At 61.9% G+C, this 57,671-nt stretch carries 48 protein-coding genes; 20 read left to right on the plus strand and 28 right to left on the minus strand.

Going from position 1 to position 57,671, the window contains the following annotated elements; all coding sequences use genetic code 11:
• The 7 genes from AB5Y53_RS04765 to AB5Y53_RS04795 form a co-directional block, all read right to left on the minus strand.
• The coding region (locus AB5Y53_RS04765) for a retention module-containing protein (protein ID WP_368181237.1) at positions 1-1,451 on the minus strand (1,451 nt) is incomplete at its 3' end.
• A 267-nt stretch (positions 1,452-1,718) separates the two neighbouring features.
• Positions 1,719-3,644 (minus strand): EAL domain-containing protein, encoded by a 1,926-nt coding sequence (locus AB5Y53_RS04770; protein ID WP_368181238.1) that lies wholly within the window; start codon positions 3,642-3,644, stop codon positions 1,719-1,721.
• A gap of 3 nt (positions 3,645-3,647) precedes the next feature.
• The gene (locus AB5Y53_RS04775) at positions 3,648-4,406 is read right to left on the minus strand and encodes a transglutaminase-like cysteine peptidase (protein ID WP_368181239.1); all 759 of its coding nucleotides are present in this window, start codon (positions 4,404-4,406) and stop codon (positions 3,648-3,650) included.
• A gap of 99 nt (positions 4,407-4,505) precedes the next feature.
• On the minus strand, positions 4,506-5,837 hold the full coding sequence (locus AB5Y53_RS04780; protein WP_010675164.1) for a TolC family outer membrane protein: 1,332 nt from the start codon (positions 5,835-5,837) through the stop codon (positions 4,506-4,508).
• Positions 5,838-5,872: 35 nt separating this feature from the next.
• Positions 5,873-7,288 carry an HlyD family type I secretion periplasmic adaptor subunit gene (locus AB5Y53_RS04785; RefSeq protein WP_368181241.1) on the minus strand — a complete coding sequence of 472 codons (1,416 nt, stop codon included), beginning with the start codon at positions 7,286-7,288 and terminating at the stop codon, positions 5,873-5,875.
• Positions 7,281-9,425, minus strand: a complete 2,145-nt coding sequence (locus AB5Y53_RS04790; protein WP_039040368.1) for a type I secretion system permease/ATPase — start codon at positions 9,423-9,425, stop codon at positions 7,281-7,283. Before AB5Y53_RS04790 ends, AB5Y53_RS04785 begins: the two co-directional genes overlap by 8 nt.
• 370 nt (positions 9,426-9,795) lie before the next feature.
• Positions 9,796-10,740 (minus strand): TIGR01212 family radical SAM protein, encoded by a 945-nt coding sequence (locus tag AB5Y53_RS04795; protein ID WP_368181242.1) that lies wholly within the window; start codon positions 10,738-10,740, stop codon positions 9,796-9,798.
• 613 nt (positions 10,741-11,353) lie between these two features.
• Between AB5Y53_RS04795 and gltB the strand changes: the two genes are divergently transcribed.
• Positions 11,354-15,811 (plus strand): glutamate synthase large subunit, encoded by a 4,458-nt coding sequence (gene gltB / locus AB5Y53_RS04800; protein WP_368181243.1) that lies wholly within the window; start codon positions 11,354-11,356, stop codon positions 15,809-15,811.
• Positions 15,812-15,823: 12 nt separating this feature from the next.
• Positions 15,824-17,239: an FAD-dependent oxidoreductase gene (locus AB5Y53_RS04805; RefSeq protein WP_324041769.1), complete on the plus strand. Its 1,416-nt coding sequence runs from the start codon at positions 15,824-15,826 to the stop codon at positions 17,237-17,239.
• A gap of 82 nt (positions 17,240-17,321) precedes the next feature.
• Here the strand turns inward: AB5Y53_RS04805 and AB5Y53_RS04810 are convergent, their stop codons facing one another.
• On the minus strand, positions 17,322-17,900 hold the full coding sequence (locus AB5Y53_RS04810) for an O-methyltransferase (RefSeq protein WP_368181244.1): 579 nt from the start codon (positions 17,898-17,900) through the stop codon (positions 17,322-17,324).
• Positions 17,901-17,961: 61 nt separating this feature from the next.
• On the opposite strand from AB5Y53_RS04810, the gene AB5Y53_RS04815 reads away from it, so the two are divergent.
• Positions 17,962-18,156, plus strand: coding sequence for a hypothetical protein (locus AB5Y53_RS04815; RefSeq protein ID WP_368181245.1), 195 nt, complete (start codon positions 17,962-17,964; stop codon positions 18,154-18,156).
• On the opposite strand, the gene AB5Y53_RS04820 is transcribed toward AB5Y53_RS04815, so the two are convergent.
• From AB5Y53_RS04820 to AB5Y53_RS04840, 5 genes are all read right to left on the minus strand, one after another.
• On the minus strand, positions 18,153-18,584 hold the full coding sequence (locus AB5Y53_RS04820) for a hypothetical protein (protein WP_041213092.1): 432 nt from the start codon (positions 18,582-18,584) through the stop codon (positions 18,153-18,155). The two genes, AB5Y53_RS04815 and AB5Y53_RS04820, sit on opposite strands and share 4 nt — an antisense overlap.
• Positions 18,585-18,628: 44 nt before the next feature.
• On the minus strand, positions 18,629-19,669 hold the full coding sequence (locus AB5Y53_RS04825) for a M35 family metallo-endopeptidase (protein ID WP_041213093.1): 1,041 nt from the start codon (positions 19,667-19,669) through the stop codon (positions 18,629-18,631).
• A 255-nt stretch (positions 19,670-19,924) separates the two neighbouring features.
• The gene (locus AB5Y53_RS04830) at positions 19,925-20,560 is read right to left on the minus strand and encodes a DUF2913 family protein (RefSeq protein ID WP_045524285.1); all 636 of its coding nucleotides are present in this window, start codon (positions 20,558-20,560) and stop codon (positions 19,925-19,927) included.
• A gap of 114 nt (positions 20,561-20,674) precedes the next feature.
• On the minus strand, positions 20,675-21,970 hold the full coding sequence (locus AB5Y53_RS04835) for a DEAD/DEAH box helicase (protein ID WP_010675179.1): 1,296 nt from the start codon (positions 21,968-21,970) through the stop codon (positions 20,675-20,677).
• Between the two features lie 245 nt (positions 21,971-22,215).
• Positions 22,216-22,866: a DedA family protein gene (locus tag AB5Y53_RS04840; protein ID WP_010675180.1), complete on the minus strand. Its 651-nt coding sequence runs from the start codon at positions 22,864-22,866 to the stop codon at positions 22,216-22,218.
• A 333-nt stretch (positions 22,867-23,199) separates the two neighbouring features.
• Here AB5Y53_RS04840 and AB5Y53_RS04845 point away from each other — a divergent pair, with 333 nt between their 5' ends.
• From AB5Y53_RS04845 to AB5Y53_RS04855, 3 genes are all read left to right on the plus strand, one after another.
• Positions 23,200-24,168 (plus strand): hypothetical protein, encoded by a 969-nt coding sequence (locus AB5Y53_RS04845; protein ID WP_368181247.1) that lies wholly within the window; start codon positions 23,200-23,202, stop codon positions 24,166-24,168.
• 217 nt (positions 24,169-24,385) lie between these two features.
• The gene (locus tag AB5Y53_RS04850) at positions 24,386-25,018 is read left to right on the plus strand and encodes a topoisomerase DNA-binding C4 zinc finger domain-containing protein (RefSeq protein ID WP_052816477.1); all 633 of its coding nucleotides are present in this window, start codon (positions 24,386-24,388) and stop codon (positions 25,016-25,018) included.
• 25 nt (positions 25,019-25,043) lie between these two features.
• Positions 25,044-25,895: an NERD domain-containing protein gene (locus tag AB5Y53_RS04855; RefSeq protein ID WP_368181249.1), complete on the plus strand. Its 852-nt coding sequence runs from the start codon at positions 25,044-25,046 to the stop codon at positions 25,893-25,895.
• A 69-nt stretch (positions 25,896-25,964) separates the two neighbouring features.
• Here AB5Y53_RS04855 and AB5Y53_RS04860 read toward each other — a convergent pair whose 3' ends face one another.
• From AB5Y53_RS04860 to dapB, 6 genes are all read right to left on the minus strand, one after another.
• On the minus strand, positions 25,965-27,128 hold the full coding sequence (locus AB5Y53_RS04860; protein WP_368181250.1) for a DUF1615 domain-containing protein: 1,164 nt from the start codon (positions 27,126-27,128) through the stop codon (positions 25,965-25,967).
• 145 nt (positions 27,129-27,273) lie between these two features.
• Positions 27,274-28,179, minus strand: coding sequence for a GGDEF domain-containing protein (locus tag AB5Y53_RS04865; protein WP_050485241.1), 906 nt, complete (start codon positions 28,177-28,179; stop codon positions 27,274-27,276).
• Positions 28,180-28,423: 244 nt separating this feature from the next.
• Positions 28,424-30,082: a 2-isopropylmalate synthase gene (gene leuA / locus AB5Y53_RS04870; protein WP_368181251.1), complete on the minus strand. Its 1,659-nt coding sequence runs from the start codon at positions 30,080-30,082 to the stop codon at positions 28,424-28,426.
• Between the two features lie 503 nt (positions 30,083-30,585).
• Positions 30,586-33,810: a carbamoyl-phosphate synthase large subunit gene (carB, locus tag AB5Y53_RS04875; protein ID WP_010675188.1), complete on the minus strand. Its 3,225-nt coding sequence runs from the start codon at positions 33,808-33,810 to the stop codon at positions 30,586-30,588.
• Between the two features lie 16 nt (positions 33,811-33,826).
• A complete protein-coding gene (gene carA / locus AB5Y53_RS04880) occupies positions 33,827-34,963 on the minus strand; it encodes a glutamine-hydrolyzing carbamoyl-phosphate synthase small subunit (RefSeq protein ID WP_010675189.1) in 1,137 nt (378 codons plus the stop codon).
• A gap of 659 nt (positions 34,964-35,622) precedes the next feature.
• The gene (dapB, locus tag AB5Y53_RS04885; protein ID WP_010675190.1) at positions 35,623-36,435 is read right to left on the minus strand and encodes a 4-hydroxy-tetrahydrodipicolinate reductase; all 813 of its coding nucleotides are present in this window, start codon (positions 36,433-36,435) and stop codon (positions 35,623-35,625) included.
• A gap of 316 nt (positions 36,436-36,751) precedes the next feature.
• Here dapB and AB5Y53_RS04890 point away from each other — a divergent pair, with 316 nt between their 5' ends.
• The 4 genes from AB5Y53_RS04890 to serA all read left to right on the plus strand — a co-directional run bounded on the left by AB5Y53_RS04890 (position 36,752) and on the right by serA (position 41,092).
• Positions 36,752-38,098 (plus strand): Na+/H+ antiporter NhaC family protein, encoded by a 1,347-nt coding sequence (locus AB5Y53_RS04890; protein WP_201969293.1) that lies wholly within the window; start codon positions 36,752-36,754, stop codon positions 38,096-38,098.
• Between the two features lie 104 nt (positions 38,099-38,202).
• Positions 38,203-38,799, plus strand: a complete 597-nt coding sequence (locus AB5Y53_RS04895) for a 5-formyltetrahydrofolate cyclo-ligase (protein ID WP_368181253.1) — start codon at positions 38,203-38,205, stop codon at positions 38,797-38,799.
• Between the two features lie 143 nt (positions 38,800-38,942).
• Positions 38,943-39,596, plus strand: a complete 654-nt coding sequence (gene rpiA, locus AB5Y53_RS04900; protein WP_039040383.1) for a ribose-5-phosphate isomerase RpiA — start codon at positions 38,943-38,945, stop codon at positions 39,594-39,596.
• Positions 39,597-39,859: 263 nt separating this feature from the next.
• The gene (serA, locus tag AB5Y53_RS04905; RefSeq protein ID WP_039040384.1) at positions 39,860-41,092 is read left to right on the plus strand and encodes a phosphoglycerate dehydrogenase; all 1,233 of its coding nucleotides are present in this window, start codon (positions 39,860-39,862) and stop codon (positions 41,090-41,092) included.
• Between the two features lie 78 nt (positions 41,093-41,170).
• Here serA and AB5Y53_RS04910 read toward each other — a convergent pair whose 3' ends face one another.
• Positions 41,171-41,551 carry a diacylglycerol kinase gene (locus tag AB5Y53_RS04910; RefSeq protein WP_039040385.1) on the minus strand — a complete coding sequence of 127 codons (381 nt, stop codon included), beginning with the start codon at positions 41,549-41,551 and terminating at the stop codon, positions 41,171-41,173.
• Between the two features lie 141 nt (positions 41,552-41,692).
• Here AB5Y53_RS04910 and AB5Y53_RS04915 point away from each other — a divergent pair, with 141 nt between their 5' ends.
• Complete coding sequence (locus AB5Y53_RS04915) at positions 41,693-42,757, plus strand: 3-deoxy-7-phosphoheptulonate synthase (RefSeq protein ID WP_010675196.1); 1,065 nt, start codon at positions 41,693-41,695, stop codon at positions 42,755-42,757.
• A gap of 210 nt (positions 42,758-42,967) precedes the next feature.
• On the opposite strand, the gene AB5Y53_RS04920 is transcribed toward AB5Y53_RS04915, so the two are convergent.
• The 3 genes from AB5Y53_RS04920 to AB5Y53_RS04930 all read right to left on the minus strand — a co-directional run bounded on the left by AB5Y53_RS04920 (position 42,968) and on the right by AB5Y53_RS04930 (position 45,542).
• Positions 42,968-43,741 carry an ATP-binding cassette domain-containing protein gene (locus tag AB5Y53_RS04920; protein ID WP_201969425.1) on the minus strand — a complete coding sequence of 258 codons (774 nt, stop codon included), beginning with the start codon at positions 43,739-43,741 and terminating at the stop codon, positions 42,968-42,970.
• Positions 43,728-44,735: a vitamin B12 ABC transporter permease BtuC gene (gene btuC, locus AB5Y53_RS04925; RefSeq protein WP_368181254.1), complete on the minus strand. Its 1,008-nt coding sequence runs from the start codon at positions 44,733-44,735 to the stop codon at positions 43,728-43,730. The genes AB5Y53_RS04920 and btuC overlap by 14 nt, the downstream gene beginning before the upstream one ends.
• 75 nt (positions 44,736-44,810) lie before the next feature.
• Complete coding sequence (locus AB5Y53_RS04930; protein WP_069785238.1) at positions 44,811-45,542, minus strand: ABC transporter substrate-binding protein; 732 nt, start codon at positions 45,540-45,542, stop codon at positions 44,811-44,813.
• Positions 45,543-45,654: 112 nt separating this feature from the next.
• Here AB5Y53_RS04930 and AB5Y53_RS04935 point away from each other — a divergent pair, with 112 nt between their 5' ends.
• The gene (locus AB5Y53_RS04935) at positions 45,655-46,011 is read left to right on the plus strand and encodes a DMT family protein (protein ID WP_010675200.1); all 357 of its coding nucleotides are present in this window, start codon (positions 45,655-45,657) and stop codon (positions 46,009-46,011) included.
• 56 nt (positions 46,012-46,067) lie between these two features.
• Positions 46,068-47,204, plus strand: a complete 1,137-nt coding sequence (tapW, locus tag AB5Y53_RS04940) for a type IVa pilus ATPase TapW (protein WP_201969296.1) — start codon at positions 46,068-46,070, stop codon at positions 47,202-47,204.
• Between the two features lie 61 nt (positions 47,205-47,265).
• Here the strand turns inward: tapW and AB5Y53_RS04945 are convergent, their stop codons facing one another.
• From AB5Y53_RS04945 to AB5Y53_RS04955, 3 genes are read right to left on the minus strand one after another with little or no spacing between them, the layout of a single operon-like run.
• On the minus strand, positions 47,266-47,508 hold the full coding sequence (locus tag AB5Y53_RS04945) for a FeoC-like transcriptional regulator (protein ID WP_039041210.1): 243 nt from the start codon (positions 47,506-47,508) through the stop codon (positions 47,266-47,268).
• 46 nt (positions 47,509-47,554) lie between these two features.
• Positions 47,555-49,825 (minus strand): Fe(2+) transporter permease subunit FeoB, encoded by a 2,271-nt coding sequence (gene feoB / locus AB5Y53_RS04950; protein ID WP_368181255.1) that lies wholly within the window; start codon positions 49,823-49,825, stop codon positions 47,555-47,557.
• A complete protein-coding gene (locus AB5Y53_RS04955) occupies positions 49,822-50,049 on the minus strand; it encodes a FeoA family protein (RefSeq protein WP_010675204.1) in 228 nt (75 codons plus the stop codon). Before AB5Y53_RS04955 ends, feoB begins: the two co-directional genes overlap by 4 nt.
• Positions 50,050-50,168: 119 nt before the next feature.
• Here AB5Y53_RS04955 and AB5Y53_RS04960 point away from each other — a divergent pair, with 119 nt between their 5' ends.
• The 7 genes from AB5Y53_RS04960 (at position 50,169) to AB5Y53_RS04990 (ending at position 55,429) form a co-directional block, all read left to right on the plus strand.
• Positions 50,169-50,498, plus strand: a complete 330-nt coding sequence (locus AB5Y53_RS04960) for a translation initiation factor (protein ID WP_010675205.1) — start codon at positions 50,169-50,171, stop codon at positions 50,496-50,498.
• A gap of 253 nt (positions 50,499-50,751) precedes the next feature.
• A complete protein-coding gene (locus AB5Y53_RS04965) occupies positions 50,752-51,309 on the plus strand; it encodes a TMEM165/GDT1 family protein (protein WP_010675206.1) in 558 nt (185 codons plus the stop codon).
• A 217-nt stretch (positions 51,310-51,526) separates the two neighbouring features.
• Entirely contained in the window at positions 51,527-52,465 is a 939-nt protein-coding gene (locus tag AB5Y53_RS04970) for a DUF2157 domain-containing protein (RefSeq protein WP_368181256.1), read from the plus strand.
• On the plus strand, positions 52,458-53,465 hold the full coding sequence (locus AB5Y53_RS04975) for a DUF4401 domain-containing protein (RefSeq protein WP_368181258.1): 1,008 nt from the start codon (positions 52,458-52,460) through the stop codon (positions 53,463-53,465). The genes AB5Y53_RS04970 and AB5Y53_RS04975 overlap by 8 nt, the downstream gene beginning before the upstream one ends.
• Positions 53,462-53,956 (plus strand): GDYXXLXY domain-containing protein, encoded by a 495-nt coding sequence (locus AB5Y53_RS04980; RefSeq protein ID WP_368181259.1) that lies wholly within the window; start codon positions 53,462-53,464, stop codon positions 53,954-53,956. Before AB5Y53_RS04975 ends, AB5Y53_RS04980 begins: the two co-directional genes overlap by 4 nt.
• 191 nt (positions 53,957-54,147) lie before the next feature.
• On the plus strand, positions 54,148-54,870 hold the full coding sequence (locus AB5Y53_RS04985; RefSeq protein ID WP_042880787.1) for an ABC transporter substrate-binding protein: 723 nt from the start codon (positions 54,148-54,150) through the stop codon (positions 54,868-54,870).
• 280 nt (positions 54,871-55,150) lie between these two features.
• Positions 55,151-55,429, plus strand: coding sequence for a hypothetical protein (locus AB5Y53_RS04990; RefSeq protein ID WP_029314742.1), 279 nt, complete (start codon positions 55,151-55,153; stop codon positions 55,427-55,429).
• 102 nt (positions 55,430-55,531) lie between these two features.
• Here the strand turns inward: AB5Y53_RS04990 and AB5Y53_RS04995 are convergent, their stop codons facing one another.
• Both AB5Y53_RS04995 and AB5Y53_RS05000 read right to left on the minus strand, forming a co-directional pair.
• Positions 55,532-55,819, minus strand: coding sequence for a hypothetical protein (locus tag AB5Y53_RS04995; protein WP_039041204.1), 288 nt, complete (start codon positions 55,817-55,819; stop codon positions 55,532-55,534).
• A gap of 86 nt (positions 55,820-55,905) precedes the next feature.
• On the minus strand, positions 55,906-56,964 hold the full coding sequence (locus AB5Y53_RS05000) for a GGDEF domain-containing protein (protein ID WP_368181260.1): 1,059 nt from the start codon (positions 56,962-56,964) through the stop codon (positions 55,906-55,908).
• Positions 56,965-57,671: the final 707 nt, after the last annotated feature.

Raw genomic sequence — 57,671 nt, forward strand, 5'->3', positions numbered from 1 at the left:
CCGTTGGCATTGAGCACCAGGCTGCCGTAGGTCCCGCTCAGGGTGCCCGCGGTCACTGCCGCGCCATCCGCCCCTTGCACGTCGTTGGTGATGACATTGCCATTGAGGACCAGGTTGTTCTCGCTCGCCACCGTCGGGTTGACGTCGCTCACCGCCGTCGGCACGTCGTCCAGCACCACGACATCCAGCCCTGCACTGGTCGTGTCACCATCGAGGTCCGTCAACACGACGTTGAAGCTCTCCGTCAGAGCCCCATCATTTGCAGGTTTGTTATGTGTTTCGTTATCGTTCAGGGTGTAGCTGTAGGTCACGCTGCCAACCCCTGTCACCGGGTTGTAGCTGACGCCGGTCACCAGCAGTTGATTTCCCAAAGGACTGGGGATCCCCTGGGGGAAGGTGGTCAAGACCTGGCCATTGCTGATCAGCGTCACACCTCCCAGCGTCAGGCTTTGTACTCCATCTGCCGCATTGAATGTAAAGGTACTGCTCTTGGTCAAGGCGGCGCCATCGGGGGCTGAGCCATCCGGCAACGCGGCTTCATCAAGGACAAGCTCACCACCCTCGACCAGCAATCCATTCAGCGAGACAGGCTCATCTACAGGGGTGATGGTGATGGTCAGAGTGGAGTCGTTGGTATCATCCCCATCCGTTACGGTGTAATTGACCGCAGGTACAGGGCCTGTGTAGTTCAGCGCGGGGGTAAAGGTATAGGAGCCGTCGGCATTGATGATCAGCGTACCAATCCCATCCAGCGTGCTCTCAACGCCAGCTGCAATTCCCTGATTGCTGCCCCAGCTATAGGAAATGACAGACGTATCAAGGGGACCATCCGGATTGTTGCTGTTGTCGAGCACATTGCCACTGATGGCCTGATCTTCCTGGGTGACAACAGACTCATCCTGATCATCGAGCTGATTCTCGGGCAGAAGATCGTCTTCCTGCAGCACATTCTGATCGATCAACGTGTCATAACCGGTATCAAATCCGGCCTCGGCTATGGTCGCATCTCCGATGCGATCTATGACAACAAAACCACCATTGCCACTGGCCCCAGCGACCCCGCCGATACCACCACCACCGGCGGCAGGTGCCCCACCGGCAGCAGAGGCTTCGAAGTTCTTGGTCGGGTCAACCCCTTGCAGGATGGATTGTTGCAACGCCGCAATTTCTGGCGACACTTCAGGCGAGCCTTGCTGCTGATTGGCAACCGATGAGGAAGATTGCCCCTCTGGAGGCATCTCTGTCCCTGCCGGAACACCATTGTCCGCTGCAGGTTTGTCATCGTAGGGAGCCAGCATCAATTTGGCATCATCAGCGATATTGAGTCTGGCGCCAGGCTGCAGTATCTCGCCAGGCTGGAGAGGACGACTGCTGCCATGGGCAAGCAGGATCTGAACGTTGCCTTCTACGGAAGAAACGACCACGGTTTTGTCGATGATTTGGGTGCGCATATCCATTGCTCCAGGGTGACAGATCTTGATGCCTACACTCTAGATACGCCCCCGTCCTGCTTCCGTTGCAAAAATGTACAGGGTTGAGTCTCTTTGACTTCATCCGATGCAGCGAATCGAACGAATATTTTTTACATATAAAAATCAAATAAGTAACAGCGCGAGTTTTAGTGATATTACCTATATGTCGCGTAAAAATGATGTACATATTCTAAACAGATATAAAAAAGGGCCCTTAATGGGCCCCTTTCTATCGAGTTGTACCGCTTATGCCAGTGGAAATGCTGGGTGAACGAACCCCTGATAACCATCGATATGCAAACTGGACAACAATTCAACCTGCCGTTGATCTTCCACCCGGGTGGCGATGGTCGTGACACCCGCGTTGTGGGCAGCCCGACAGACAGCCGCCAGGAAGGAGGTATCGGCGCCTGGTTCCATGACCTGGCTGGTATACCCGTGGTCCACCTTGACATAAGCGGGGGTCAGCTCTTCCAGATAGCCGAGGGACTGGAAGTGCCGGCCATAGTGATCGACCCCCCACAAGAAGCCGTGCTCTCGCAACAGCTCAACCAGATGAGTCACATACTCTTTGTGTTTCATGATGGCCGCTTCCGGGATCTCGAACAGCAGTCGCTCCTTCAGCGCCACGTTCAGCGACAGATAGCCTCTGAGCCATGTCAGGAACTCATCCGAACAGAGAGAACCCGCCGTGATATTGACTGCCAACACCAATTCCGGTTGCTGCTTGAACAAGGGGACGCAGGCTTCCAGCACCGCCTTGTCAAACTCTGCCCCCATCTTGAACTGCTCGATCGCAGGCAAGAACTGCCCTGCGAAGTAATCCGTTCCATCTCGCGAGATGGCCGCGAACAACTCGGCATGCAAGCGGGTACCATCATCGAAGCGACATGCAGGCTGTGCCTTGAAGCGCCAGAGATGTCTGGCAATGGCATCCTGCACCAGGTCTCGCCAGGCAAGGCGTCCCATCAGTCCCTGCTCATTGCCGCCTTCCATCACGACGGCACCGCGCCGCTCATTGCGCGCTTTGCCAAGGGCGTTATCCGCCTTCGTCAGCAGGGCCGAGAGATCGTCATTGCCATCACGGCCGGCGATGCCGACGACGGACAGCGCACCGCTTTCTCCCATGGGATTGACAACCAGATCGGCGATACGGCTGTTGATGAGCTCCGCCAGCTCCTTGAGCTGAGACAGGTCATCGGTGGGGCAGAGCAAGGCATACTCCGTCGCCGAGATCCGGGCCAGCGCCGCGCCATCCCAGCCATCCAGCAGTTCCCTGAGCACCTGTGCAATGGACTTGACCATGTTGTCCCTTGCAGCAAAGCCCTCTTCCCGATAGAGATCGTCCAGCATGTCGACAGCCACCAGCATGACCCCGCCCTGCCCGGCCTCCGCAATCCAGGCATTGACCTGCCCGACGAAGTAAGAGCGGTTGCCAAGCCCGGAGACAGCATCTACATAGACGCGGGCTCGCAGATTCTCGGCTTCGTCAGCCTGCTCTTTGAACTGCACGGCAAGCTTGCTGGAAAGGGTATTGATGGCCTGTACCACTTGCCGCAGCTCGCGGGTCTTGGGCTCGGGAATGGCGTGGCCGAAATGGTGCAGCTCGATTTCAACCGCCTGATCGCAAATCAGCTTGAGCGGTTTGAGCAGATAATTGAGCGCCCGCATCAGCAAGAGAGTGGTGACGAGAAAGCCGACCAGGAACCAGGTGGCCAGTTCGCTCATTCCTTTCCAAAGCTCGTAGTAGGCTTGTCCAGGGTGGCCGACGACCTTCAGCTTGCCCAGTTGCAGCCAACCCGACGTCAAAATCGATTCATTGGCCACTTCAGGGAACAGATCCAGCCCAATGAACCACTGTGGGACCCCTTCGATATGGCTGCTGTTCTCCAGCTCGATGACATCCTTGGAGGCCAGCAGATCGAGACGGACCAGCTTGTAGTAACCCCCGTCGAACACCGCCTTGATCACGGATTCGGCACTGACCTTGTCGCCGTTCTCCAGATAGGGGGTCAGCGCCAGACCCAGTGCGGTGGACGTATTGATGACGGTGGTCTCCTGCTGCTGCGCCAGGTAGTTGCGGGTCGAATTGAATTGCACCCAATAGGTGGCGGCAAACAGCAATCCGAACAGCAGCAGCATGGTTGCCAATAGTTGTCTGTAGAGCGTCATAGGTTAATCATCCAAATTGACCGCAGGCCGAGCCAATCGCCCCGATGTCATGCGATTGCGTAAGTCTGTCCATAATCCCAAGCGGGATGATTGCCCGGCCAGTTCCCCTTGACCACGCGCCTTCATCAGCCACAAGTGACTACCGTTAAAACTGTAAATTGGCAACAAATCCGCCCGTTGGGTCGCCGGGCGAATTGATCCGACAAGATTGTCCAGAATCAGGGGTACTGCCGCAGGCGTCTCATAGTAGGCAACGACCATATGAAACTGGTTATAATCCAATGCCTTGACATATACCATTCGCATTTTTTCATCAGGGATGCCAAGTTCCAGCAAGGTAAAATACTTGGAAATGCTGAAGTCTTCACAATCTCCTCCTGCTGCGCCCAGAAATTCCAGCGGTGTCGCCCAATAATCCTTCTTGTGCCACAACTTGATGTCATCGATGAAACGCATCTGGTTGAAGAACTGGTTCACCTTCTCCAGCTTCTGCCGATCCGTCAGCCCCGCTGCCTTGTTCTGCATTGCCAAAGTGCGCCAGCTGGTGACCCGTTTGCCAGCCCTGGGGCCATAGGTCTCCTCCGCGCGCTTGACCAGTTTCATATCCTCCGGTGAGAGAGGCTGGCTGGCGCTGAGCAGCAGGGGGATCGCCAGCAGGACCAGCCACAGCAGGCGAACCCGCCAGGGCGCACGTGCACCTGCGACAGCTCGATACCCATCACGTCGGCTCCAGCCTGTCGATGCCACTTCTTTCTGTGTCATGACGCCGCCATCATCCCCTGACCGCCGGACGCATAAAAGAATGACTGCAGCACGCTGCAGCCATTCCCCTTGCCTGATATGACATCAGTGGCAGGGCCATCAGTTGTTGTTGGCCTGCCATTCAGCCGGTTGCTGCACATTCAGGGCATTGAGCAGACCACCGGTGGCATTGAGGATACGATAATCTGCCAACAGGGAGTCGTACTCGGCCGTGATGTAGCTGCGGCGAGCCTCGAACAGTTCGTTCTCCGTGTTCAGCACGTCCAGCAAGGTCCGTTGGCCCAGGCCGAATTGCTTCTTGTAGGCCTGTACGGTGTCATAGCTGGCGTCCACGTGCTCTTTGAGGAAGACTTTTTGCTTGGCCAGCGACTCTTTGGCGTTCCAGGCGAGGCGGGTCCCCTCTTCCACCTGACGGAAGGCATTCATGTGAATGTCTTTGGCCTGGGAATAGAGCGCTGAGGTTGCCTTGCTTTCTGCCAGATCGGACCCACCGCGGAACAGGTTGTAACGCATCCGGACCATGGCGGTGAGATCGTCGTTACGGCCTTTGACCGCATCGATGTCCTCGTTCCAGTTCTGATCCACTTCAAAGGCTACGTTCGGGTAGAACCCGGACTTGGAGCCTTCATGCTGATACTTCGCCTCTTCGATGTCCTGCAGGGATGACAGCAGGGTCGGGTGAACCTCTGTTGCCGTCTTCAGCGCATCTTCCAGTGTTGCGGGCAGGAGTTGGGTGTTCGGTACTGGCTGAACGAGATCCTTGGGCACTTCATTGACGACACGGATGAACTCGCTCTCGGCATCCCGATAGTTGTTCTCCGCCGCCGCCTGGTTGGAGTACGCCCGAGCCACACGACCGTCGATCTGGGTCTGGTCAGCGGTCGACCCCAGACCGGAGTCGGTCCGTTTCTGGATGTCACTGCGGATCTGTTCGTGGGTTTCAAGGTTCTGCTTGGACAGCTCCAGGATCTCCTGCTGACGCAGCATGTTGAGGTAGACCTCGGCCACGCGCAGGGCCGTGTTCTCCGCCTCGGAGATCATCGCCAGGCGCTGGGCCTGGGCGGCGGCATCGGTCCGTGCCACGTTGCTGCTGACATCAAAGCCGTCAAACAGCATCTGGCGAAGGCTGATCCCGGCCTCCTTGCGCGTCATGGAGTCATCGATCGTCTGTGAATTGGGACCTGCGGCACGGGTAGAGGGACTGTCAGTCTTCTCGTAACCGACGCCACCACGCAGATCAATGGTGGGGTAATAGCCGCCCTTGGCTCCATCATGCTGATACAGTCGTGCCTGATAGAGATCAAAAGCTTCCTTGATTTTCGGATGGGTAGCCAGTGACTGCGCCACTGACTGTTCCAGCGTCTGTGCCTGGCTCAGGCCCGGGAACAGTATGGTGCCACTAACCAGCATGGCAACAATCGTCTTCTTCATGGTATCTCCAGTCATGTTGTTTTTAGATTGTTGGCTTATCGTTCTCTCAGTGCCGACTGCTTAGCCCTCAAGATGGGTTTCAGCAAGTAGTCTAGGACACTTTTTTTACCAGTAATAATATCTGCACTGGCTAACATACCGGGGATGATGGGAAGTGCGTTAAGCTCATCGCCCAGATAACTCTTCTCGGTTCGTACTCGCACCAGATAGAAGGAATTGCCCTCCTCATCCTGGATTGAGTCGGCACTTATCTGTTCAACCTTGCCATGTAAACCTCCATAAATAGTGAAATCATAGGCAGTTATCTTGACCACGGCCTCCAGTCCTGGTCTGAGGAACGCGATGTCCTTGGGCGACACCTTGGCTTCAACCAGCAGGGTATCTTCCAGCGGCACTATCTCCATCAGGTCCATGCCCGGCTGAACGACCCCACCCAGCGTATTAATCTTGAGCTTTTTGATGGTCCCCTTGAGAGGCGCGATCACACTGGTACGATCGACTCTGTCCCTGAGGCCGACCTGACCCTCCGACAACTGGCTCAACTTGCCTTGACGTTCGTTCAGCTCGGTCTGGGAGTCCGCCCGGAATTTCAGGGCGATATCATTTCGCTTCGAGATGGTCTCCCGCAGTACCGAGTTGAGCTTGGGCACCAGCAGGCGGTTCGCCTCCAGCTCCCCTTGCATTTCGTTGACCTGCCGCTCCAGTTTAATTAGCTCCACTTGAGGAACTATACCCTCTTTTGCGAGAGGACGGCTGATGTTCAGCTCCTGACGAGCCAGATCAACGCTGCGGCCCACGGTCCGGATCTTGGCATTGAGCTCTATGGTCTCCTGCTCTTTCTGCTCGATCTGCTGTCCCAGGATGTAGAGCTGGTTCTTGAGGTTGTTTAACCGCGCCTCCTGCACCGATCTTTCACGGGCGGCATATTCGGCAAATACATTCTCGTACCCTTCGGGGAACTCGATGACCTGTTTGTCGATGGCAACCTGTTCACGCCAGCCCAGATTGGGCTCGTTCTTGACCACCACGCTGCGAATTTCGGCGCGCAGGCGGGCGATATCCCCCTTGAGGGTGACCAGCTCCTGCTCCCGTTCGCGAAAATCCGACTTGAAGCGGGTATCGTCGATGCGCAGCAGTGGCTGTCCCTTCTCGACGATGTCCCCCTCCTTGACGAAGATCTCCTTGACGATCCCCCCTTCCAGGTTCTGGATCACCTGCAACTGGCGCGACGGTATCACCTTGCCCTGGCCGACGGTCACTTCATCCAGCTCGGCCCAGGCCGCCCAGACGATGGCGCTGACAAAAAACAGGAAGCAGGCCCACAGCAGGACTCTGGCACGGGTGGGTGTCGTCAGCAGCACGGCGGCGGCGCCGTCATCCACGTACTCGAGATGCTCGGGTGCAGGCAAGACCGTATCTGAGGGCGTTTTCTTGAACCAGTGGTTAGCCATTCGCCGTCTCCTGCACCCGCACCTTGCCTTCCTTCAATTGCTGCAACACCACCTCTTTGGGACCGTCCGCCACTATCTTCCCCTGCTCCACGACGATGACCCGGGAAGCGACATCCAGCATGGAGGTCTTGTGGGTGATGAGGATAAGGGTGGTTTCGGGGCCGAGCCGCGCTAGTTCCTGCTTCACGTGCATCTCTGACTGGTTGTCCATGTTGGAGGTCGGCTCGTCCATCACCAGAATGGGGGGATCGTTGAGCAGGGCGCGAGCCAGCAGGATGGACTGGCGCTGACCACCGGAGAGCTGACGTCCCCCTTCGCCAATCTGTCTGTCGAGACCGTTGGGATCCCGGTTGGTAAAGTTGGTGACCCCGGCCCGCTTGGCGGCGCGCAAGACACGGGCATCGTCCACCAGGGGATTGCCCAGCATGATGTTGTCCCGAACTGAACCAAAGAAGAGGGTCACATCTTGCGGCACACAGCCGATGTTGCGGCGAATGATGGTCGGCGGCAGTTGGTCCAGCTCAAAGCCATCCAGACGCACCAGGCCGTCAGTCGGGCGATAGAGGCCCATCAACAATTTCTCCAGCGTGGTTTTACCCGCACCGATGCGTCCGATGATGGCCACCTTCTCACCCGGCTCGATGCGCAGGTTGATGTTGTGCAGGGTACTGCTCTCCATGCCCGGATACTTGAAGGAGACATTTTCAAACTCGATGCGCCCCTGGATGACCGGATGGTGGATGTACTGCCTGCCCTCCTCCTGCTCACCCGGCGTCATCATTATCTTCTCCAGGATCTCGAGTGCCGACTTGGCCTGGTTGTAGCGGGTGGAAAGCACCGATAGCTGCACCATGGGGGCGATGGCCCGGCTCGACAGCATCACGGCCGCTATCATGCCCCCCATGGTCACCAACCCTTCCGAGATCTGGTAAACACCGACGATCACCAGTCCCACTGTCACCACCTGCTGGATGTAGCTCGCCAGAGAAGACATGGAGTTGGTGATGCGCCGGGTCTGCACGCCCCAGGTCGAGATGTGGGACACCGCCTGCTCCCAGCGGTGCTGGAACATGCTCTCGGCCCCGAAAATCTTCACGGTCTCAAGGCCCGAGATGCTTTCGATCAGATTGGCGTTCTTCTGGGAGGCGAGCCGGGAGCCCTCCTCGATGGATTGCTTCAGCGGTGCCTGAATGTAGAAGCTGTAGGCCACCAGGATCAGGATGGCGATGATGGGCACCACCACCATGACACCGGCGAAAATCCAGATGATGAAGAGGAAGAAGATGGCAAACGGCAGATCGATCAGGGTGGAGACGGTCGCCGACGTGAAAAACTCGCGCACCGATTCAAACTCCTGCAAGTGCTTGGCAAAGGCACCGGTCGACGCAGGCCTGGACTCCATCTTCATGCCCATCACCTTGGCAAAGATTTTGGCCGACAACAGCACGTCGGATTTCTTGCCTGCAATATCGATGAAGTAGCTGCGCAGCTGGCGCATCACGAAGTCGAAGGTGAACACCACCATGGCTCCAACCGCCAGCACCCAGAGGGAGTCGAATGCCAGGTTGGGCACAATCTTGTCATAGACGTTCATGGTGAACAGGGGGCTGGCGATGGCAAACAGGTTGATGAGGATCGAGGCCACCAGCACATCCCGATAGATACCGCGGGACTCGAACAAGGTGCTCCAGAACCAGTGACCATCACGGGTCTCCAGCACTTTGGGCGAGCGCTCATCAAACTTGAACTGCCGCTTGACGTAGAACAAACGACCATTGTACTCGTCACCCAGCTGGGCAAGACTGACCCATTGGGCCGCGTCTCCGGCCTGGGGAAAGATGACCCTCGCCTGGGTCCGTTCTTCATTCCATTCAAGCAAGATGCAGGCGCCGCCATTGCGCGTCTGCAAGACGCAGGGCAGCAGCAGGGAGGAGATCTGTTCAAGGGGCTGGATCACTTCGCGGGCAGAGAGACCGCCCCGCTCGGCGGCACGACTGAAGAGCGCCGTGCTGAGACGCCCGGAGACCAGTGGCAAGCCGGTGGTGAGAGCATCCTGACTGTTGGGCACCCCGTAAAAGCGGGTCAAAAAGACCAGGCACTCCAACAGTTCATCTATATGGCTGGTTTCTGCTTGCATAGCATCCCATCAAACATGATTCAGAAGGTTGTTTCGGGGCCGAATATCCAAAGCCCGGCGGCGATCCGGAAAAACAGAACAGACCTCGCCACCCAGACCCACAACCCGATTAGCGCACAGAGCCGGGACACTGCATGTCTCGCCTCCCTCACAGATTTTCATGCCGGAAACGGAGGGGACATGCCGGGCACCTGATGTTGCCAAGAAATATGCCACCCGGTACGAAGAAAGCCCGCCCGGTATACAAACTGCAAAGAGTTATTGATAACTATATCTTTTTTCAAGCCGACCATCTTATCAAGGTGACTTGAACGAAACTATACTCCAAAGACTGAATTTCATCTAATAACCCACTGTTTTTTTGACGAAATTAGAGTTGGCACTCGCCCGTGGAAGGGAGAGAAAAAGGGCGTCCCAGGCAGTGTCCCTGAGGGCCTGAGCGTGCCAGCGCCGCGGCAATGGCGGTCATGGCGCTCCAGCGATTCTCGCACCAGGCGGGGGCCAGCAGGGTCGGGTGGCGCGCCGACGCCGAGACCCTGTGATAGACCACCTCGGGAGGCGTGTACTGGATCATGGCGACCGCCGCCGCCACATACTGCTCCATCGTCAACACATCCAGCCGTCCCGCCTGCCACGCCTTGCCAAGAGTGCTCCCCTCCACCACATGCAGTGGGTGAAGCTTGATCCCCTCGACGCCGGTCTCCACGATACGGTGCAGGGTTTCCAGGCTGTCCATCGGCACCTCGCCGGGCAGGCCGACGATGAGATGGGCACACACCTTGATGCCTCGCAGATGGGCTCTGGTTACAGCGTCAACATAGGCGGCATAGCCGTGACCCCGATTGATGCGTTGCAACGTCTTGTCGTTGGCACTTTGCAGCCCGAGCTCCAGCCACACCTCGTAACCTCTGGCCTGATAACCTGCAAGCAAATCCAGCACCGCATCGGGTACACAATCAGGGCGAGTTCCGACGCAGAGCCCCACCATGTCGCTCACCGACAAGGCTTCTTCATACATGCGCTGAAGGTACTCCACTTCGGCATAAGTACTGGTATAGGCCTGAAAGTAGGCCAGATAGCGCCTGGCCCGGGTCACCTCGTCCCGGCGTGCCAGCAGTTGCTGCACCACGGAGAGTTGCTGGGCCGACTCGTCGGCAAAGGAGGAGACATTGCAGAAAGTGCAGCCACCCCGGCCCAGGGTGCCGTCCCGGTTGGGGCAGGTAAAGGCCCCGTGAATGGAGAGTTTGTGGATCTTCTGGCCGTGGCGTTGCTTGAGATCCTGGCCGAATGTATTGATGAGTTCGTGTAACTGCATGACACCTCCGAAATGAGGTGTCATTCTAGCGACGCAGCCCGGCGGGCAGGCTGCGCTGGATCAATCCCGCTCTCTACCCAAAAATCATATAAATATTCACGTTAGATGCGATAAATACCCAACAGTCAGCATTCACGGTCACTTTTGACAACCTGTCACTCCTGCCACTTGGAGAAAAGTGTCATAACCTCTCGCCCATAACCGGCTGTAACTACTGAAAAAATCCTGTTTAGTCTGCTTATGGACAAATGCAAGACGCAGGATCCTGAAATGTGATCCCCGCCAAGCACACCAGAGATGACTTTGTAAAATTACTACAGTTTCCCGCCACCATGCAGTCAACCACTAAACCGTCTATAACCAGAATATAAATCCAACAAATAAATAAAAAGCAGTTATAAATACACAAAAATGCTGATTGAGTCTCAAAAACCCACATTTTGTTATGGCGATGTAACATTGCAAACAAGCGGGATGTCCAATTGACCTTGCCCGAAAATCCCATTAGTTTGGAGATTCGCCACCTCAGGCGGACGGAACCACAAGAGCCAATCGCAATTTATGCAGTCTGTTGATGACAGTGCGATGGAAGGCCGAGCAAGGGAGAAATGCAATGTCACTATATGATCCAAAGCTGGAGAGGGATAACTGTGGCTTCGGCCTGTTGGCCCACATGGAAGGGGAAGCCAGCCACAAGCTTGTCCGTCTCGCGATGTCAGCCTTGGCTCGCATGCAGCACCGCGGCGGTATCTCCGCCGATGGCAAGACCGGCGACGGCTGCGGCCTGTTGCTGCAAAAACCCGACAGCTTCTTCAGAGCTGTCGCCGAAGAGAAGGGATGGCACCTGGGCCGCAACTACGCGGTCGGTATGCTGTTCCTCAACCCCGATCCCATCCTGGCCCAGGCCACTCGCGACATCATCGACGAGGAGCTGGAAAGAGAGACCCTGAGTCTGGTCGGCTGGCGCAAGGTGCCCATCGATACCAACGTACTCGGTTCCATCGCCAAGGCGTCCCTGCCCAGTATTGAACAGGTCTTTGTCAACGCGCCTCCGGGCTGGGTCGACAAGGATCTCGAGCGCCGCCTCTATATCGTGCGCCGCCGCATCGAGAAGCGCATCAGCGACGACTACTTCTATGTGGTCAGCCTTTCCAACCTGGTCACCGTCTACAAGGGACTGTGTATGCCGGTGGATTTGCCGCGCTTCTATCTGGATCTGGCCGACATCCGCATGCAGGCCGCCATCTGCGTGTTCCACCAGCGTTTCTCCACCAACACCAGCCCACGCTGGCCGCTGGCGCAGCCGTTCCGCTACCTCGCCCACAACGGCGAGATCAACACCATTGCCGGCAACCGCCAGTGGGCCAAGGCGCGCAGCTACAAGTTCGCCACCCCGCTGATCCCGGATCTGCAAGAGGCCGCCCCCTTCGTCAACACCACGGGGTCGGATTCCTCCAGCCTCGACAACATGCTGGATCTCTTCCTGGCCGGCGGCATGGACCTGTTCCGCGCCATGCGCCTGCTGATCCCGCCTGCGTGGCAGAAGCACCCGAACATGGATGACGACCTGCGCGCCTTCTACGACTTCAACTCCATGCACATGGAGCCCTGGGACGGCCCGGCCGGCATCGTCATGACCGACGGTCGCTACGCCACCTGCGCACTCGACAGAAACGGTCTGCGTCCGGCACGTTACGTCATCACCAAGGACAAGTTCATCACGCTGGCCTCCGAAGTGGGCACCTGGGACTACACCCCGGACGAAGTGCTGGAGAAGGGCCGTGTCGGCCCGGGGGAGCTGTTCGTGGTCGATACCAGCAACGGCAAGATCTGGACCAGCTTCGAAATTGACGACGATCTCAAGAGCCGTCACACCTACAAGCAGTGGATGGACAAGCACTGCAAGCGTCTGGTGCCCTTCGAGCAGATGGACGATGCCAGCACGGGGTCGCGCGAATTCCCGGATGACCGGCTCAAGACTTACCAGAAGCTGTTCGGCTACTCCTTTGAAGAGCTGGATCAGGTGATCCGCGTGCTCGGCGAGAATGGCCAGGAGGCGGTGGGCTCCATGGGGGATGACACCCCGATGGCGGTGCTCTCCTCCAGCCAGCGTACCCTGTACGACTACTTCCGCCAGATGTTCGCCCAGGTGACCAACCCGCCCATCGATCCCCTGCGGGAAAATCACGTCATGTCCCTGGCCACCTGTATCGGCCGCGAACAAAACGTGTTCAACGAGACCTTCGGTCACGCCCACCGGGTGCTGTTCCAGTCGCCGATCCTGCTCTACTCCGACTTCCATCAGTTGCTGGCCCTGGAAGGTGAGCACTACCGCCATGCGGTGCTGAGCCTCAACTACCAGCCCGAAGAGGGGCTGCAAGCCGCCCTCGAGCGTCTCTGCCACGAGGCAGCTGAAGCGGCCCGCAGCGGCGCGGTGCTGCTGGTCCTGTCAGACCGGGACATCAGCCCGGATACCCTGCCCATCCCGGCCGCCATGGCGGTGGGGGCGGTGCAGCGTACCCTGGTGGACAACAACCTGCGCTGCGACGCCAATATCCTGGTGGAGACCGCGAGCGTGCGCGACCCGCACCACTTCGCCGTGCTGCTGGGCTTTGGCGCCACCGCCATCTACCCCTACCTCGCCTACGAGACCCTCGCCAAGCAGGTAGAGGAAGGCGTGCTCAAGATGAGCCTGCGCCAGGCCATGCTCAACTACCGCAACGGCATCAACAAGGGCCTCTACAAGGTGATGTCCAAGATGGGCATCAGCACGGTGGCAAGCTACCGCTGCTCCCAGCTGTTTGAGGCAGTGGGCCTCTCCAAAGCCGTGGTCGAGATGTGTTTTCGCGGCGTATCGAGCCGCATCCAGGGTGCCGACTTTGCCGACATCCAGCAGGATCAGATCAATCTGTCCCGTCTTGCCTGGCTCGGGCGCAAGTCGCTGACCCAGGGCGGCCTCTTGAAATTCGTCCATGGTGGCGAGTACCACACCTACAACCCGGACGTGGTTCAGACCCTGCAAGTGGCGGTGCGCTCCGGCAACTACGCCGATTACAAGGAGTATGCCCGTCTGGTGAACGAGCGGCCGGTCGCCACCTTGCGGGATCTGCTCATCCTCAAACAGGGCACCACCCCGGTTGCGCTGGATCAGGTGGAGCCAGCCGCCAGGCTGTTCCCCCGCTTCGACTCCGCGGCCATGTCCATCGGCGCCCTCGGCCCTGAAGCCCACGAGGCCCTGGCCATCGCCATGAACCGCCTCGGCGGTCAGAGCAACTCCGGCGAAGGCGGTGAAGATCCCAAGCGTTTTGGTACCGAGAAGAACTCTCGCATCAAGCAGGTGGCGTCCGGTCGCTTTGGCGTCACCCCGCACTACCTGATGAACGCGGACGTGGTGCAGATAAAAGTCGCCCAGGGCGCCAAGCCCGGCGAAGGGGGCCAGCTGCCCGGTGACAAGGTCACCGCGCAAATCGCCCAGCTGCGCTACTCCGTGCCCGGCGTGACCCTGATCTCCCCGCCGCCGCACCACGACATCTACTCCATCGAGGATCTGGCCCAGCTCATCTTCGACATCAAGCAGATCAACCCGAACTGCCTGGTGTCGGTGAAACTGGTGTCCGAACCTGGCGTCGGCACCATCGCCTGTGGCGTGGCCAAGGCCTATGCGGACTTCATTACCGTCTCCGGCTACGACGGCGGCACCGGCGCCAGCCCGCTCACCTCGGTCAAATACGCCGGCTCCCCCTGGGAGCTGGGCCTGGCCGAAACCCAGCAGGCGCTGGTGGCCAACGGCCTGCGCCACAAGGTGCGTCTGCAGGTGGATGGCGGCCTCAAGACCGGTCTCGACATCATCAAGGCGGCCATCCTCGGCGCCGAGAGCTTCGGTTTCGGTACCGGCCCCATGGTGGCACTCGGTTGCAAATACCTGCGTATCTGCCACCTGAACAACTGCGCCACCGGCGTCGCCACCCAGGATGAGAAGCTGCGCCGCGAACACTTCACCGGCCTGCCGGAAATGGTGATGAACTACTTCAAGTTCATCGCCGAGGAGACGCGCGAGCTGATGGCCGAGCTTGGCGTCACCCAGCTCACCGACCTCATCGGTCGTACCGACCTGCTGGAAGCGCTGCCCGGCCTCACCGCCCGTCAGGCCAAGCTGGACTTGTCCGGCATCCTGGCGGCCCCGGTTGCACCGGCAGGCTCCAGTCTGTTCAGCCAGCAGCACAACCCCACCTTCGACAAGGGGCCCTTGAACCTCAAGATGGTGGAAGACCTGCTGGACGCGGTGGAAAACATGAGTGGCGGCGAGTTCCGCTACGACATCCGCAACACCGACCGCTCCGTGGGTGCACGTCTGTCCGGCGAAATCGTCAAGCGCCACGGCAACCAGGGCATGGCGGCCGATCCGGTCAAGGTGCACTTCAACGGCACCGCCGGCCAGAGCTTCGGCGTCTGGAACGCCGGTGGCCTTGAGATGATCCTCACCGGGGATGCCAACGACTACGTGGGCAAGGGGATGACCGGCGGCAAGCTGGTGATCAAACCCCACGTCGGCGTGGCGTTCAAATCTCACGAGGCGGCCATCATCGGCAACACCTGCCTCTATGGCGCCACCGGCGGCAAGCTCTATGCCGCAGGGACCGCCGGCGAGCGGTTCGCGGTGCGCAACTCAGGGGCCTTGGCGGTGGTCGAGGGGATTGGCGACAACGGCTGTGAATACATGACAGGCGGCATCGTCACCGTGCTCGGCAAGACCGGTGTCAACTTCGCGGCGGGCATGACAGGCGGTTTCGCCTACGTGCTCGACGAGTGCGGCAACTTTGCCAAGCGCACCAACCCCGAGCTGGTCGAACTGCTGGAGGTGGCGGATCTGGCCATCCACCAGGAGCACCTGCGCGGTATCATCACGGCGCACCTCAACGAGACAGGCAGCTCGCGTGCCGAGGAGATCCTGGCCAACTTCGACTCCTATGTGCCCAAGTTCAGGCTGATCAAACCCAAGTCCAGTGACGTCAAATCGCTGCTTGGCCACACCAGCCGTTCCAGTGCAGAACTCAGAATCCAGGCGCAATAAGGAGGGAACCCTATGAGCCAGAACGTATTCCAGTTTATCGATGTCCAGCGGGTCGACCCGCCCAAGAAGCCGCTCAAGATCCGCAAGATCCAGTTCGTGGAGATCTACGAGCCCTTCAACCAGGCCCAGGTCGGCATGCAGGCGGATCGCTGCCTCGACTGCGGCAACCCCTATTGCGAGTGGAAGTGCCCGGTACACAACTACATCCCCAACTGGCTGAAGCTGGCCAACGAGGGACGCATTCTGGAGGCGGTGGAGCTCTCCCACCAGACCAACAGCCTGCCGGAGGTATGTGGCCGCGTTTGCCCGCAAGACAGACTGTGTGAGGGTGCTTGCACCCTCAACGACAGATTCGGCGCCGTGACCATCGGCAACATCGAAAAATACATCACCGACAAGGCGTTCGAGATGGGCTGGCGCCCGGATCTCTCCAAGGTGGTCAAGACCGACAAGCGGGTCGCCGTCATTGGCGCGGGCCCCGCGGGCCTTGCCTGTGCCGACGTGCTGGCACGCAATGGCGTCACCCCTGTGGTGTTCGACAAGTACCCGGAGATAGGTGGCCTGCTCACCTTCGGTATCCCCTCCTTCAAGCTGGAGAAAGAGGTGATGCAGCGCCGCCGCGAGATCTTCGAGGGGATGGGGGTGGAGTTTCGCCTCGAGACCGAAGTGGGCCGTGACGTCACCTTCGCCGACCTGCTCGGCGAGTTCGATGCGGTCTTCCTCGGGGTCGGCACCTACAAGTACATGAAGGGCGGCTTTGCCAACGAAGAGGCGCCGGGGGTCTATGACGCCCTGCCCTACCTCATCTCCAACGCCAATCGCTTGCTGGGCTTTGAGAAGGCGCAAGCCGATTACATCGACTTCGCCGGCAAGCAGGTAGTGGTGCTGGGGGGCGGCGACACCGCCATGGACTGCGTGCGCACCGCCATCCGCCAGGGGGCCGATCGGGTGATCTGCGCCTACCGCCGGGATGCCGAGAACATGCCGGGCTCCAAGCGGGAGGTGAAAAACGCCCAGGAGGAAGGGGTGGAATTTATGTTCAACCTGCAACCTGTCGGGGTCGAACTGGACGCTCACGGCCGCACCTGCGGCATCAAGGTGGTGAGCACAGAGCTCGGCGCCCCCGATGCCAATGGCCGCCGCAATCCGGTAGTCATTGAAGGCTCCGAGCAGGTGCTGCCCGCCGATGCGGTGGTGATGGCGTTCGGCTTCCAGCCCAACCCCCAACCCTGGATGCGCGATCACGGTGTCGAGCTCGACGGCCGGGATCGCATCAAGGCGCCCGAGAAGGCCGAGTATGCCTTCCAGACCAGCAACCCCAAGGTGTTCGCCGGTGGTGACGCGGTGCGCGGCTCGGATCTGGTGGTGACCGCCATTTATGAGGGTCGCAAGGCGGCCGAAGGGATCATGGACTACCTGGCCGTGTGATCTGCCGTCGCAACCACGCTGTCATGCAAACAGCCCCGCTCGTGCGGGGCTGTTTTTTTATGCCTGGCTTTGGTGCTGCGCTCTAGCACCGCACCACCAGCCACTCCCCCTTGCCCACCGGCACCAGGGAAGTCAGGAAATCGGGGTCACGCCGCACCTGTGCCATCCACTCCCTCATCTCGTCCTCATGGGAGATGGCATTGTCCACCACCAGCAGGCCACGAGGGGCAAGCAGGCGCTGGATCTCGGGCCACCAGGCCTGGTAGTGGCGGCGCTCGGAGTCCAGAAAAATGAGCTGATAGCCCGCCGTCGGCAGGCAGGGCAACAGGCTGCCGGCCTCCCCCGCCAACTGCTCAATCCAGGCGTCGAGCCCGGCCCGCTGAAAGTTGGTCGCCGCCATGGTCCGTTTGCCCTCGTCCAGCTCGATGGTGGTCACCCGGCCCCCCAGCCGTTTCACTGCCTCGGCCAGCCAGAGGGTGGAGTAACCGTTGGAGGTGCCGATCTCCAGCACAGCCTGCGCCCCCCTCGTCTGCACCAGCACCGCCAGCAGTTCGCCGGTGTCGCGGGTAATGTTGAGCATCTTGCTGCCACGGGAGTGTTGCGCGCCGTCATTCTGCTCGCCAAAGCGCTCCAGCTCCCGTTTCAGTTGTTCCAGTGCCATGTCTCCTCCTTGACTGTGTAAACGAGTCGGCCCGGTGCATGGCATGGCTGGACCGCCCCTCATGTTCATCATTTTGCTATCGACCCACTCGGTGGCCCATCCCCTGCGTCATCCGGATAAAGACAACACCCTGGCTCACTATGTGATCTCGCTGGTGCAATGCTGCTGGCGGGAAAGCCAATCGTCACGCGGTCTGGTGGTGGCCCCCCGCGCCGTCGGGCTGCTGGATACCAAGGGCAAGCAGCAGATCGCCTAGGGGGCCACCCGGGTAAAGTCGATGGCGGGGCAGCTGGGCGCCACGCCCTTGGTCAGCGTCAGGGGCTGGGCACGATAGCTGAGCCGGTAGCGGCCCGGTTGGGACAGATCGTAAGCCTGCGCCAGATCCGCATCGGCCTGGCTCTGCTCCCCTGCCCCCAGGTGCAGGAAGTCACCGTCCCCGGGGGTACCTCGCTTGGCAAGCGGCCCTCGATAGTCCAGCGGCTGCCCATCGCGGGTCAGGTCGATGGCATCGGCAAACCACCCCTCGAAGGGGGTGAACCAGGTCAATACCTCGAGGGGCGTCTCCCCCCGGTTGGTCAGGGTCATCACCAGGGGCAGGGGTTCGTTCACCCCGCTCTCAGCGCTGACCGACAGCTCGCACTGCAAGGGCGCCAGTGCCAAGGTGGTGAGCAAGAGTGTCATCATGGTGCCTCCGTCAAAAAAGGGGCCATCCGGCCCCTGTTTGCAACTCAATTTTCGCTCGGGGTATTCTCGGCGAAATATTCGTGGTTGTCGGCATTGTTCAGGGCCTTCTGGGGATCCGTGCTCGCCAGATTGCGCGCATTGGCCTGACCGTATCCCAGATCGTCGGTGCCCGCCACCACGTTGAAGTGGCTCAGCTCGTGGACAATGGTGCCGGCACGGGAATCGGTCCCGGTGACCGGCGCAGTCCAGAAGCTCTTGCACAGATAGACCTTGTAGGGCTGGTCCGGATAGACATAGGCAAAGTAACTCTGCTTGCAACCGCAGTCGAAGGTGAGCGGCTTGTTGTCGATGGCATCCTTGATCTTGCTGAAGTTGGTCTCGGCCTGGTTCCAGCGGGTGGCGTCATAGGCGCCAAACCAGCTGCGGTAGCGCTGTCCATTCGGCTTGTCCACCGCGAGGTAGCTGCTGGAGTTGTTGGCGATGCCACTCGCGGCATCGAGCGCCGCCAGGATGTCGCTCTTCTGGGTGTTGGTGCAACGGCCGCTGAAGCTGACCGAGGCGCTCACTGCCTGGGGCTCGGCCACCGCCGCCTTGGCCAGCACCCGCTCGTCGCTCACCCCGTCCACCCAGAGGGTCACGGCATTGGACTCGCTCGCCTGGGCCTGTTTGGCCTTGGCCGCTTTCCCCTCCTGCGCCACGGTCGGCAGCAGGTAACGGATGCTGTACTGGCCCTGGGCACTCATGTCGTAGAGACCGGAGACCTCCGCCTGCACTGTCAGGCTCTGGCCTGCCTTGAGCAGTTGGTAGTCCTTGTCACTCGGTGCGGCCCGCTTGATCAGGGCCCCTTCGTAATCCACCGGCTGGCCGTCACGCTCCACCTGGAACAGAGGAGCATCCTCGCTGCCCGGCAGTTGCCATTTGAGCAGACGAACCGGCTTCTCCCCGGTGTTGGTCAGGGTCAGGTTGACGCGCACATCGTCTGTGCTGCCCTCCACCAGGGTGAGCCGGGCATCGAGTCCGGCGGCGCAGAGCGGGGACGCCAGCACGCCGGCCAGCAACAGGGCAATTGGAGTCGCTTTCATCATGTTTCCTCATTCATTGAGTGTCGCCTTGTCAGGCGGTCTGCTTCCTTTAAGGCCCTCTTTGGGGCCCATCCACCCTAGAGCAGAAGCACCACCCCACCATCCCTCCATATGGGGGACGCCCCCCATCAGAGGGGGAGCCCCTTGGCTGCGACAAAGATTGCCCGCCCGGCCCCGGGCGTGCAGGCAACCCCGTGGGGCGTATTTGCCATAAAAAAAACCCGGCGCAGGGCCGGGTGACGGGATGAGAAGGCGGGATCAGGAGGCCAGCAGCGCCAGGGCCGGCTGCGCGTTGCCCGGCATCAGCCGATAGGCCTTGTGGTGCTTGACCAGGGTGGTTTTCTTGTTGCCCTGGCTCAGCAGCAGGCCCCGGGCAAATGCCGCCTCGGCCAGTACCTGCTCGTCCCCGCGCACATAGAGGGTGAGGGGCTTGACCAGCTCACCTCCCTCGATATGGCCCTGATACTCGCTGGCCGAGATGATCAGGCTGGATTGCCCCTGGCTCAGCAGCCGCTGCCGGGTGTTCAGTTCGCTGTCGGTGAACACCAGCCAGCCCGCCCCCTCCAGCGCCAAGAGCAGATCGGCCAGGCGCGCCCCCAGCTGTACTGGCTCATGCATGGCACGCTCATACTGGCGCTGCACCCGCTCAAGCAGCCCCTTGAGATCGGCCCCCGCCCCCAGCGTCCGCCCCAGTTGCACCCAGGTCTTGAGATCCTCCATCACCAACCGGGAGAAGCGTTTCTCCTTGAGAGAATCCGCCATCCAGGTACAGAGAAAGTGGCTCTCCTGGGCGGGGGTGCGTTTGCCCGTCTTCTGGGCGGCGGTGCGCTCCAGCTCCGCCAGGCTCTGGCGGGCCATCTCGAGCAGGGCCTGATTGTAAGCAGGAAGGGTCATCTCGGATCCTCTGAAACGGGGCGGCCAGGGGCCGCGTCATCGACAGCACAAAGGCGCCAGTGGCGCCTTTGGAGAGTAAACGCCCCTCCCCGACCGGGAGGGTGCGACGTTGCCTTATTTCGGCTGACGGGGCTTCTTGGCCGCCGCCAGACGCTTGAGGCGCTGACCTTGCAGTTTCGCCTCGGCCATGGCCTGGGCGGCGGCATTGTCTTCACGCTGCGGGCGCTTGCCGAAGCGGCGGCGCTCCTGCAACTGCTTGATGAGGTCGTCACGGCTGCTCACCTCGTAACCCGGCACCATGATGCGGCGGATCTTCTGGCCGATGAGGGCTTCGATCTCCAGCAGGGTGCGCTCCTCCTCGCGACTGACGAAGGAGATGGCCATGCCGCTCTTGCCAGCGCGACCGGTTCGGCCGATACGGTGCACGTAATCTTCCGCGAGGAACGGCAGATCATAGTTGACCACGTATTCCAGGCTCGGAATGTCCAGGCCGCGGGCGGCCACCTCGGTGGCTACCAGCACCCGCAGCTTGCCTTCGGTGAATTCACGCAAGGCACGGCGACGGCTCCCCTGGGCCTTGTCACCGTGCACCACGGCAGACTTGATGCCGTCGAGGTTGAGCTCCTCCACCAGTTCATCGCAGCTCTCGCGGGTGCTGGCAAACACCAGCACCTGCTGCCAGTTCTGCTTGCCGATAAGCTCGGAGAGCAGCTCGCGTTTGCGCTTCTGTTCCACCGGATAAACGGTGTGGCTCACGGTGTCGGCAGTGGAGTTCTGCTTGTCGACGGCCACCACCTGGGGTTTGTCCAGCATGAGGTTGGCCAGCTTTTTCACCGCCTCGGAGAAGGTGGCGGAGAACAGCAGGTTCTGGCGAGTCTTGTTGACCGCCTGCAGGATCTGCTGCACATCGGCGCTAAAGCCCATGTCGAGGATGCGATCCGCCTCGTCCAGCACCAGAGTCTCGACCCCGGAGAGGCTCAGGTTGCAGGCGGTGAGGTGCTCGAGCAGACGGCCAGGGGTGGCCACTATGATGTGTGCGCCCGCTTTGAGCTTCTTGGCCTGCACATCCTGTTTGCCGCCACCCACGATGGTGAGGGTAGTGATATCAAGATACTTGGCGAAATCGTTGATATTGCTCGCCACCTGGGCCGCCAGCTCGCGGGTCGGGGTCAGGATCAGCACGCGGGCATTGGAAGGCTGCACCGGCGCCGGGTTGTCTACCAGGCGTTGCAGGATGGGCAACGCAAAGGCGGCTGTCTTGCCGGTACCGGTCTGGGCACTGGCCAGCACATCGCGGCCACGGCGAATGGCCGGGATGGCCTGGCTCTGCACAGGGGTCATCTCCTGATAACCGCAATCTGAGATGGCGCGCAAAATCTCGGGGGCAAAATCGAACGATTCAAATCTCATGTTGGGTTCCTGTGTTCCAGCGGAGCTGTAGTTGGCGTGGGTGGCCTGGGCCGGCGTGTGGCCTGGCATCGGCGAGGCGTGGAGCCAAGGACGGCTGGGTCTGACATCAGATCAGAAGATGAGCCGGAAAATGGCGGGCGCGAAGTGTAACAGATAGGCGACAGGAATGCCGCCTCAAATGGCCTGTATTTTTCCGGGGGCTGCGCCCGCCAGACGCGGCAGCAGGCGCAGCCCGGGCAGTGAGATCAGCGCACCCGCTTGCTCGGACGCTTGAGCAGCCGCATGCCGATGGCCGCCACCGCGATGACGAACAACCCGAAAGAGGTGACGAGCAGGCACTTGGTCAGCAGCTCCTGATGATGGGCAAAGACCGGGGTCGCCATCACCATCTTGCCCACCATGCTCAATACCAGGGACCAGAGGAAGGCGCTGGCAAAACTCGCCACGGCCACCCGCAGCAGGTGCAGGCGGGAGACTCCCATCAACATGGGGGTCAACACTCTCACGAAGGGGATGAAACGGGACACGAACATGGCCCAGAAACCGTAACGATCCAGCAGTCGGGAGGCCCTGGGCAGGCTCCCTTCCGGGATCATTCGCTCCACATGGCCCATGAAACGGGTGCCATGCAGTGCCTGCCCCTGCCAGTAGGCGAGCACGCTCCCTATCCCGGCCGCGAGCGGCAGATAGAGCAAGGTCACCTCGGGCCCCAGCACCCCCATGCCCACCAGACCGCCCGCCAGCAGCACCAGGCTGTCACCGGGCAGGGGCAGAAAGACGAAGCTCGATTCAAGGAAGAGGATCACCACCAGACAGGTGACGAGCAGACCGATTGCCTGCATTTGTATAAGCTGATCAAAATCCTGATGCCATATGGCAAGCAGCATGTCCTGCATCTGGTGTGACTCCCATCAACGTAATGCGCATTCGTCATGATGACCCGAAGGCCCCGTCTGGTAATCCATCCCTGCTACCACCCCAATGTTCGTATGGGAGGCCTCTTATACACCCGGGGAACTGAACAATAAATTAATGTCTGTGATTTCTGCCCAGCGGCTCACCCTTCTCGCCCCCCCCCTGCCCCCGCCAAAGCAAGGGCAGCTTGGCCCATCAGGCCAATGCGCACGCCCCAAAACAGGACGGGCCTGCCCTTGCCAAGCTGCCAAGCCAGATGAAACCCGTTACAGTGTGAACATGCCCCGATGGACGGGGTACTCATGGAGCCAGGTATGGCAAGACAGCTCTCTTCTCACACACTTTCCTTGCTGGCGGTTATTGCCGGCGTCTCTGCCGGTCTTGTGACAAAGGCCCGTGCCAGCGACGAGAGCCTGGTTCAACAGCGCGCCAACGCCGTCGTCTCCCTGATGAGCTACGCCGTGGTGCCGGATATCACCGCCAGCAATCTGAATATCGGCAGCGGCACCAACGACACCTCCGCCCTCACCATCACCCAGCTCGGGGGTGGCGCCACCCTGAGCAAGGATGTTCCCCTCTATCTGGAGGGCACCCTGGGCTACAGCCGCTACGATCCCCAGTTCGTGTTCACCGATGGCAACGAGACCCGCACCATTCCCACCAAATGGAACAGCCTGAGCGCCACCGGCGGCATCGGCTGGGATGTCGGCGTCCACCGGGATCGCTTTGGTGGCAATCTGGTGCTGCGGCCCATCGCCAATGTCACCCTGGGCACGGTGGCCAGCGACCTTCGCATCGGGGCCTCCCTGCTCGAGCACCGGAGCGGCAAGAATCTGGACTTCCTCGACGGCGGCACCCTCAATGTCTACGGCCTCGGCGGCTCATTGATGCTGGACTATGAGCTCTTCTCCGCCGCCCAGGACATCGATGCCGAGCTGCGCTACTCCTACCAGCATCTGCAAAGCTTCACCGGCACCGCCGAGAGCGTCAGCGGTCAGGCCGATGCGGAAAACCTCGGGCTTTACCTGCGCCGTCGCGCCCCCCTCTGGGACTGGACCCTGCTGGACAGGCCCCTTCGCTACGTGCTGGAAGGGGCCAGAACCGAATACCTGGGGCAGCAACGGGGGCTGCTCGGTTTCAACAGCCTCAACTCTCTGGGACTTGGCCTCGAACTCGACAGCAGCAAGTACGACATCTTCATCACCCGCACCCGGCTGGTGGCCCGCTATATGTTCAGCAACAGTACCAGCGGCTACTCCATCGGACTGGCGATGAGTTTCTAGCGCAGCAAGGCGACATGAACCGTCCCCATCATCAAATCTCTGACTGAACGCACATTTGACTCCATTACCGCTATGAGGTCCCACCTGTATCTCCTAGCATGGGGATACGGACGGTGGGTGAAGACGTAAAGCAGAACCACGCCGGGGATTGTGGTCAGGCTGACTGCCTACTGTTGAGCAGAGAACACATGACATTTCCAGGGACAGGGAGCTTGTTATGGCCAAATTTCTGAATACCAGCGCAACCAACTATTTCCTCGAAGAGCTGATAAAGGACGCCAAGGAGCGGTTAATCCTGATCAGCCCCTTTCTCAAACTCAATGACAGGATCAAGGAGCTGCTGACCGACAAGAACCGGCTCAAGATCGATGTGCGGATCGTCTATGGCAAGAGCGAACTCCAACCGGAAGAGATCAGCTGGCTCAAGGAGCTCACCTATATCCGCACCAGCTTTTGCAAAAATCTCCATGCCAAGTGCTACCTCAATGAGGAGATGTGCATTGTCACCAGCCTGAACCTCTACGAATTCAGCCAGGTGAACAACAACGAGATGGGGGTGTTGATCCGGCGGGCGGATGACAGTGAGCTGTACCGTGATGCCTACGATGAAGCCCAGCGCATTATTCGGGTGAGCGAGGAGGTGCGCATCACGTTGGAGCGCGTCGCAAGCGACAGTGACCCGCAGGACAACGTGGCCGCCCATGCAGGTACAGCACCGGTTTGTCCAAAATGCGGCACAACCATGGTACTGAGGACCAGCAAACGGGGAGATACCAAGGGTAACAGCTTCTGGGGCTGCCCCGAATACCCCAAGTGTCGCAGCATCATCCCCATCGAGACCCATCCCTGACCGGGATCTGTGAAGGCTAAATCACATGGATATCACTGCTGCCATAGCGCCGCTGCTGACTCAGCTCTGGTTTCTCCTGCCACTGCTGTTGATTGCCACCCTGCTCAAAACGGCCTGGTTCAAAGGGATGGTCGGGGAGTGGTTTATCAATCTCTGTATTCGGCTATTTCTCGACAAGCGGGAATATCGCCTGCTCAAGGACGTGACCCTGCCCACCCCCCAGGGCAGCACCCAGATCGATCACGTGATCGTCTCCCGCTTCGGGCTATTCGTGATTGAGACCAAGAACATGAAGGGCTGGATATTCGGCAACCCGACCCAGAAACGCTGGACCCAGCAGATCTATCGCCGCAAGCACAGCTTCCAGAACCCGCTGCATCAGAACCACCTGCACATGATGACCCTCAAATCCCTGCTGGGGCTCTCAGACAACCAGCTTCACTCCATCATCTTCTTTATCGGCGACTGCACCTTCAAGACCCCTATGCCGCAGAACGTTATGAACCGTGGGCTCATTCGCTACGTCAAGGGTAGAACCACGCCGGTATTGGCCGAGAGCGAGGTCGCTCACGTTGTCGACACCATTCAACAAGGGCGACTTGCCGCCAACTGGCAGACTCACAGACAGCATGTGGCACAGCTCAAGGCCCGCCACGGGGAAGCCCCCACCAAGCCTGTGCCAGCCAGCGTGCCGAGTGCTCACCACCCTGCACCGCCAACGGCCATTTATCCGGCGAACCTCCAGAGCCCCATGTGCCCCAGGTGTGGCAACCCCATGGTGCTGCGCACTGCCGGTCGAGGTGACAACAAGGGAAAACCGTTCTGGGGATGCCGTGAATTCCCTACATGCAGGGGGACCAGAGCGCTGATGAAGTAGATGGGAAGGCTGAACGACGGAGGCATAAAACAAAGGCGGCCAATTGGCCGCCTTTGTTACTTCTGCAAATCAGCGGATCGTCGCCATCTTCCGTACGCAGGCCTGCTCCCTGTCATCCACCCGCTTGGCAAACCAGGCGGTGGTGAGGTTGCGGGTGATCTTGGGGCTCTTTAGCTGGATGCCAGGCAAGATGGCGCGGGGTTGCCGTGTCCCGGCCTGTTTGTCGGCCAGGGCGAAGACCCTGTGGTAGAGATCGCTTTTGGCAAAGTCGCTGGTGTCCCCGAGCTTCAGGCTCTGGTGAATGGCCTGCTTGCTCATGTTGACGCGGCTGGCAATGCTGTGCACTGCGAGCTCGGTCTTGCCGGGCAAATCCGAGTCGTAGCGGATGAGATCCCCGTCCAGGGCCAGGGGCTTGCCACTCACCCGGCTTACCGCCGCCTGGAAGGCCGCATTGCGGCTCGCGTACCAGCCCGCATTGAAGTCGGCGAAGCGATAGAGGGTATCCGGGTAGTCGGCGGGATAGCCGAAGATGTGTTTGGTGCCAAACCAGATGCCGCCGCGACGAGTGAACACCTCATGGCGAATGGACTCCTTCACGGGATAGGGGTAGCCACGGGCGTTGGCTTCGGCAAAGGCGACGCTCACCTGCATGGGGCCGCCGGTGCGCACCGGGTTGAGGTTGCCAAAGAGCTGCTTGCCCATGGGGACGCTGCCTATCATGTCTTCGAAGATCTCGCTCATCTCCCGTTCGGTGCGAAGCTTGTCGATGCGCTCGGCATAGCTCTTGCCGGTGGGGGATTGGATGGAGAGGGCCGTGCGCACCATGAAGTCGGGGATGAGCAGCTTGCCGGCCCGGGCATTGATCTCCTTCCAGGCAATCTTGTTGAGGTTGGGCACCACGGGGTCCGCCTGATAGGTCGCCTCCTGCTCCGCCACCGCCAGCACGCTGCAGACGTTGTGATCGCTCACCGTCAGTCCCTGGGTGGTGAGCGCCGTCACCACGTCATTGGCCCAGCCTGGCTTGTCCACCACGTTGCGCGGCAGGAAACGCACGATGCGGCTCTTCATGTCGGCCGGTTTTTGCGGCTGCATCGCCTTAGGCGTGGGGCGCCCCGCCGGCGTCGCCGTGCTGGTCGGGGCGGGAGGCTCGCTGGCACAACCCGACAGCAGGGCAAGGGTAAGCAGTGACAGCCAGCGCCAATGGGCATCAAACAAGGAGTGAGAGGGGATCATGAAGGCTTCCTGAAGAGCGGGACCTGCCCCTCATCGCGAATGAGAGGGCTCGAATGCATGGAGGCGGACATTGTAGGGAACAAGTCTGACAAGATGAAGGCGGATGAACCTGCTGGCACGCTGGCTGCGGCATCCCCTGGCGTCATCACGCCAGCTCCACCCGGTTGCGTCCCAGATGCTTGGCCTGATAGAGGGCGAGATCGGTGCGCTGGAGCAGGGCATCCACTCCCTCCCCGCTCTGGCTGATACCCAGGGCAAGGCTCACGGTGAATCTTACCCCGTCACCTGAGACCAGCTCTTCGGTCGCGCACCTTATCTGCTCCGCCAGCGCACGGGCCTTGTCGCCCGTCATGCCGGGCAGCCAGATGGCAAACTCCTCTCCCCCAAGGCGTGCCACCACCCCATCCAATGGGCAGAGCTGGCGCAGCAGGGTGCTGAATTCACGCAGCACATTGTCGCCGATGGCGTGGCCATAGCGATCGTTGATCAGCTTGAAGTGATCGAGATCCAGCAGCAGGAGCGGCGTCCCCTCCTCTCCGTGCGCCTCCAGCACGGCGCGAAACGCGCGGCGATTGGAGAGCCCGGTCAGCTCGTCTGACATGGCGAGAGAGGAGAGCCGCATCTGGGTGCCATACATCTGCTGCACCATCAGCAGCACTCCCCAGGCCGAGGCCAGCATGCCGATCGTGCGCAGGCTGTCTTCCACCGTGGAGAGCCACCAGGGCTGGAAATAGGCCTCATCCATCAGATCGATGACGCCGGAAACGAGCCAGAGGGTCAGCCCGCCGGTGAGGGAGAGATAGGTTTTCAAGGTGATCTGGGCACACTGCACCACCCAGAACATGAACAGCAGGGTCAACACGTTGAGCGCTTCGGCCAGAGCCCCGACGGTATAGAGGTTGTGCTCCGCCAGGGGATCAAAACTGGCCCCGGCCAGGATCCCCGTCAGCAGCAGCAGACAGGGCAGGCTCACCAGCGCGAGACGACGGCAGGGAGGAAGCGAGAAGAACCGGGCGGGGTGAACGGATAACCTGAGGGGAGTCTTCATCATGTTTTGGGCTCCAAGCGCGCATGTCTTCTATCCCGAATGGCAGCCGTTGGCTGCCATCGCCAGCGAACCCCGACGGCATTCCTGGTGGCAAATCACTGATATTGTGGGCCGATTTTTCCATAAAAAACAATCCCCTCACCATATGGGTCAGGGGATTGTTGCAACAGGGACGGCGCGATCTGCCGTGACATCGGGGTGGGCGGCCCTTCCCTGCTCGTCCTCACGGCAGGCGGGCAGTGCCGCCTCAGGCGCTCTGGCGCAGGGCCTGATGCTGGGCGGCGCCGTTGATCACCGCCTGCAGGGAGGCGTTGACCACGTCGCGACCGACGGCGACGCCACACATCCGGGTGCCCTCGACGCTCAGCAGCACATAGGCGGCGGCGCGGGATTCGGTGCCGGCGGTGAGCGCATGCTCGGAGTAATCCAGCACATCGATGTGCATGCCGGTCTGACGCTGCCAGCCGTTGACCAGGGCCGTGATGGCACCCTCCCCTTCACCACACAATTGCAGGGTGCCGTGGGGGGTCTGCAACTCCAGGCGCAGGGTCTCCTGACTGTCATGACCGAGCTGGAAGCGCCCGATGCGATAGCCGTGGGCCGGCTCAAGATAGTGCTGCTCGAACAGGGTGCGGATCTGCTCCGGGCTGATTTCGCTGCTGCTCGCCTCAGCCTCGGCCTGCACCCGGCGGCTGAAGTCGATTTGCAGCCAGCGCGGCAGTTGCAGACCGAGGTCACGCTCCAGCAGATAGGTCACCCCTCCCTTGCCGGACTGGCTGTTGATGCGGATCACCGCCTCGTAGCTGCGACCGAGATCGGCAGGATCGATGGGCAGGTAAGCCACGTCCCAGTAGTGATCCGGTTTTTCTGCCGCGAGAGACTTGCGGATGGCGTCCTGGTGGCTGCCGGAAAACGCCGTGTAGACCAGCTCGCCGGCATAGGGGTGGCGAGGGTGCAGGGCAATCTGGGTGCAGGCCCCCACGGTGGCGACGATGGCATCCATGTCAGACAGGTCCAGCTCGGGGTCAATCCCCTGGCTGTAGAGGTTCATGGCCATGGTGACGATGTCCATGTTGCCGGTGCGCTCCCCGTTGCCGAGCAGGGTGCCCTCGATGCGATCCGCCCCCGCCAGCACCGCCAGCTCGGCGGCGGCCACCCCGCAGCCTCTGTCGTTGTGGGTGTGGATGGAGATGCTCACCTCGGGTCGCGCCTTGAGGTGTCGGCAGAACCACTCCACCTGATCCGCAAACACGTTGGGGGTGCTCACCTCCACCGTGGCGGGGAGGTTCAGGATCATGGGGCGGGCAGCGGCGCGCCACTCGTCGATGACGGCGTCACACACCTCGACGGCGAACTCCACCTCGGTGCTGCTGAAGCTCTCCGGAGAATACTGGAAACTCCACTCGGTGCCCGGATTGCGGGCCGCATACTCCCGCACCCAGCGCGCCCCCTGCACGGCGATGGCCTTGACCCCGTCCTTGCCTGAGTTGAACACATAGTTGCGCTGGGTCGGGTTGACCGAGTTGTAGACGTGAACGATGGCCCGCTTCGCCCCCTTGAGGGCCTCGAAGGTGCGGGCGATCAGATCTTCGCGCGCCTGCACCAGCACCTGGATGGTGACGTCATCGGGGATGAGGTTGCGCTCGATGAGTTCGCGCACAAAATCGAAGTCTGGCTGGGAGGCCGCCGGGAAGCCCACCTCGATGTGCTTGAAACCGATGTGGGTCATCAGCGCCCACATTTGCAGCTTCTGGGCCACCGTCATGGGCTCGACCAGCGCCTGGTTGCCATCGCGCAGGTCCACGGCGCACCAGAGCGGTGCCCGCTCCAGTACCCGGTTGGGCCACTGGCGATCCGCCAGGTTGATCACGGGGGCACGGCGGTATTTGCGATGATCGAAGCTCATATTCAGATTCCCTTGACGGATGGGCGAGGCGCCGGACGACCGGGCCGACAGGCGGGTGGGGCAAGGAGGGGAAGCGGGTTGGTGCGGTAACACCGTCCCTGACGAGTCGCGCGGCGGTAACCCCGCGACCGGTTTTCCTGCGGCCCCCGTCGGTCACCGGGGCCGGCCACGGCAGCCGGATCGGGCTGCGGGCGCTGATCCTCTCGCACGCCACCTTTTGGTGTGTCGGCGCAGACGACCTTGTTTGTATGAGCATCCAGTATAGGGAGGTCGTGGGGGCGAGAGATTGCGAAGATTGCACCCCATCATGCCAATTGAGCAATGTTGGTGCAGTGAATGTCCAATAATGGGGTGAGTCTCACCACCCCTGATGGATTATTCGCCATCTCACCCATCTTCCTTGAAGGCGTTTCCCCGGGAGTGGCAGGGCGCAGGCAATAAAAAACCCCGCCATCGCTGGCGGGGTTTGCGTGCATCGAGCGGGCAGCGTGTTGCCGGTGCTCTTAGCGGTTGTTCACCTTCTCGTGCAGCTCCTGCACCGAGTTCACATTGGCGGTGGCATCGACACTGATGGCCATGCAGGTGGCGAAGGCCGCGTGCAGCGTGGTGGTGTAAGCCACCTTGTGCTGCAGGGCGCCACGGCGCAGCTGCTTGGAGTCCTCGATGGCCTGACGACCCTCGGCGGTGTTGACGATGTAGGTGTACTCGCCATTCTTGATGCGATCCAGAATGTGCGGACGCCCCTCGTGCACCTTGTTGACCAGACGCGGGTTGATGCTCGCCTCGCCCAGAGTCACGGCGGTGCCGTGGGTGGCGTCGAGGTCATAACCCAGCTCCAGCAGCTTGGCGGCCAGGTTGACCACCCGCTCCTTGTCGCCGTGGCGAACGGACAAGAGGGCGCGACCTTCGCTCGGTACCTGGTGACCGGCACCCAGCTGCGCCTTGGCATAGGCCTCGGCGAAGCTGCTGCCCACCCCCATGACTTCACCGGTGGAGCGCATTTCCGGCCCCAGCAGCGGGTCCACACCCGGGAACTTGGCGAACGGCAGTACCACTTCCTTCACCGAGTAGTAGGGCGGGATGATCTCGGTGGTGAAGCCCTGTTCTTTCAGGCTCTGACCGGCCATGACGCGGGCGGCAATCTTGGCAAGCGGAGCGCCGGTGGCCTTGGAGACGAAGGGCACGGTACGGGCGGCACGGGGGTTCACCTCGATGAGGTAGATCTCGTTGTCTTTCACCGCGAACTGCACGTTCATCAGACCGACCACGCCGAGTTCCAGCGCCAGCTTGCGCACCTGCTCGCGCATCTCGTCCTGAATGGCCTTGGACAGGGTGTAGGGCGGCAGGGAGCAGGCGGAGTCACCGGAGTGGATACCGGCCTGTTCGATGTGCTCCATGATGCCGCCGATGACCACGTCAACGCCGTCGCAGATGGCGTCCACGTCCACCTCGGTGGCGTCGTCCAGGAAGCGGTCCAGCAGTACCGGCGACTCGTTGGAGACGCTCACTGCCTCGGCGAAGTAGCGGCGCAGGTCCTGCTCGTCATAGACGATTTCCATGGCGCGGCCACCCAGCACGTAGGAGGGGCGAACCACCAGCGGGTAGGTGATGCGCGTGGCCAGTTGCACGGCCTGCTCCAGGGCGGTGACGGTGCCGTTTTCCGGCTGCTTGAGCCCCAGGCGCTCGACGGCGGACTGGAAGCGCTCGCGATCTTCCGCGCGGTCGATGGCATCCGGGCTGGTCCCGATGACCGGCACACCGTTGGCTTCCAATGCTCGCGCCAGTTTCAGCGGAGTCTGGCCGCCGTACTGGACGATGACGCCCTTGGGCTGCTCGACCCGCACGATTTCCAGCACGTCTTCCAGGGTGACTGGCTCGAAGTAGAGACGGTCGGAAGTGTCGTAGTCGGTGGAGACGGTTTCCGGGTTGCAGTTGACCATGATGGTCTCGTAACCGTCTTCGCGCAGGGCCAGGGCCGCGTGTACGCAGCAGTAGTCGAACTCGATGCCCTGACCGATACGGTTCGGGCCGCCACCGATGACCATGATCTTGTCGCGGTTGGTGGGGTTGGCCTCGCACTCCTCGTCGTAGCTGGAGTACATGTAGGCGGTGTTGGTGGCGAACTCGGCCGCGCAGGTATCGACCCGCTTGTAGACCGGGAAGATGTTGTGGCGGGCACGCAATTTACGCACTTCACCTTCGGCCACGCCGAGGATCTTGGCCAGACGCGCGTCGGCAAAGCCCTTGCGCTTGAGGGCGCGCAGGAAGTCGGCGTCAAGACCGGCCATGCCGCGCTCTTTCACCTGCTCTTCCAGTTTCACCAGCTCTTCAATCTGCACCAGGAACCAGGGATCAATCTTGGTCAGCTTGAACACGCCGTCCATGGAGAGGCCGGCGCGGAAGGCGTCGGCGATGTAGAAGATGCGCTCGGCACCGGCATCCTGCAGCTCGTGACGGATGCGGGTCAGGGAGTCGGGGGCGTTCAGGTCAACCATGGGATCGAAGCCGGTCTTGCCGGTCTCGAGACCACGCAGGGCCTTGTGCAGGGACTCCTGGAAGTTGCGGCCGATGGCCATCACTTCACCCACGGACTTCATCTGGGTGGTCAGACGGTCGTTGGCGCCGGCGAACTTCTCGAAGTTGAAGCGCGGCACCTTGGTGACCACGTAGTCGATGGCCGGCTCGAAGGAGGCCGGGGTACGACCACCGGTGATGTCGTTCATCAGCTCGTCCAGGGTGTAACCGATGGCGAGCTTGGCGGCGATCTTGGCGATGGGGAAGCCGGTCGCCTTGGAGGCCAGCGCAGAGGAGCGCGACACCCGCGGGTTCATCTCGATGATGACCATCCGGCCGTCTTTGGGGTTGATGCCGAACTGGACGTTGGAGCCGCCGGTCTCGACACCGATCTCGCGCAGCACCGCCATGGAGGCGTTGCGCATGATCTGGTACTCCTTGTCGGTCAGCGTCTGGGCTGGCGCGACCGTGATGGAGTCACCGGTGTGGATGCCCATGGGGTCGAAGTTTTCGATGGCGCAGACGATGATGCAGTTGTCGTTGCGATCCCGCACCACTTCCATCTCGTACTCTTTCCAGCCGATGAGCGACTCGTCGATGAGCAGCTCCTTGGTCGGGGAGAGATCCAGACCGCGCTCGCAGATCTCCACGAACTCTTCGGTGTTGTAGGCGATGCCGCCGCCCGAGCCACCCATGGTAAAGGAGGGACGGATGATGCAGGGGAACCCTACCATCTGCTGCACACCCCAGGCCTCTTCCATGTTGTGGGCGATGCCGGCACGGGGGCACTCGAGACCGATGCTGCGCATGGCCTTGTCAAAGCGGGAGCGGTCCTCGGCCTTGTCGATGGCGTCGGCGGTGGCGCCGATCATCTCGACACCGAACTCCTTGAGCACGCCATGCTGCTCCAGCGCCAGGGCGCAGTTCAGCGCAGTCTGACCACCCATGGTGGGCAGGATGGCGTCCGGGCGCTCTTTCTTGATGATCTCGCGCACCACTTCCCAGGTGATGGGCTCGATGTAGGTGGCGTCGGCCATCTCCGGGTCGGTCATGATGGTGGCCGGGTTGGAGTTCACCAGGATGACGCGGTAGCCCTCTTCTTTCAGGGCCTTGCACGCCTGGGCGCCGGAGTAGTCGAATTCGCAGGCCTGACCGATGACGATGGGGCCGGCGCCGAGGATCAGGATGCTCTGTAGGTCGTTACGTTTTGGCATGGCTCTCTTTATCCTCTTAGGCGCGATACTGCTTGATCAATTCAATAAAGTGGTCGAACAGACCGGCACAATCGTGCGGGCCCGGGCTCGCTTCGGGGTGACCCTGGAAGCTGAAGGCCGGACGGTCGGTGCGATGGATGCCCTGGAGCGACCCATCGAACAGGGAGACGTGGGTGGCACGCAGGCACTCGGGCAGGGTCTGCTCGTCCACCGCAAAGCCGTGGTTCTGGGCGGTGATCATCACGGTGTTGTCGTCCAGACTCTTCACCGGGTGGTTGGCACCGTGGTGGCCGAACTTCATCTTGATGGTCTTGGCGCCGGAGGCCAGGCCCAGCAACTGGTGGCCCAGGCAGATACCGAACACCGGGGTGCTGGTATCAAGGAAAGCCTTGATAGCTTCGATGGCGTAGTCGCACGGCTCGGGGTCGCCGGGGCCGTTGGAGAGGAAGATGCCATCCGGGTTCATCGCCAGTACCTCGGCGGCCGGGGTCTTGGCCGGCACCACGGTCAGGCGGCAGCCACGGTCCACCAGCATGCGCAGGATGTTGCGCTTCACGCCGAAGTCATAGGCCACCACGTGGTATTTCAGCTCATCGGCCGCCGGGGTGACGTGACCCTTGCCGAGCTGCCAGCTGCCTTCAGTCCAGCTGTAGGATTCGCTCACGGTCACTTCCTTGGCCAGGTCCATCCCCTTCAAACCGGGGAAGGCGCGGGCCTGTTCGAGGGCATGGGCTTCATCGAGCTGCTTGCCGGCCAGGATGCAACCGGCCTGGGCGCCTTTTTCACGCAGGATGCGGGTCAGCTTGCGGGTGTCGATGTCGGCGATGCCAACGATGTTGTGAGACTTGAGGTAATCGGAGAGGGATTGCTGATTGCGGAAGTTGGAGGCCAGTATCGGAAGGTCCCGGATGATGAGGCCCTGAGCATGGACCTGACTGGACTCTTCATCTTCGCTGTTGGTGCCGGTGTTGCCTATATGGGGGTAAGTGAGGGTAACGATCTGACGGGAATAGGAGGGATCTGTGAGGATTTCCTGATAACCCGTCATCGACGTGTTGAAAACCACTTCACCAACGGAACATCCCTCGGCGCCTATCGACACGCCTTTGAACACAGTTCCATCTTCCAGCACTAGCAATGCAGTGTGATTCAAGACAACCTCCAGTTATTTAGCTTTAAATTCAGCAATTTACCTGGGTGTTGCGGGCTCGGTTCCGGTCTTTGACAGGACTCGAACCCGGCAGATTTCTGGCAAATTGGGCGCATTCTACTTAAAAACGATCTCATTTCAACGTCTTTTCTCGTTTGAAATGCATCTAAATTCAATAAACAAGCAACATTACCCATTATCTATGCACTCGATTGCTTTGCAACCCCCTCTTCAAAAAGAAAAGCCAAACACAGACCACAAAGCGGCACCCGATGCCGTGCAACGTACAAAAAACCAGATTTACCACTTAATAAACAGCAAGATAGAAAATTAAAAAATAAACAACACAACAGCAAAAACACCATTTGAAGCCAGAAAAGTGAACACCAATAATAGAAAACGTTTTTCTTTGATTGCATTTTTAGTCTATTTCACATCAGGGCAAAATGCCCCCCACAGGGGAATATTGAGACCCAAAGCCGTTACCCCTTGATGACATTTTTGTCGCAAGAGGGTGGCGGGCTTGTAAGAATGGCAGGATTTAGCGAGGTTCACTCAAAAAGTGATGATTAAGGCTTATTTCTACAAAAAAGTGACAAAAAACCCCGGCGGACCGGGGTTTGGCAACCAGTACGGGAGTCTGCACTCCTCCTGAAGACGGTTTATTTCAGACCGAGCACATCCTGCATGTCATAGAGACCGGCCCCTTGCTGGCCAAGCCACTTGCCCGCCCGCACTGCGCCGTTGGCGAAGGTCAGACGGCTGGAAGCCTTGTGGCTGATCTCGACCCGCTCACCGATGTCGGCGAACATGACGGTGTGCTCCCCCACCAGATCCCCGGCGCGGATGGTGGCAAAGCCGATGGTGTTGCGATCCCGCTCACCGGTGATCCCCTCACGGCCATAGACGGCGCACTCTTTGAGATCCCGGCCCAGGGTTTTCGCCACCACTTCTCCCATGGAGAGCGCGGTGCCGGACGGAGCATCCACCTTGTGTCTGTGGTGCCCCTCGATGATCTCGATGTCGGTGTACTCCCCCATCACCCTGGCCGCCTGCTCCAGCAGCTTGAACACCAGGTTGACCCCGACCGAGTAGTTGGAGGCGAAGACGATGCCGATCTGCTTGCCCGCCTCGTGCAGGGCCGCCTTGCCCGCCTCGTCAAAGCCGGTGGTGCCGATCACCATCTGCTTGCCATGCGCCAGTGCAAAGGCGAGGTTCGCCAGGGTCACCTCGGGGCGGGTGAAGTCGATGATGAGATCGAACTCGTCCTTCACCTTCTCCAGACTGTCGCTGATGATGACGCCAAGGCGCCCCAGGCCGTTGAGTTCACCCGCATCCAGACCGATCACGGCAGAGCCCGGTCGTTCCAGCGCCGCTCCCACCACCACGCCCTCGGCGTTGGCGATAGCCTCCAGCAGCACCTTGCCCATACGACCATTACAGCCCATCACGGCCACACGGATCGGATTGTCCATCTCCACCCTCTCATCTCTTTATTATGGAAAGAGACCGTTTTACCAGCCCGCGTCCCCTTTGAAAAGCCCGATCTGGCCCGCCAAACCACCCCGACATTTAAACGATAAATTCATTAAAAACAGAATAAATAACGGAATAACCAGACAAGTCAGAATCACGAAGCAAAAAGCCCTATCCATCTGGACGGCTATCTTGACCCGGGCGGACCGACTCACTACTGTTGGCCCCCCATGGTGGCAGGATGCCCGCCCTGTGCCCGCCCTGGAGGCGCCACAGGCAACGACAGGAGGTCATTGTTCAAGTTTCGAGGAACACATGATCCAGACCCAACCCCGTGCCAGAGCCCTGCTGCCCCTTCTGGTCTTTCTTGCCCTCTTCATCGGTACCGGTACCTGGCTGACCCTGCAAGGGGTCGAGTTCGCCTTCTACCAGCTCCCCGCCCCCGTTGCCGCCCTGCCTGCCGTCATGCTGGCCCTGCTGATGGGACGCGAGGGGTTCAACAAGAACCTCGAGACCTTCTTCAAGGGGGTGGGCGAGAGCAACATCATGGCCATGTGCCTCATCTATTTGCTGGCGGGCGCCTTCGCCACCGTGGCCAAGGCCACCGGCGGGGTGGATGCCACGGTCGCCCTCGGCCTCTCCCTCATTCCGGGCTGGTGCCTGCTGCCGGGGCTCTTCCTCATCTCTGCCTTCATTGCCACCGCCATGGGTACCTCCATGGGCACCATCGGCGCCGTGGCACCGGTGGCGCTGGGCGTCGCCCAGGCCGCCGGCATCGATCCGATGCTGATGGCGGGGACCATCCTCTCCGGCGCCATGTTCGGGGACAACCTCTCCATCATCTCCGACACCACCATCGCCGCCACCCGCAGCCAGGGCTGCGAGATGAAGGACAAGTTTCGCGAGAACATCAAGATTGCCGCCCCCGCCGCCGTGCTGGTGATCCTGCTGTATCTGGTGCTGGGCTCCACCGGTGAAGCGCCGGCCCCCACCGCCGGGGCGGACTTGCTCAAGGTCGCCCCCTATCTGCTGATCCTGGTGCTGGCCCTCTCTGGCATGAACGTCTTCATGGTACTGGGGCTCGGCATCCTGGCGGCCGGTGGCGTGGGGCTGCTTGGCAGCTACTCCCTCGGCCAGTTCAGCAAGGACATCTATCAGGGCTTTACCAGCATGCAGGAGATCTTCCTGCTCTCCATGCTCATCGGCGGTCTGGGTGCCCTGATGGAACGCCAGGGGGGGCTTGCATGGATAAGTGAGCGCATCGCCGCCCTGATTGCCCGCTTCACCCGCCACCACGATGGCGAGCAGAACGAAAAGGCGGCCGAGCTCGGCATCGCCGGCGTGGTGAGCCTCACCAACCTGTGCACCGCCAACAACACCGTGGCCATCATAGTCGCGAGCAAGGTGGCCAGGGATCTGGCGGACCATCACGGGGTCACCCCGCGCCGCGCCGCCTCCATGCTGGACATCTTCTCCTGCGTGGTACAGGGGCTCATCCCCTGGGGCGCCCAGGCGCTGCTGCTGGGTTCCATCTTCGCCCTCTCGCCGATCCTGGTCGTGAGCATGAGCTTCTACCCCATGGCGCTGGCCCTGGCCGCCATCGTGGCCGTTTTCCTCAAGCACCAGATGGGCGCAGTGGCTCCCGCCCCCCAACGCTCCTGATGCCCGACCTCAGGGGCCGCCCGGCTGGCGGCCCCGCCATCGGCTTTTCATCCCGTCGGCCCCTTGCTAAGGTAGCGCCAGCCCACCTTTGCCCAGGAGTCCCCATGCCGGATACCCAACCCGAACGCCAGAACCTGCGCCAGCTCATTCGCCAGCGCAGAAAAAGCCTGAGCCAGGCCGAGCAGCAGGCGGCGGCCCAACAGCTGGTCGAGCGCTTCCAGGAACACCCCGGCATCCTCGCGGCCAGGCGCATCGCCCTCTATCTGGCCAACGACGGGGAGCTCGATCCCCTGCCCGCCATCCACTGGCTGTGGGCCCGGCAAAAGGAGGTCTACCTGCCGGTGCTGCACCCCTTCACCCCGGGTCACCTGCTCTTCTTGCGCTACACCGCCACCACCCCCATGACCCGCAACCGCTACGGCATCGCCGAGCCCGAGCTCGACGTGCAGCAGGTGCTGCCTCACAGCATGCTGGACATCATCTGCACCCCGCTGGTGGCCTTCGATGAGGCTGGCAACCGCCTCGGCATGGGGGGCGGCTACTACGATCGCACCCTCGCCTGCTGGCACGAGCACCAGCTCGGCCCAAGACCCCTGGGGCTCGCCCACGATTGCCAGCAGGTGGATGTCGTCCCCCGGGAGCAGTGGGACGTGCCGCTCCCCCAGATCATCACCCCCAGCCGCAGCTGGCACTTTGCCTGATCAGGCGGGGGCGCCCCCTTCGGTTCAATAAACAGGCAAACGATTTACATCTTGGGGATTTTTGCGCCGGAACGTGAGCACCATGGTCGCTCTGGGGGGGATGCTTGGATATAATGCGCCCGCTTTTTCCATAAGGATCCATCATGACTCAAGATGAAATGAAGAAGGCGGCCGGTTGGGCTGCGCTCAAATACGTGGTACCCGGCACCATCGTCGGGGTGGGCACCGGCTCTACCGTCAATCACTTCATCGACGCACTGGCGACCATGAAAGACCAGATCAAGGGCGCGGTGTCAAGCTCCATCGCCTCCACCGAGCGCCTCAAGGGTCTCGGCATCCCGGTGTTTGACCTCAACGACATCGATGCCCTCTCCGTCTACGTGGATGGTGCCGACGAGATCAACGCCAGCCGCGACATGATCAAGGGGGGCGGCGCCGCCCTGACCCGCGAGAAGATCGTCGCCGCCGTGGCCGACCAGTTCATCTGCATCATCGACAATACCAAGACCGTCGACGTGCTGGGCACCTTCCCCCTGCCGGTGGAAGTGATCCCCATGGCCCGCGAATACGTGGCCCGCGAGATCCGCGCCCTTGGCGGCAACCCGGTGTGGCGTGAAGGGGTGGTGACCGACAACGGCAACATCATCCTGGACGTCAAGGGCATGGCCATCACCGATGCCAAGGCTCTGGAAACCCGCCTCAACAGCATCGTGGGCGTGGTCACCAACGGCCTGTTCGCCCACCGTGGCGCCGACGTTGTGCTGATCGGCACCCCCGAGGGTGTGATCACCAACTAAGGCCCGCTCCCCGGACCTCTCCTCCGGGCAAGCCCCGCCCGGGTCAGTCAATCTGACTGCCCCAAATGGACAACGGCGCCTCATGGCGCCGTTTCTGGTTATCCCTCAATGGCTTGTAGCAGCACATCTGCAACAATCGTTGATAACTTCAAAGAATTTGACTTTCGTCACAAATATTCCCTCTCCCAAACGTTTTTGCTACTTTACGGTTTTCTTCACACTGCAAGCCTGAACGCATTTTTCAAAACAATAGAGGGAACGTCATGACAGCCAAGTTTTCGCTGGACAAGGATAAGATCAAGGTACTGCTGCTGGAGGGAGTCCATCCCAACACGGTGGAGACCTTTCGGGCAGCCGGCTACACCAATGTGGAATATCTGAAGACGTCCCTGTCGGAAGAGGAGTTGATCGAGCGCATTCGTGACGTGCATTTCGTGGGCCTGCGTTCACGCACCCAGATCACCGAGAAGGTGCTGGATGCCGCCACCAAGCTGGTGGCCATCGGCTGCTTCTGCATCGGCACCAACCAGGTCTCCCTCGACGCCGCCCACGTGCGCGGCATCCCCGTCTTCAACGCCCCCTTCTCCAACACCCGCTCCGTGGCCGAACTGGTACTGGGGGAGATCCTGCTGCTGCTGCGCGGCATTCCCGAGAAGAACGCCAAGTGCCATCGCGGCGTCTGGGAGAAGCTGGCCAACCGCAGCGTCGAAGCCCGCGGCAAGAAGCTCGGCATCATCGGCTACGGCCACATCGGTACCCAGCTTGGCATCATCGCCGAGATGATCGGCATGAAGGTCTACTACTACGACATCGAGAACAAGCTCTCCCTTGGCAACGCCATCCAGGTGCCGAACCTGGTGGAGCTGCTCAACATGTCTGACGTCATCAGCCTGCACGTACCGGAAACCGCCTCCACCAAGGATCTCATCGGTGCAGAGCAACTGCGCATGATGAAACCGGGCGCCATCTTCATCAACGCCTCCCGCGGCACCGTGGTGGACATCGACGCCCTGGCCGACGTCATCAAGAGCGGCCACCTCTCCGGCGCCGCCATCGACGTCTTCCCGGTGGAGCCCAAGTCCAACGACGAGGAGTTCCTCACCCCGCTGCGCGGCCTGGACAACGTGATCCTGACCCCCCACATCGGCGGCTCCACCCAGGAAGCCCAGGAAAACATCGGTCTGGAAGTGGCCAACAAGCTGGTCAAATACTCCGACAACGGCTCCACCCTCTCCGCGGTCAACTTCCCGGAAGTCTCCCTGCCCGGCCACAAGGGCTCCAGCCGCCTGCTGCACATTCACCGCAACCAGCCCGGCGTGATGAACCAGATCAACCAGATCTTCGCCGACGAGGGGATCAACATCGCCGGTCAATACCTGCAGACCAGCAGCGAGATCGGTTACGTGGTCATCGACGTCGAAACCGAGCACAGCGAGAAGGCCCTGGCCCGTCTCAAAGAGATCAATGGGACCATCCGTGCCCGGATCCTGCACTGATAAGCCCTTATCTGCGCAGTAAAAAGCCCGTCGTGATGACGGGCTTTTTTATGTCAGGAGAAAGGTTGCTCTCGCAACCTACCACCAGCCCAGCAGGTTGCGGCCCACCAGGGCGCCCCACACCAGGGCATTGAGGGCCAGGGCGATGAAGACGGCGGCGGAGCCCAGATCCTTGGCGCGGCCCGAGAGTTCGTGATGCTCGGAGCCGATGCGATCCACCACCGCCTCCACGGCGGAGTTGAGTACCTCGACGATCACCACCAACCAGCTAATGCAGACGAGCAGCAGGATCTCGTTGAGGGAGTCACCTATCCAGAATGCCAGCGGCATCAGCAGCAGGATGAGCAGCAGCTCCTGACGGAAGGCGGCCTCGTTGATCCAGGCCGATTTGAGACCTTTCATGCTGTAACCGGTTGCGTTGATGATGCGGGTGATCCCGGTCGCGCCTGGCTTTGCCACGATAACTACCTCATTTGAAATGGCTTTTGGGTTCACATCCTATCAGAGCCGCCCAAGGTTTCCATCGGGTGACTTTTGCTTTATTTTATTCCCTTGCATTTTGGCATCCCGCCCACCTTATCCACTCGAGAATTGAGTCGTATGTCCATTCACACCGATGAATTGCGCACCCGTCGCCTGGAGGCCCTGATCACCCCCAGCGAGCTGGCGCACGCCTTCCCGTTAACCGACACCATCGCCCAGAACCTGCTGGATGCCCGCCGCCAAGTGGAAGCCATTCTGTCCGGTGAGGATCAGCGCCTGCTGGTCATCGTCGGCCCCTGCTCCATCCACGATCCCGCCGCCGCCCACGAATACGCTCTGCGTCTGAACACCCTGCGTGAAGAGTACAAAGAGAGCCTGTGCATCGTGATGCGCACCTACTTCGAAAAGCCGCGCACCATCGTCGGCTGGAAGGGGCTCATCAATGATCCGCGCCTGGACGGCAGTTTCGACGTCAATGAAGGGCTGAAACTGGCCCGCAAGCTGCTGGTGGACATCAACGAGACCGGCATGCCCACCGCCACCGAGTTCCTCGACATGGTGACCGGCCAGTACATCAGCGATCTCATCACCTGGGGTGCCATCGGGGCGCGCACCACCGAGTCCCAGGTTCACCGGGAGATGGCCTCCGCCCTCTCCTGCCCGGTGGGGTTCAAGAACGGCACCGACGGCAACACCCGCATCGCCATCGATGCGGTGCGCGCCGCCCGTCACAGCCACATCTTCTACTCCCCGGACAAGGACGGCAAGATGACCATCTACCGCACCGCCGGCAACCCCTACGGCCACGTGATCCTGCGCGGCGGCCACCGTCCCAACTACGACACCGCCAGCATCGACGAGGCGTGCGAGGCGCTGGCCCAGGTGGGCCTGCCGGAGCGCCTGGTGGTGGACTTCAGCCACGGCAACAGCATGAAGGATCACCGCCGCCAACTGCTGGTGGCCCAGGACATCTGCGATCAGCTGCGCCGTGGCCGCACCGGCATCGCCGGCATCATGGCCGAGAGCTTCCTGGTGGAAGGGCGTCAGGACGTGGAGAACGGCTGTGCCGCCACCTTCGGCCAGAGCATCACCGATGCCTGTCTGTCGTGGAGTGACACCGAAACCCTGCTGGCCATGCTGGCAGAAGCCGCTCAGGTGCGGCTGGACAAGCAGAAAGCCTGAACAACCGCTCAACGCTCTCTCTACCAATTCAAAGAGCCAGGCATCACGGATGCATGGCTCTTTTCATTTCCACAGTGATTCACTCGCCCCCTTGGCTTCACTCAGCCTCTGCAGGTTTTCAATGCTGTATCCGTGGTAGACGGAGCGGCTCCCTCTCCCACTTGTTTCAAAAGAATGGGAGAAGGGCGGGGGATGAAGGGGAAGACCGCCTCACAGGCTCGGCATAAACCAGGTGCGGCCGGCCGCCTCGATACGATCGGTGCGGATCTGGAACACCCGCTCCAGCAGCGCCTCGTCGATGATCCCGACGTCCCCTTCCCCCACCACGCGGCCCTGTTGCAGGCAGAGCACGCGATCCGCCCAGTCGATGGCCAGATTGATGTCGTGGATGGCCACCACCACCAGCAATCCCTGCGCGGCCAGTTGCTTGAGCAGCCGCAGCAGCGCCATCTGGTGATGCAGATCCAGCCCCGCCAGGGGTTCGTCCAGCAGCAGCACCCGCCCGGTCGGATTGAGGCTTGGCCACAGTTGCAGCAGGGTGCGGGCGATCAGCACCCGCTGCTGCTCCCCCCCGGACAATCGGCTGAAGTCCCGTGCCAGCAGAGGCGCCAGTTCCAGGGCGTCGCACACATTCGCCACCGCCTGCGCCTGGGCATCGGGGCCCCCCTCCTCCAGCCCCAGGCTCAGCACCTGGAACACCGGGATGTGGAACAGCTGGGGCTGGCGCTGGGGCAGCATGGCGCGCCGCGTTGCAAGCTCGGGCCAGCTCAGGGTCGTGATGGCCTCTCCCCCCAGCAAGACGGCGCCATCGGCGGGCAGCAGGCCCGCCAGGGCCCCGAGCAGAGAGGACTTGCCGCTGCCGTTGGGGCCGAGCAGGGCCACCAGCTGACCGCCGGACCAGACGAGATCCAGGGGGGCGAGGCGATGGGGGATGGCCAGGGCGCGGGCCTCCAGCCGCCAGGGGGCGGGATCAGCGGGACACATCGGCATCTTGCCTCAGCAGCAGATAGATAAAGAGCGGGGCGCCCACCGAGGCGGTGATGACCCCGATGGGCAGTTCACCGGCGTGCAGCGCCGAGCGGGCCACCAGATCGGCCCCGAGCAGCAGGGCGCCGCCCCCCAGCGCCGAGGCGGGCAGCAGGAAGCGCTGATCACTGCCACCGCACAGGCGCAGCAGGTGAGGCACCACCAGGCCGACGAAGCCGATGACGCCGCACAGGGAGACCGCCACCCCGGTGAGCAGGCAGACCGCCAGCACCAGGCGTACCCGCATGCTGTCCACGTTCAACCCCATGAGGCGGGCCTGAGTCTCTCCCAGCAGCAGTTGTTGCAGTGCCCGCCCCTGCCAGCAGAGCCAGCCGAGGGTGAGGGGCAGCACCAGCCACCACCAGGCGAGCTGCTGGCTGCCGTAGGCGAGGCTGCCCATCATCCAGAACATGAATTCCCGCAAGGCGCCGTCGTCGGCGAAATACATCAGCCAGGTCATGGCCGCATTGGCAAGGATGCCGATGGCGACCCCGAACAGCAGCAGCCGCCCATGGCCGAGCCGTGCCCGGCGTGCGAGACGGATGAGCAGCATGGTCACCACCAAGGCACCGCCAAAAGCCGCCAGCGACAGCCCCCAGCCCGGCAGATAGAGCCCGAGCCCCTTGGCCACCGCCATCGCCACCATGGCGGCCAGCCCAGCGCCGCTCGAGACGCCGAGCAGGCCGGGTTCCGCCACCGGGTTGTGCAGCATCACCTGGAGCACGGCACCGCCGCAGGCAAGGGAGGCCCCCGCCAGCAGGGCCAGCAGGGCGCGCGGCAGGCGCAGTTCCAGCAGGATGCGCAGCTCCAGATCCCCCAGCGGCTGCCAGGGCAGCAGCACGAACTCCCCGAGGGCGAGGGAGAGCAGGAACAGGGCCAGGGTCAGCAGCGACAGCAGGAGCAGCCAGCGGCGCTGCCAGCGCTGCTGGCGACGGATGAGAGTGAGATACACGGGATCCCCAAGAAGCGAGGCCCGCCGGGGGGCAGGCAGGAAAGCTGCATGATAACAGCGCGTTACCACCCAAGGTCAAGGCTGGTAGGGCTTGGCCAGCGCCGCTATCTCGCCGCTCTCCACCATGGCTTGCAACGCCTGCGCCAGCTTGGGGCCCAGCTCGTGGTGGGGTGAGTGCTTGCTCATCCCGAGGTAGAGCACCACCGGGTTGGGGGGCTGGAAGGGCGCCTTGACGAGGCCGGCGTCGTTGCGCTGGCTCAGGGCGTAATCCACCTGGCAGTCGGTCCCTATCATCAGGGGCAGGTGGCCCCGCTCCACCATGCGCTGCAACTGGTCTTCGGTGGGGACCCCGTGCTTGTCGAGCTGGGTGTCGCCATCGAAGGGAGGGAAGTAGGCGGAGTTGAGCACATAGCCTATCTCGCGGCCTCGCAGATCCTCGTAGCGCCTGAGGCCGGCCACGGCGGCGGGCTTGCCATAGAAGGCAGGCCGGCACTGGTAATAGGACGGCTGCAGGTAGTCGATGAAGGCGGCCCGCTCCTCGGTGTGAGCCAGCCCTATCATCAGATCCACCTGACCGGTCTGCATCTGTTTGAGTGCCCGTCCCCAGGGCACCCGTTTGAGGGTGAGCACAATGCCGCTGCGTGCCTGCAACTGGCGCAGAATGTCGATATCCAGCCCCTGGAAGTCGTCGTTCTCTGCCAGCATGCGAAACGGCGGCCAGACATCGGTGGCCACCGTCAGGGTCGGCGCACCTTGCGCCCAGCAGGCAAACAACAGACAAAGCGCACCCCAGCTTGTCTTGCCCATCCAGCTTTCGCCTTCTTTTGTTACATCCTTGTGAGCTAAAAATACCCTCAAGCACCACTTATGAAAACCCATGGAGTCGAGATAAAATGCATTGATTTAAAAGGAGAACCTAATGAACCCCATCATGACCAGTATCGGCCTGCTCATCTGCAGCAACGTCTTCATGACGTTTGCCTGGTACGCCCATCTCAAGAGCATGAATCACAAACCCTGGATCATCGCCGCCCTGGTGAGCTGGGGGATAGCCCTGTTCGAATACCTGTTGCAGGTGCCAGCCAACCGCATCGGCCACACCGTGCTCTCCGTCGGCCAGCTCAAGATCCTGCAGGAGGTGATCACCCTCACCGTGTTCGTTCCCTTCTCCATCTTCTATCTGAAAGAAGATCTGAAATGGGACTACCTCTGGGCGGGTCTGTGCATCCTGGGCGCGGTCTTTTTTGTGTTCCGCGAAAAACTGACCGGCGCCTGAGGCTGTACACTCAAGCCATTCATCATCCCCCAGCCCTTTGAGCGACGAGGCCCCTCATGGAATTGAGAGACATGCTGCAGATCCTGGCCAAACAGGACGGTTCCGATCTCTATCTCTCCACCGGCGCCCCCCCCTGCGCCAAGTTCAACGGCGCCTTGCGCCCCCTCACCCAGGAGCCCCTGGGGTCGGGCGAGGTGGCCCGCATCGCCTACGACATCATGGATCTCGAGCAGAAACAGCAGTTCGAGAAGGAGCTGGAGATGAACCTCGCCATCTCCCTGCCCCAGATAGGCCGCTTTCGGGTCAACATCTTCAAGCAGCGAAATGAAGTTTCCCTGGTGGCGCGCAACATCAAGACCGAGATCCCCCGCTTCGAGGATCTCAAACTCCCTCCGGTGCTCCTCGACACCATCATGGAGAAGCGGGGTCTGGTGCTCTTCGTCGGCGGCACGGGGTCCGGCAAATCCACATCGCTCGCGGCCCTCATCGATCATCGCAACCGCAACAGCGGCGGCCACATCATCACCATCGAGGATCCGGTGGAGTTCGTCCATCGCCACCAGAAGAGCATCATCAACCAGCGGGAGGTGGGGGTGGATACACGCAGCTTCCACGCGGCCCTGAAGAACACCCTGCGACAGGCACCGGACGTCATCCTCATCGGCGAAATCCGCGATCGGGAGACCATGGAGCATGCCCTCGCCTTCTCGGAGACCGGGCATCTGGCCATCTCCACCCTGCACGCCAACAACGCCAACCAGGCGCTGGATCGCATCATCAACTTCTTCCCGGAGGAACGCAGACCCCAACTGCTCAACGACCTTGGCAACAACCTCAAGGCCTTTGTCTCCCAGCGGCTGGTGAAGACCACGGACGGCGGGCGCCGGGCGGCGGTGGAGGTGATGCTCGGGACCCACACGGTGCGCGATCTCATCAAGCGCGGCGAGTTTGGCGGCCTCAAGGAGATCATGGAAAAATCCAGGGCCCTTGGCATGGTGACCTTCGACAGCACCCTGTTCGATCTGGTGGTCGAGGGGGTGATCGACGAGGAGGAGGCGGTGAAGAACGCGGACTCCCAGAACAACCTGCGCCTCAAGATCAAACTCTGGCGGGAGAAGGGTCAGATAGGCAACAGCGCGGCGGCGAGCGGCTGGAGCCTGGAGCCCACCAAGGACGAAGGAGACCTCTTCTGAGACGGGCCCGGCGGCCACGAAAAAGGGAACCCTCGGGTTCCCTTTTGCATATGGGCAGGCGTCAGCCCTTCTGAACCAGCCCTATCTGGCCGGGCTCGCACCACTCGAACGTCACCTCTTCGTGCTTGCCGCAGCAGGAGCCGCCACACAGGCGGCTCTCCCGCTTGGCGACGCGCCCCTTGCGCATCCAGACCCCGAGCATGGCCTCTACCGCATCCTCGGAGGTGTGGAAGTGGCGGGCCAGCGCCCGCCGGCTCACCTTCTTGTGCAGGGCCAGATAGTCCCCCAGTTCACGCAGGATCACAGAATACCCTCCCTCTCGGCGCACTCGCCCCTGACCATGAGCCCCTTCACAGGGTCACCACCTTGCGGGCGACGATGTCGCCGTGACGACGCCCCAGCCACCAGAGCAGCACCAGAGAGAGCAGATAGCTCAGGCTCCAGACCAGGCTCTGCGCCGGGTGGGCGGCGAAGGTCGCCAGTTGATAGAAGAGGGTGGCGCACAGGAAGGCGACGTAGTTGCACCAGGCAGCGGTGAACAGGGCCCACTGGCGACCGGTCTCTCGCACCAAAGCCCCCATGGCGGCGGCGCAGGGCATGTAGAGCAGCACGAACAGCAGGTAGGCAAAGGCTCCGGCCACGCCGTCGAAGTGGGTCTGCATGTTGCCGTAGGTGGAGGTGTCCACCTCCTGGGCCTCGGCTGCCGCCTGCTTGTCCTCCAGATCCCCCACCTTGAGCCCCATGGGATCGGCGGGGTCGATGTCCGCCAGGTTGGCGGGAATGGTGGCCAGCGCCGCTTTCAGGCTGCCCAGCAGGGAGTATTCACTCTGCTCCTCATCACCGGCGCCGCCGGCGTAGAGGCTGTTGAGGGTCGCGACCACCGCCTCCTTGGCAAAGATGCCGGTGAGGATGCCCACCGTGGCCTGCCAGTTGTCGTCCCGCACGCCTATGGGATGCAGCACCGGGGTCACGGACTGGCTCAGCTTGCTCAGCACCGAGTTCTCCTGATCCTGGTTGCCGAAGCTGCCGTCGGTGCCGAGGGAGTTGAGCACGCTCAGCACCGCCACCATCAGGACGATGGTCTTGCCCGCGCCGAAGATGAAGCCCTTGAGTTTCTGCCAGGTGCGCAGCCCCACGTCCACCGGACGGGGCCACTCGTAATCGGGCATCTCCATCACCATGGAGTCGCTCTTGCCCGGCAGCAGGGTGCTGCGCAGGAAGAGGCCGGTGAGCACCGCCACCAGGATGCCGAACAGATAGAGACCGAACACCAGGTTCTGCCCCGACTCGGGGAAGAAGGCCACCGCGAACAGGGCGTAGACCGGCAGACGGGCACCGCAGGACATGAAGGGCGCCATGGCCGAGGTCATCAGCCGCTCGCGCTCCGACCCCAGGGTGCGAGTCGCCATCACCGCGGGCACGGTGCAGCCAAAGCCCATCAGCATGGGGACGAAGGCCTTGCCGGGCAGGCCGAGGCGACGCATCAGGGCGTCCACCACGAAGGCGGCGCGGGCCAGATAGCCGGAGCTCTCCAGCACCGCGAGGAAGAGAAAGAGGCAGCCCACCACGGGGATGAAGGTCGCCACCGTCTGCAAACCGGCACCCACGCCGTCCGCGAGCACGGCTCCCAGCCAGTCGGGGGCATTCATCAGCCCCAGCAGGTGGTGCACCCCGTCCACGAAGAGGGCCCCGCCGAGGATGTCGAAGAAATCGATGAAGGCGCTGCCCACCTTGATGGCGAACATGAACATCAGGTACATCACCAGCAGGAAGAAGGGGATGCCCACCCAGCGGTTGAGCAGCACCCTGTCCAGCCGTTCGCTCTGGGCGACGGTGAGCTTGTCCTGATGACGGCACGCCTGTTGGCACCAGTGGTGGATATGGCCGTAGCGCAAATCAGCGAGTTGCAGGTCGATGTCCTGGGCGTGGTGGGCGCGACTCACCACGTTGTCGGCCGCCGCCTGCTGCCCCGCCGCCAGGGTCTCCTGCATGGCAATGTCTTCCTCCAGCAGGCGCAGGGCGCGGCCACGGCGATGCAGATGATGGGGGGCGAGCAGGGTCTCCAGCTCGGCGATGTCCCCCTCGAGGGGCTGACCGTAGTCGAGCACCAGGGCGGGCTGGGACTGACCGATAAACTGGTGGATCCCCTCTTTGAAAGCCGCCACCTGCTGGCGATTGTGGGCCGAGAGCGACACCACGGGGCACCCCAGCGCCTTGGCGAGCAAGGCCTCGTCGATGGTGATGCGCCGCTTTTGCAGCAGATCCATCTTGTTGAGCACCACCACCATGGGCAGCCCCAGCTCCCGCAGTTGCAGGGTGAGGTAGAGGGAGCGCTCCAGGTTGGCGGCATCGATGACGTTGAGCAGCAGATCCGGCTGCTGGCGCTGGACGAAGCGACTGGCGATCTGCTCGTCCAGGCTCGCCTCCTGGTTGGCCAGGGCATAGATGCCGGGCAGGTCCACCAGGGTGTATTCCTGCCCGCGGGCAGCAAAGGCCCCCATCTTCTTGTCGACGGTGACCCCGCTCCAGTTCCCCACCTGCTGGCGGGAGCCGGTCAGGGCGTTGAACAGGGAGGTCTTGCCGCTGTTGGGATTGCCCACTGTGACCAGGTTGTAGCTCATACCGGCTCCACCTCGATTTGCTGGGCCAGACTCCGCTGCATGGAGAGGCAGATGCCCTGGCACTGGATCTGGAGCGGGTCCCCCAGGGGGGCGGCCCGCAGATAGAGGATCTCGGTCTGGGGCAGCAGCCCCATCACCATCAACTTGCGCCGCAAGGCGCGGCCAAGGTGGTTCATGTGCGTGATGCGAGCGCTCTGTCCCGGCGACAGCTCTGTGAGTACCATGACGGGCTCCTGAAGTTAAACAAGAATAATTCGCTTTTAATGGGGGGATTATAAGCTGTGCCCTCAACATTTATTTGCGTAAAATCAAACTCCGCTTAGCTAACCGACAAAGTATTGCCATGAGTCACGACAACAACAGCCGCCTGGTCTACAGCACGGACGGCGGCATGATCAAGGAATCCGCCCCCGCCCAGCACGCCTCCCCCTTCCCCGCCGACGGGGTCGTGCGCATCCGCCGCGAGACCAAGGGACGCAAGGGGGCCGGGGTCATCAGTATCCACGGCGTTCCCGTCGACCAGCAGAAGGCCCTCGCCACCCTGCTCAAGAAGAAGTGCGGTACCGGCGGCGGTCTCAAGGAGGGGATCATCGAGATCCAGGGGGACAAACGGGACCTTATCAAGGCCGAACTGGAGAAGGCCGGCTTTCAGGTCAAGCTGGTGGGGGGATAATTCCCCATCCCGCGCCTTGCCTCACCGGGGGTTTTTCCCTAGAATGCCCGCTCCCATCGAGGGGGAGTAGTCTCGCCACGGGCCCGTTCCGTGCGCGATCCTGATCAACATACTTGGTGCCAACTCACCATGGTCAGGGTGATCCGGGCAATGCCGGATTTGACAAGACCTTTGACGGGCCAGTGCCAAAACCGGGGACGGATGGCGCAGGCTTGTCTTTGGTTTATAACAATTCCGTCCCCCGGTCATTTTTATGGAAGCCTTGTTAACCTCCACCATCAGCGTTGCCATCGCCGAGATCGGCGACAAGACACAGCTGCTGGCCCTGTTGCTCATCTGTCGTTTTCGCAAACCCTGGCCCATCATCGCCGGCATGCTGGCTGCCACCCTGCTCAACCACGCAGGGGCCGCCTGGATAGGGGAATTCATCAGTCGCTGGATGGATCCCAAGGTGATGACCTGGCTGGTCGCTGGCGCCTTCATCGCCATGGCCGCCTGGATCCTGGTGCCGGACAAGATGGACGATGAAGAGAGTTCCCTGGACAAGTACGGCCCCTTCATGGCCACCTTCGTGCTCTTCTTCATCGCCGAGATCGGTGACAAGACCCAGATAGCCACCGTGCTGCTGGCAGCCAAGTACGACTCCCTGATCCAGGTGATCACCGGCACCACCCTCGGCATGATGCTGGCCAACGTGCCCGTGGTGCTGCTCGGCAAGCTCGGGGCCGACAAGCTCCCCCTCAAGGGGATCCGTATTGCCTGCGCCATCCTCTTTGCGGGGCTTGGCATCTCCACCCTGATCTTCGCCTGACCTCCATAGAAGCCGACGGGGGATCAGCGTGAGCACTGATCGCCACCGCCGCCCCGGACGTCCTTCAGGCCCCCTCCTCACGGCGGGGGCCTTTTTAGTGCAAAGACATGGCCCCGTGCCGCGACCTGTGTCGCAGCGTCGACGGCGCCCCTGCCCCGAGACGCGTCGCCGTGCCATAATGCCTTATCTTTCAGGCATCACGGCTTCAGGAGCCCCCATGCACCTCACCTCAAGACAGACCCTGCTCGACTGGGTCAGGCGCGGCCGCCTGCCACGGGCCTCGCTGCCTGCCGCCCTGGCCCTGTGCGATCTGCCCCCCGGCCCTGCCCGCTGGCAGTGGCTGTTCGACAGGCTGCTGCTCTGGCTAGGCTGCCTCTGCCTTGGCGCCAGCCTCGTCTTCTTCGTCGCCTTCAACTGGCAGGTCCTGGGGCGCCTCTCACGTCTCGCCCTGCTGGAGCTGCCCCTGCTCGCCATGCTCCTGGTGCTCTGGCGCAAACCCATGAGTGACACCCCGCGCCAGGCCCTGCTGCTGGCCCTGGCCCTCAACCTCGGCGCCCTGCTCGCCCTGGTGGGCCAGACCTACCAGACCGGCGCCGACCCCTGGCAGCTCTTCGCCACCTGGGCCCTGATGCTGCTGCCGCTGGCGGCCCTTGGCAGAAGCCCGCTGCTCTGGACCCTGGCCTGGCTGCTCGGTCAGCTCGCCCTGGTGCTCTACTGGCGGCTCGGCCTTCTCGATCTCTTATTCTCCTTCAACGAGGAGGCCCTCGGCTGGTGCCTGACCCTGCTCAACGCCGCCCTCTGGGGTCTGCTCATCCTGGTGCCCGCCCGCTACGCCCTGATGCCCTCCTGGCTCGCGGGGCTGGCCGCGGGGCTCGGCATCACCTTGCTTACCCTGCTGGCCCTGTTCGATGCCGCCTCTCCCTGGGTCTGGCCTGCCTGGCTCGCCTGGCTCGGCGCCGCCTACCTGCGCTGGCACCACAGGTTCATCGCCGGGCTCGCCATGGGGTGCCTGAGCCTCATCGCCGTGATCCTCGCGGCCCTTGGCAAGTGGATGGAGCCGGACATGAACGGCTTTTTGCTGCTGGCCCTCATCGCCATCGGCCTGTCGGTGATGGCCAGCCGCTGGCTGCAACAACAACGGAGGCAGCATGTCTGATCTCACCCCCTGGGAGCGCCTGCGTGCTGCCCAACTTGTGGAAGGGGATGCCCCCCGGGATGAACAGCCCCACTGGTCGGGCCGTTTTCTGCTCGGCATGGTGGGCTGGATAGCCGCCCTCTTCCTGCTCTTCTTCCTCTTCATGGCCTTCGAGCAGCTGACCCGCACCCCCAACAACGCCCTCACCATGGGGATGGTGCTGATGGCCGCCGCCCTCGGTCTCAACCGCATGGCGACCCGCAGCGATCTCTGGGATCAGTTCGTGCTGGCGCTGGCGCTGGCGGCAGATGCCTGGCTGCTCTACGGCCTGCTGGACAGGCTGGATCTGAACGTCGCGTGGCTCTGGTTCGGTCTGACCGCCTTCTCCCTCGGGGTGGCCGCCCTGTTCGAGCACTGGCTGATCAGGCTGTTCCACAGCTTCGCCGCCGCCATCCTGCTCACCCTCGCCCTCGCCTGCCTCGGCCTGCACCTGCTGGCCCTGCCGCTGGTGATGGGCGCCGTCGCCCTGTGCTGGCTGCAGGCGGAGCGCGATCCCGCCCGCCATCTGCTCTATGAATCCCTCACCCTGGGGCTGGCACTCTCCCTGCTGGTGCTGGGACGGCTGCACCACCCCCTGTGGGAGGGAGGCACCAGCGTGCTCAATGAGCTCGGCAGCTCCCGCCTGCCCCTTTGGCTCAATCCCCTGCTCTGCGCCGCCCTGCTGCTCGCGGTCATGGTTCGCCTCAGGCTGCCGCTGCGCTACGGGCTGCCACTGGTGGTGATCAGCGCCATCATTCCCGGCATGGGGGCTGGCGCCCTGGTGCTGGTGCTCGGCTTCTACGCCGGCAGCCTGGCCCTGATGACCCTGGCAGGCCTCCTGCTGCTCGGCTTTGGCTCCCTCTATTACTACGATCTGGGGCTGACCCTGATGACCAAGTCCTGGCTGCTGCTCGCCTCGGGGGCCCTGCTGCTCGGTACCCGTCAGTGGCTCAAGCACCTTCACAACGGGAGCCCCTCATGAGACGCCTCGCCTTTTTGCTGACCGGTCTTGCCCTGCTCGCCGGCATCAACGCCACCGTCTGGCGCTTCGAGCACGCCATGAGCCAGGGGGATGTGGTGCTGATCGAGCTGGCACCGGTCGACCCCCGCTCCCTGATGCAGGGGGACTACATGCGCCTGAACTACGCCCTCGCCCGCCAGCTGGCGGGCCGCCAGGCCGCCGCCGGCCCCCACACCCTGGTCGTTCGCCTGGATGAACATCAGGTGGTGCACTGGGTGGAAGGGGGCAAGCCTGAGGCCCCGGGCCCGGGGGAGCGTCTGCTCAAGGTGCGCCAGCGCGACGGCCAGTGGTTTATCGGGCCTGACGCCTTCTTCTTCGAAGAGGGCACGGGAGATCAGTATGAGTCGGCCCGCTACGGCGAGTTTCGTCTGCAGGAGGATGGCAGCACCCTGCTGGTGGGACTGAGGGACGAAGTGTTCACCCCCCTGGGTCACACCCGCCCGGCCTGGTAAAAAGGGGGCGCCGACACGGTTGTGAGTGGCAAGATGATGACGGCCCCCGGCGGATAACGTCTGCGCCGGGTGGCGAAACGCCGTGACTTGGCAACACTTGAAACTGGGCACTCGGCAGCAGGACGGTCAGGATGAACATAGACATTGCAGTCCCCCTTCACAGACTGGTCGCCTGCGCCGCCCTCGCGGCCATGGTCTGGGGCACTCCCGCGACCCAGGCCAGCCCGGCGCTCGCCAGCCTGCACTACCTCACCGAAGAGTACAAACCCTACAACTTCACCGGGGAGGATGGCGCCCCGACCGGCTTTGCCATCGACCTGCTGCACCTGGTGTGGCAAAAGACCGGCACCCCTGTCCAGCCCGTCAGCATCCTCCCCTGGGCCAGGGGCTACTACCTGCTGACCCAGAAACCCAATGTGGTGCTCTTCTCCACCGCCCGCACCGAGGCGCGCAATCCCCTGTTCAAATGGGCCTGCCCCATCGGCTATGCCGAGATAGTGTTGATGGGGCTCGCCAGTCGCCCCCTGACCTTGACCAGGCTGGAAGATGCCCAGCGCTACACCATAGGCGCCGTGCGATCCGATGTGGGGGAGCAACTGCTGCTCAACGCCGGCTTCGACGAGCAGAAGATCATGACCGCCAACCGCCTCTCCCAGGCCCTGCGCATGCTCACCTCGGGCCGGGTCGAGCTGATCTCCAGCAACAAGTCCACCCTGCTGGATCTCATCAAGACCCAGCAGCTGGATCCCGCCCAGTTCGAGGTGCGCTGGATGTTGAGCTCAGAGCAGTACTGCTTCGCCTTCAGCCACCCGGTGGACGATGCCCTGGTCAGGGAGTTCCAGCTCGGCCTGACCCAGGTGCTGGCCAGCAGCGACTTCCAGCAGCTCCAGCACAAATACTTCCCCTCCCCCTGACCCCTTCCCCCGCCGGGGCCGCCAAGGCCCCGGCCCGCCTTTGAGCCAGCGCACGAAACCCGTTTAATGTTCACCACTTGCAACGACAAGGGGTGACGCAGACCGCCTCGGGTCCGTAATATAGGGCGCAGGAGCCTGTTGGCCCCTTTTTCACGGCAAGGGGCAGGGCGCACGGTGGCAGCGACAGTCAGGGGCGGCAGCGTGCCCGCTGGCCACCGTCATCGGGCAGCGCCGCGCTCACGCCCTTCCCCGCCATCTCTCCGATCTCTTGGGAACACACATGCACAACACAGCGAAATGGTTGATGAGTCTCTCGGTCTGCGCCCTTCTAATGGCCTGCGGCGGTGACAAGACCACCGGCAAGGCCTGTCTCGGGTCAAACAACGACACCCTGGTGGAGGGGATGCAGGACAAGTGCAAGGCGGGGGACATTGTCGCCACCAAGCACCCGGCCTATTTCTGCGATTTCAACTACGCGGTCACCTTCAACAGCTACAACTCCGCGATTTGCGTCTACTCCGGTGGTCTGAAACCGGAGAGAACCACGGAAAAATCATAACTTGCGACCCATTTGCCCCGTCTGATACGAAGAGGGCGGCAGAATATGTGGCCAATGCCCGGGCGGCGGTGCCGCCCAGGCCATCCGGGGGCGGCTTCGCCCCTATTTCACCCGCATCAGACGGTGATGCTGCCCGGCGCACTCGAGCTGGAGCACCTGGGATCGGGCCATGGCCTCCACCCTGGCCAGCATCTCGGCGCTGTAGCCCTTGCGGCGCATCCATTGCAAGGGCTCCTCGAAGCCCCCTTCGTTGACCACGAAGGTATCTGTGTAGGACTCCTTGACGATGCTGACCACCCAGATGCGCTGCTGAAACTCGCAGAGTCCGGCCACCAGGGTGGCCGCCCGCCCGGCCAGGGCGCGCACACGGCGGGCAAGAAGATGAACCATGGAATGGGCTCCGAACTGATAAAAGGGAAAACAGACTGGCACCCGGGTGGACGCGCCACCCTGTGCCCTCTCAACCCGCCCCGCTCCTATCGCGGGGCAGACACCTGACTGGAAGGGGGCGGGTTACCGCCCTCCCCTGCGGCCCGGCGCTGGCGCTTGACCGCATACATGCTCGCATCGGCCCGGTTCAGCGCCTCCTCGACGCTGACCTCGGCCGGCATCACGGCCACCGCCCCCACACTGGCACCGGGATAATGGATCACCTTATCCCCCACCGGCAGTGACAGCACGCTGTGCTCGAACAGGCGCTGGCGAAACGCCGCCACCGCCCCGTCCAGCGTGTCGGCGTCCGGGAAAGGCCCCATGCCCACGGCCACGAACTCGTCTCCCCCAAAGCGGGCCAGCAGATCGCCGCCACGCAGGGTCTCCCCCAGTTGCCGCGCCATGGCGGTGAGCAGCCTGTCCCCCGCCTCGTGGCCATACTCGTCGTTGATGGCCTTGAAGCCATCGAGATCCACAAAGGCGATGAGCACCGGATGCCCTGCCCGCTCCGACAGGGAGAACAGTCGGGTGAGTTCAAGCATCAGGGCGCGGCGATTGGGAAGCCCGGTGAGGGGATCGGAGAGAGCCAGGCGCGAGAGTTCGTCGTTGGCCTGCTGCAATTGCCGCAGCAGCTGCTCCCGCTCCACCTGTTCGGCAATCAAGTGCGCGAAGAAGGCGATGAGCTGCTGCGCCCCCGCCACCGCGGGTTTTTGTTCGGTACTGGCGCCGCACAGGGTGCCATAGAGGGAGCCGGTCGAGGTGCGCACCGGACTGCTCAGATAGGAGCGAATGCCGAGCTCGCTGGCCGCCTGGGAGTCCCCCCACTGGGCGGCGACGTCATCGGTGTAGCCAATCTCATCGTCGATGGCGCGGCGACACAGGGTATCGCTCCACTCCACCGTCATCCCCTCGGGGATCTGCAGCCCGGCCACATTGCGGGCATAACGGACATGCTGGGTGCTTTGCCCGAGGTCAATCTCGGTGAGATAGGTCGACTCCAGCCCGGTCACCGACGCCAGCATCTCCAGCAAGGGGCGGGTCAGGCTCTCCAGATCCCGCGCGTTTATCATCTGCTCCGAGAGCGCTAGCAATATTTTATCCATGCTTACCTCCACTACTGCGTGCATCTGATGGGCGGCTACCTTAGCCAACTCGGGGCGGGCCCGACAAGTGGTAGACCGCGATTGACCGGGGGAAAGATCGATTTGTTCACATTTTGGCATAACCGGACCCCAAGCGACGTCGCCATGCGGAACACAGGGGCACAACCCTGCCCTCGCCCCTGGGTGCCGGATCGATTCCCGCCGCGTATTCGCCCACGGTTATCATCCCCTCGCCCCTTGAGGGAGAGGGACATGGTGAGGGGTCACTCACCGTCATTTGGCATGGCTACGCCTGTAGGGTCGATTAGCGAAGCGTCATCGTCCGCGGTAACCATCCCCTCTCCCCTTGCGGGAGAGGGTCAGGGTGAGGGGGTCGGTAACGTCATTGCCTGGCGAATGCCGCCCCACGCCTCAATGGCATGGCTTCGCCATGCAGGACACGAGGGCGCGGCCCTCGACGGGGTTTCGCCGCCGCTGCGCGGCTGGGCGAGTGACTTTGGAAAGACCCGCTCTCTTTGGCAAATAACACCAAAGGTCTTCTCTCCCACTTGTTCGCCCTACTACGTCGGGTTCCCTCGGTTCACCCGTTTGTCCCACGGCACGAGCCGATGGGCTTTGACCTTCCCCTCGGCAGAGGTAAATAGTCTAACCCCGGGGAGTAAGAAGCACATCCTATTTCACTGAACATAATGCCGTATAACGCATAA

This window comes from Aeromonas sp. R7-5 (assembly GCF_040908015.1).
GTDB lineage: Bacteria > Pseudomonadota > Gammaproteobacteria > Enterobacterales > Aeromonadaceae > Aeromonas > Aeromonas caviae.

Coding starts and splice junctions, on each gene's coding strand:
- AB5Y53_RS04955 (WP_010675204.1), bottom strand. CDS start 50,049: ATGGTACTCACAGAGCTGTCGCCGGGACAGAGCGCTCGCATCACGCAC.
- AB5Y53_RS04915 (WP_010675196.1), top strand. CDS start 41,693: ATGTCCATTCACACCGATGAATTGCGCACCCGTCGCCTGGAGGCCCTG.
- AB5Y53_RS04960 (WP_010675205.1), top strand. CDS start 50,169: ATGAGTCACGACAACAACAGCCGCCTGGTCTACAGCACGGACGGCGGC.
- AB5Y53_RS04935 (WP_010675200.1), top strand. CDS start 45,655: ATGAACCCCATCATGACCAGTATCGGCCTGCTCATCTGCAGCAACGTC.
- AB5Y53_RS04995 (WP_039041204.1), bottom strand. CDS start 55,819: ATGGTTCATCTTCTTGCCCGCCGTGTGCGCGCCCTGGCCGGGCGGGCG.
- AB5Y53_RS04785 (WP_368181241.1), bottom strand. CDS start 7,288: ATGGCTAACCACTGGTTCAAGAAAACGCCCTCAGATACGGTCTTGCCT.
- AB5Y53_RS04930 (WP_069785238.1), bottom strand. CDS start 45,542: ATGGGCAAGACAAGCTGGGGTGCGCTTTGTCTGTTGTTTGCCTGCTGG.
- AB5Y53_RS04965 (WP_010675206.1), top strand. CDS start 50,752: ATGGAAGCCTTGTTAACCTCCACCATCAGCGTTGCCATCGCCGAGATC.
- AB5Y53_RS04920 (WP_201969425.1), bottom strand. CDS start 43,741: ATGTGTCCCGCTGATCCCGCCCCCTGGCGGCTGGAGGCCCGCGCCCTG.
- AB5Y53_RS04895 (WP_368181253.1), top strand. CDS start 38,203: ATGCCGGATACCCAACCCGAACGCCAGAACCTGCGCCAGCTCATTCGC.
- carB (WP_010675188.1), bottom strand. CDS start 33,810: ATGCCAAAACGTAACGACCTACAGAGCATCCTGATCCTCGGCGCCGGC.
- AB5Y53_RS04990 (WP_029314742.1), top strand. CDS start 55,151: ATGCACAACACAGCGAAATGGTTGATGAGTCTCTCGGTCTGCGCCCTT.
- gltB (WP_368181243.1), top strand. CDS start 11,354: ATGTCACTATATGATCCAAAGCTGGAGAGGGATAACTGTGGCTTCGGC.
- AB5Y53_RS04845 (WP_368181247.1), top strand. CDS start 23,200: ATGGCAAGACAGCTCTCTTCTCACACACTTTCCTTGCTGGCGGTTATT.
- AB5Y53_RS04795 (WP_368181242.1), bottom strand. CDS start 10,740: ATGCAGTTACACGAACTCATCAATACATTCGGCCAGGATCTCAAGCAA.
- AB5Y53_RS04840 (WP_010675180.1), bottom strand. CDS start 22,866: ATGCAGGACATGCTGCTTGCCATATGGCATCAGGATTTTGATCAGCTT.
- AB5Y53_RS04970 (WP_368181256.1), top strand. CDS start 51,527: ATGCACCTCACCTCAAGACAGACCCTGCTCGACTGGGTCAGGCGCGGC.
- AB5Y53_RS04835 (WP_010675179.1), bottom strand. CDS start 21,970: ATGAGATTTGAATCGTTCGATTTTGCCCCCGAGATTTTGCGCGCCATC.
- AB5Y53_RS04825 (WP_041213093.1), bottom strand. CDS start 19,669: ATGATGAAAGCGACTCCAATTGCCCTGTTGCTGGCCGGCGTGCTGGCG.
- AB5Y53_RS04980 (WP_368181259.1), top strand. CDS start 53,462: ATGAGACGCCTCGCCTTTTTGCTGACCGGTCTTGCCCTGCTCGCCGGC.
- AB5Y53_RS04805 (WP_324041769.1), top strand. CDS start 15,824: ATGAGCCAGAACGTATTCCAGTTTATCGATGTCCAGCGGGTCGACCCG.
- AB5Y53_RS04780 (WP_010675164.1), bottom strand. CDS start 5,837: ATGAAGAAGACGATTGTTGCCATGCTGGTTAGTGGCACCATACTGTTC.
- AB5Y53_RS04790 (WP_039040368.1), bottom strand. CDS start 9,425: ATGCAAGCAGAAACCAGCCATATAGATGAACTGTTGGAGTGCCTGGTC.
- AB5Y53_RS04810 (WP_368181244.1), bottom strand. CDS start 17,900: ATGGCACTGGAACAACTGAAACGGGAGCTGGAGCGCTTTGGCGAGCAG.
- AB5Y53_RS04985 (WP_042880787.1), top strand. CDS start 54,148: ATGGTCTGGGGCACTCCCGCGACCCAGGCCAGCCCGGCGCTCGCCAGC.
- AB5Y53_RS04855 (WP_368181249.1), top strand. CDS start 25,044: ATGGATATCACTGCTGCCATAGCGCCGCTGCTGACTCAGCTCTGGTTT.
- AB5Y53_RS04860 (WP_368181250.1), bottom strand. CDS start 27,128: ATGATCCCCTCTCACTCCTTGTTTGATGCCCATTGGCGCTGGCTGTCA.
- serA (WP_039040384.1), top strand. CDS start 39,860: ATGACAGCCAAGTTTTCGCTGGACAAGGATAAGATCAAGGTACTGCTG.
- AB5Y53_RS04830 (WP_045524285.1), bottom strand. CDS start 20,560: ATGACCCTTCCTGCTTACAATCAGGCCCTGCTCGAGATGGCCCGCCAG.
- AB5Y53_RS04975 (WP_368181258.1), top strand. CDS start 52,458: ATGTCTGATCTCACCCCCTGGGAGCGCCTGCGTGCTGCCCAACTTGTG.
- rpiA (WP_039040383.1), top strand. CDS start 38,943: ATGACTCAAGATGAAATGAAGAAGGCGGCCGGTTGGGCTGCGCTCAAA.
- dapB (WP_010675190.1), bottom strand. CDS start 36,435: ATGGACAATCCGATCCGTGTGGCCGTGATGGGCTGTAATGGTCGTATG.
- AB5Y53_RS04820 (WP_041213092.1), bottom strand. CDS start 18,584: ATGATGACACTCTTGCTCACCACCTTGGCACTGGCGCCCTTGCAGTGC.
- AB5Y53_RS04890 (WP_201969293.1), top strand. CDS start 36,752: ATGATCCAGACCCAACCCCGTGCCAGAGCCCTGCTGCCCCTTCTGGTC.
- AB5Y53_RS04770 (WP_368181238.1), bottom strand. CDS start 3,644: ATGACGCTCTACAGACAACTATTGGCAACCATGCTGCTGCTGTTCGGA.
- tapW (WP_201969296.1), top strand. CDS start 46,068: ATGGAATTGAGAGACATGCTGCAGATCCTGGCCAAACAGGACGGTTCC.
- AB5Y53_RS04865 (WP_050485241.1), bottom strand. CDS start 28,179: ATGATGAAGACTCCCCTCAGGTTATCCGTTCACCCCGCCCGGTTCTTC.
- AB5Y53_RS05000 (WP_368181260.1), bottom strand. CDS start 56,964: ATGGATAAAATATTGCTAGCGCTCTCGGAGCAGATGATAAACGCGCGG.
- AB5Y53_RS04850 (WP_052816477.1), top strand. CDS start 24,386: ATGGCCAAATTTCTGAATACCAGCGCAACCAACTATTTCCTCGAAGAG.
- AB5Y53_RS04815 (WP_368181245.1), top strand. CDS start 17,962: ATGTTCATCATTTTGCTATCGACCCACTCGGTGGCCCATCCCCTGCGT.
- feoB (WP_368181255.1), bottom strand. CDS start 49,825: ATGAGCTACAACCTGGTCACAGTGGGCAATCCCAACAGCGGCAAGACC.
- leuA (WP_368181251.1), bottom strand. CDS start 30,082: ATGAGCTTCGATCATCGCAAATACCGCCGTGCCCCCGTGATCAACCTG.
- AB5Y53_RS04775 (WP_368181239.1), bottom strand. CDS start 4,406: ATGACACAGAAAGAAGTGGCATCGACAGGCTGGAGCCGACGTGATGGG.